The 57384-nt window shown below is 62.9% G+C and carries 53 protein-coding genes and 1 pseudogene; 10 read left to right on the forward strand and 44 right to left on the reverse strand.

Going from position 1 to position 57384, the window contains the following annotated elements; translation table 11 throughout:
• The 8 genes from PMI35_RS24890 to pedF all read right to left on the reverse strand — a co-directional run.
• The coding region (locus PMI35_RS24890; protein WP_008056524.1) for an MBL fold metallo-hydrolase at positions 1 to 418 on the reverse strand (418 nt) is incomplete at its 3' end.
• Between the two features lie 55 nt (positions 419 to 473).
• Positions 474 to 545, reverse strand: a complete 72-nt coding sequence (gene pqqA / locus PMI35_RS33695) for a pyrroloquinoline quinone precursor peptide PqqA (RefSeq protein WP_003253598.1) — start codon at positions 543 to 545, stop codon at positions 474 to 476.
• 245 nt (positions 546 to 790) lie between these two features.
• Positions 791 to 2311 carry an acetaldehyde dehydrogenase ExaC gene (exaC, locus tag PMI35_RS24885; RefSeq protein ID WP_008056525.1) on the reverse strand — a complete coding sequence of 507 codons (1521 nt, stop codon included), beginning with the start codon at positions 2309 to 2311 and terminating at the stop codon, positions 791 to 793.
• A 239-nt stretch (positions 2312 to 2550) separates the two neighbouring features.
• Complete coding sequence (locus tag PMI35_RS24880) at positions 2551 to 4326, reverse strand: PQQ-dependent methanol/ethanol family dehydrogenase (RefSeq protein ID WP_008056526.1); 1776 nt, start codon at positions 4324 to 4326, stop codon at positions 2551 to 2553.
• 257 nt (positions 4327 to 4583) lie between these two features.
• On the reverse strand, positions 4584 to 5522 hold the full coding sequence (locus PMI35_RS24875; protein ID WP_008056527.1) for a quinoprotein relay system zinc metallohydrolase 1: 939 nt from the start codon (positions 5520 to 5522) through the stop codon (positions 4584 to 4586).
• Positions 5523 to 5538: 16 nt separating this feature from the next.
• Positions 5539 to 6300, reverse strand: coding sequence for a quinoprotein dehydrogenase-associated SoxYZ-like carrier (locus PMI35_RS24870; RefSeq protein WP_008056528.1), 762 nt, complete (start codon positions 6298 to 6300; stop codon positions 5539 to 5541).
• Between the two features lie 9 nt (positions 6301 to 6309).
• Positions 6310 to 7185, reverse strand: coding sequence for a substrate-binding periplasmic protein (locus PMI35_RS24865; RefSeq protein ID WP_008056530.1), 876 nt, complete (start codon positions 7183 to 7185; stop codon positions 6310 to 6312).
• Positions 7186 to 7188: 3 nt separating this feature from the next.
• Positions 7189 to 7650, reverse strand: a complete 462-nt coding sequence (gene pedF / locus PMI35_RS24860) for a cytochrome c-550 PedF (protein WP_008056531.1) — start codon at positions 7648 to 7650, stop codon at positions 7189 to 7191.
• A 254-nt stretch (positions 7651 to 7904) separates the two neighbouring features.
• Between pedF and exaA the strand changes: the two genes are divergently transcribed.
• Entirely contained in the window at positions 7905 to 9791 is a 1887-nt protein-coding gene (exaA, locus tag PMI35_RS24855; RefSeq protein ID WP_008056532.1) for a quinoprotein ethanol dehydrogenase, read from the forward strand.
• 101 nt (positions 9792 to 9892) lie between these two features.
• Positions 9893 to 10540, forward strand: coding sequence for a pentapeptide repeat-containing protein (locus PMI35_RS24850; protein WP_008056533.1), 648 nt, complete (start codon positions 9893 to 9895; stop codon positions 10538 to 10540).
• 12 nt (positions 10541 to 10552) lie between these two features.
• Here PMI35_RS24850 and PMI35_RS35210 read toward each other — a convergent pair.
• The 4 genes and pseudogenes from PMI35_RS35210 to PMI35_RS35635 all read right to left on the reverse strand — a co-directional run.
• Positions 10553 to 10630: pseudogene (locus PMI35_RS35210) on the reverse strand (outer membrane lipoprotein carrier protein LolA); the annotation flags it as partial.
• 49 nt (positions 10631 to 10679) lie between these two features.
• Positions 10680 to 11318, reverse strand: coding sequence for a response regulator (locus PMI35_RS24845; RefSeq protein ID WP_008056534.1), 639 nt, complete (start codon positions 11316 to 11318; stop codon positions 10680 to 10682).
• Complete coding sequence (locus tag PMI35_RS24840) at positions 11315 to 12577, reverse strand: HAMP domain-containing sensor histidine kinase (RefSeq protein WP_008056535.1); 1263 nt, start codon at positions 12575 to 12577, stop codon at positions 11315 to 11317. Before PMI35_RS24840 ends, PMI35_RS24845 begins: the two co-directional genes overlap by 4 nt.
• Before the next feature lie 2 nt (positions 12578 to 12579).
• Complete coding sequence (locus tag PMI35_RS35635) at positions 12580 to 12708, reverse strand: hypothetical protein (protein WP_257230472.1); 129 nt, start codon at positions 12706 to 12708, stop codon at positions 12580 to 12582.
• A 151-nt stretch (positions 12709 to 12859) separates the two neighbouring features.
• Here PMI35_RS35635 and PMI35_RS24835 point away from each other — a divergent pair, with 151 nt between their 5' ends.
• From PMI35_RS24835 to PMI35_RS24810, 6 genes are all read left to right on the forward strand, one after another.
• Positions 12860 to 14044 (forward strand): ABC transporter substrate-binding protein, encoded by a 1185-nt coding sequence (locus PMI35_RS24835; protein WP_008056537.1) that lies wholly within the window; start codon positions 12860 to 12862, stop codon positions 14042 to 14044.
• Between the two features lie 28 nt (positions 14045 to 14072).
• On the forward strand, positions 14073 to 15032 hold the full coding sequence (locus PMI35_RS24830; RefSeq protein ID WP_008056538.1) for a YVTN family beta-propeller repeat protein: 960 nt from the start codon (positions 14073 to 14075) through the stop codon (positions 15030 to 15032).
• Positions 15029 to 15757 (forward strand): ABC transporter ATP-binding protein, encoded by a 729-nt coding sequence (locus tag PMI35_RS24825; protein WP_008056539.1) that lies wholly within the window; start codon positions 15029 to 15031, stop codon positions 15755 to 15757. The genes PMI35_RS24830 and PMI35_RS24825 overlap by 4 nt, the downstream gene beginning before the upstream one ends.
• On the forward strand, positions 15754 to 16545 hold the full coding sequence (locus tag PMI35_RS24820) for an ABC transporter permease (RefSeq protein WP_008056540.1): 792 nt from the start codon (positions 15754 to 15756) through the stop codon (positions 16543 to 16545). The genes PMI35_RS24825 and PMI35_RS24820 overlap by 4 nt, the downstream gene beginning before the upstream one ends.
• A 244-nt stretch (positions 16546 to 16789) precedes the next feature.
• The gene (locus PMI35_RS24815; RefSeq protein WP_008056541.1) at positions 16790 to 17347 is read left to right on the forward strand and encodes a PQQ-dependent catabolism-associated CXXCW motif protein; all 558 of its coding nucleotides are present in this window, start codon (positions 16790 to 16792) and stop codon (positions 17345 to 17347) included.
• 56 nt (positions 17348 to 17403) lie between these two features.
• Positions 17404 to 18069: a response regulator transcription factor gene (locus PMI35_RS24810; protein WP_008056546.1), complete on the forward strand. Its 666-nt coding sequence runs from the start codon at positions 17404 to 17406 to the stop codon at positions 18067 to 18069.
• Positions 18070 to 18205: 136 nt separating this feature from the next.
• Here PMI35_RS24810 and nahK read toward each other — a convergent pair whose 3' ends face one another.
• From nahK to PMI35_RS24795, 3 genes are all read right to left on the reverse strand, one after another.
• On the reverse strand, positions 18206 to 20839 hold the full coding sequence (gene nahK / locus PMI35_RS24805; RefSeq protein ID WP_443217048.1) for a hybrid sensor histidine kinase/response regulator NahK/ErcS': 2634 nt from the start codon (positions 20837 to 20839) through the stop codon (positions 18206 to 18208).
• Complete coding sequence (gene nosP / locus PMI35_RS24800; protein ID WP_008056548.1) at positions 20769 to 21932, reverse strand: nitric oxide-sensing protein NosP; 1164 nt, start codon at positions 21930 to 21932, stop codon at positions 20769 to 20771. The genes nahK and nosP overlap by 71 nt, the downstream gene beginning before the upstream one ends.
• A gap of 209 nt (positions 21933 to 22141) precedes the next feature.
• Positions 22142 to 23326: a porin gene (locus tag PMI35_RS24795; RefSeq protein WP_008056549.1), complete on the reverse strand. Its 1185-nt coding sequence runs from the start codon at positions 23324 to 23326 to the stop codon at positions 22142 to 22144.
• Between the two features lie 327 nt (positions 23327 to 23653).
• On the opposite strand from PMI35_RS24795, the gene PMI35_RS24790 reads away from it, so the two are divergent.
• Positions 23654 to 24658, forward strand: a complete 1005-nt coding sequence (locus tag PMI35_RS24790; protein ID WP_008056550.1) for an amidohydrolase family protein — start codon at positions 23654 to 23656, stop codon at positions 24656 to 24658.
• A 112-nt stretch (positions 24659 to 24770) separates the two neighbouring features.
• Positions 24771 to 24929 (forward strand): DUF2986 domain-containing protein, encoded by a 159-nt coding sequence (locus PMI35_RS33700; protein ID WP_008056551.1) that lies wholly within the window; start codon positions 24771 to 24773, stop codon positions 24927 to 24929.
• 33 nt (positions 24930 to 24962) lie between these two features.
• Here PMI35_RS33700 and PMI35_RS24785 read toward each other — a convergent pair whose 3' ends face one another.
• The 29 genes from PMI35_RS24785 to PMI35_RS24645 all read right to left on the reverse strand — a co-directional run bounded on the left by PMI35_RS24785 (position 24963) and on the right by PMI35_RS24645 (position 57359).
• Positions 24963 to 26141: an MFS transporter gene (locus PMI35_RS24785; protein WP_008056552.1), complete on the reverse strand. Its 1179-nt coding sequence runs from the start codon at positions 26139 to 26141 to the stop codon at positions 24963 to 24965.
• A gap of 24 nt (positions 26142 to 26165) precedes the next feature.
• Positions 26166 to 27203: a Rieske 2Fe-2S domain-containing protein gene (locus PMI35_RS24780; RefSeq protein ID WP_008056553.1), complete on the reverse strand. Its 1038-nt coding sequence runs from the start codon at positions 27201 to 27203 to the stop codon at positions 26166 to 26168.
• A 121-nt stretch (positions 27204 to 27324) separates the two neighbouring features.
• Complete coding sequence (locus PMI35_RS24775) at positions 27325 to 28158, reverse strand: SDR family NAD(P)-dependent oxidoreductase (RefSeq protein WP_008056555.1); 834 nt, start codon at positions 28156 to 28158, stop codon at positions 27325 to 27327.
• Between the two features lie 23 nt (positions 28159 to 28181).
• Positions 28182 to 28946: an SDR family oxidoreductase gene (locus tag PMI35_RS24770; RefSeq protein ID WP_008056556.1), complete on the reverse strand. Its 765-nt coding sequence runs from the start codon at positions 28944 to 28946 to the stop codon at positions 28182 to 28184.
• 132 nt (positions 28947 to 29078) lie between these two features.
• Positions 29079 to 30329, reverse strand: coding sequence for a helix-turn-helix transcriptional regulator (locus PMI35_RS24765; protein ID WP_008056557.1), 1251 nt, complete (start codon positions 30327 to 30329; stop codon positions 29079 to 29081).
• Positions 30330 to 30377: 48 nt separating this feature from the next.
• Positions 30378 to 32768: an efflux RND transporter permease subunit gene (locus PMI35_RS24760; protein WP_008056558.1), complete on the reverse strand. Its 2391-nt coding sequence runs from the start codon at positions 32766 to 32768 to the stop codon at positions 30378 to 30380.
• The gene (locus tag PMI35_RS24755; RefSeq protein WP_008056559.1) at positions 32755 to 33753 is read right to left on the reverse strand and encodes a WD40/YVTN/BNR-like repeat-containing protein; all 999 of its coding nucleotides are present in this window, start codon (positions 33751 to 33753) and stop codon (positions 32755 to 32757) included. The genes PMI35_RS24760 and PMI35_RS24755 overlap by 14 nt, the downstream gene beginning before the upstream one ends.
• Positions 33754 to 33955: 202 nt before the next feature.
• A complete protein-coding gene (locus PMI35_RS24750) occupies positions 33956 to 35164 on the reverse strand; it encodes an acetyl-CoA C-acyltransferase (protein ID WP_008056560.1) in 1209 nt (402 codons plus the stop codon).
• Positions 35165 to 35172: 8 nt separating this feature from the next.
• Entirely contained in the window at positions 35173 to 35643 is a 471-nt protein-coding gene (locus PMI35_RS24745; protein WP_008056561.1) for a MaoC family dehydratase, read from the reverse strand.
• Between the two features lie 10 nt (positions 35644 to 35653).
• Complete coding sequence (locus PMI35_RS24740) at positions 35654 to 36439, reverse strand: SDR family oxidoreductase (RefSeq protein ID WP_008056562.1); 786 nt, start codon at positions 36437 to 36439, stop codon at positions 35654 to 35656.
• Positions 36440 to 36685: 246 nt separating this feature from the next.
• Positions 36686 to 37564: an SDR family oxidoreductase gene (locus PMI35_RS24735; protein WP_008056563.1), complete on the reverse strand. Its 879-nt coding sequence runs from the start codon at positions 37562 to 37564 to the stop codon at positions 36686 to 36688.
• A gap of 34 nt (positions 37565 to 37598) precedes the next feature.
• Positions 37599 to 38750, reverse strand: coding sequence for an acetyl-CoA C-acetyltransferase (locus PMI35_RS24730; RefSeq protein ID WP_008056564.1), 1152 nt, complete (start codon positions 38748 to 38750; stop codon positions 37599 to 37601).
• Between the two features lie 3 nt (positions 38751 to 38753).
• Positions 38754 to 39812, reverse strand: a complete 1059-nt coding sequence (locus PMI35_RS24725; protein ID WP_008056565.1) for an acyl-CoA dehydrogenase family protein — start codon at positions 39810 to 39812, stop codon at positions 38754 to 38756.
• 9 nt (positions 39813 to 39821) lie between these two features.
• On the reverse strand, positions 39822 to 40982 hold the full coding sequence (locus tag PMI35_RS24720) for an acyl-CoA dehydrogenase family protein (protein WP_008056566.1): 1161 nt from the start codon (positions 40980 to 40982) through the stop codon (positions 39822 to 39824).
• 9 nt (positions 40983 to 40991) lie between these two features.
• Positions 40992 to 41744, reverse strand: coding sequence for an enoyl-CoA hydratase family protein (locus PMI35_RS24715; protein ID WP_008056567.1), 753 nt, complete (start codon positions 41742 to 41744; stop codon positions 40992 to 40994).
• 18 nt (positions 41745 to 41762) lie between these two features.
• Positions 41763 to 42893 carry an NAD(P)H-dependent flavin oxidoreductase gene (locus PMI35_RS24710; protein ID WP_008056568.1) on the reverse strand — a complete coding sequence of 377 codons (1131 nt, stop codon included), beginning with the start codon at positions 42891 to 42893 and terminating at the stop codon, positions 41763 to 41765.
• Positions 42890 to 43801 carry an enoyl-CoA hydratase gene (locus PMI35_RS24705; protein ID WP_008056570.1) on the reverse strand — a complete coding sequence of 304 codons (912 nt, stop codon included), beginning with the start codon at positions 43799 to 43801 and terminating at the stop codon, positions 42890 to 42892. Before PMI35_RS24705 ends, PMI35_RS24710 begins: the two co-directional genes overlap by 4 nt.
• Positions 43802 to 43817: 16 nt before the next feature.
• On the reverse strand, positions 43818 to 44615 hold the full coding sequence (locus PMI35_RS24700) for an acyl CoA--acetate/3-ketoacid CoA transferase subunit beta (protein ID WP_008056572.1): 798 nt from the start codon (positions 44613 to 44615) through the stop codon (positions 43818 to 43820).
• Positions 44616 to 44626: 11 nt separating this feature from the next.
• Positions 44627 to 45502, reverse strand: coding sequence for a CoA transferase subunit A (locus tag PMI35_RS24695; protein WP_008056573.1), 876 nt, complete (start codon positions 45500 to 45502; stop codon positions 44627 to 44629).
• Positions 45499 to 46404 (reverse strand): VOC family protein, encoded by a 906-nt coding sequence (locus tag PMI35_RS24690; protein WP_008056575.1) that lies wholly within the window; start codon positions 46402 to 46404, stop codon positions 45499 to 45501. Before PMI35_RS24690 ends, PMI35_RS24695 begins: the two co-directional genes overlap by 4 nt.
• Positions 46405 to 47084: 680 nt before the next feature.
• Positions 47085 to 48032, reverse strand: coding sequence for a bifunctional OB-fold nucleic acid binding domain-containing protein/MaoC family dehydratase (locus PMI35_RS24685; protein WP_008056577.1), 948 nt, complete (start codon positions 48030 to 48032; stop codon positions 47085 to 47087).
• A gap of 5 nt (positions 48033 to 48037) precedes the next feature.
• Positions 48038 to 49249 carry a thiolase family protein gene (locus tag PMI35_RS24680; RefSeq protein ID WP_008056579.1) on the reverse strand — a complete coding sequence of 404 codons (1212 nt, stop codon included), beginning with the start codon at positions 49247 to 49249 and terminating at the stop codon, positions 48038 to 48040.
• Positions 49250 to 49387: 138 nt separating this feature from the next.
• Positions 49388 to 51064, reverse strand: coding sequence for a DUF1302 domain-containing protein (locus PMI35_RS24675; RefSeq protein WP_008056581.1), 1677 nt, complete (start codon positions 51062 to 51064; stop codon positions 49388 to 49390).
• 69 nt (positions 51065 to 51133) lie between these two features.
• Complete coding sequence (locus PMI35_RS24670) at positions 51134 to 52222, reverse strand: MBL fold metallo-hydrolase (protein ID WP_008056583.1); 1089 nt, start codon at positions 52220 to 52222, stop codon at positions 51134 to 51136.
• Complete coding sequence (locus PMI35_RS24665; protein WP_008056584.1) at positions 52215 to 54077, reverse strand: long-chain-acyl-CoA synthetase; 1863 nt, start codon at positions 54075 to 54077, stop codon at positions 52215 to 52217. The genes PMI35_RS24670 and PMI35_RS24665 overlap by 8 nt, the downstream gene beginning before the upstream one ends.
• A 38-nt stretch (positions 54078 to 54115) precedes the next feature.
• Entirely contained in the window at positions 54116 to 55192 is a 1077-nt protein-coding gene (locus tag PMI35_RS24660; RefSeq protein ID WP_008056585.1) for an alkene reductase, read from the reverse strand.
• A 9-nt stretch (positions 55193 to 55201) separates the two neighbouring features.
• Complete coding sequence (locus PMI35_RS24655) at positions 55202 to 55831, reverse strand: nuclear transport factor 2 family protein (RefSeq protein ID WP_008056587.1); 630 nt, start codon at positions 55829 to 55831, stop codon at positions 55202 to 55204.
• Between the two features lie 5 nt (positions 55832 to 55836).
• Complete coding sequence (locus PMI35_RS24650) at positions 55837 to 56610, reverse strand: SDR family NAD(P)-dependent oxidoreductase (protein WP_008056589.1); 774 nt, start codon at positions 56608 to 56610, stop codon at positions 55837 to 55839.
• A gap of 14 nt (positions 56611 to 56624) precedes the next feature.
• A complete protein-coding gene (locus PMI35_RS24645; protein WP_008056590.1) occupies positions 56625 to 57359 on the reverse strand; it encodes an SDR family NAD(P)-dependent oxidoreductase in 735 nt (244 codons plus the stop codon).
• Positions 57360 to 57384 lie beyond the last annotated feature (25 nt).

Genomic DNA, 57384 nt, shown 5'->3' on the forward strand with positions numbered 1-57384 from the left:
TCGGCTGCCACTGCAACCCGCCGTTCCAGTGCCTGAGCATGGTGAACAACGGGAAGCCGCTGCTGAGGTCCTGATGAACCCGCTCGGTGCACCACACCTCATGGGGGCAGCCTTCACGCAGGCTCAGCAGACCGGTGCAGTGATCGATCTGGCTGTCCAGCAGCACCACGCCGGCGATGGCGCTGTCACGCAAGCGGCGCGCCGGTTGCAGTGGCGCAAAACCCTCGAGTTGCGCGCGGATGTCGGGTGAAGCATTGCACAGCACCCAGTCCACACCGTTGTCGCTCAGGGCAATCGAGGACTGCGTGCGACGCCGGGACCGCAGACTGCCATTGCGCACACCGGCGCACTGGCGGCAGTTGCAGTTCCACTGCGGGAAACCACCGCCAGCGGCGGAACCGAGAACGCGGATGTGCATGGGCAATGCTCCAGAAGGCAGGCCCGGCCAACGCAACGGCTGGCCGGGCGGACAATCAACGGTTGGCGAAATACATCGTCACTTCGAAGCCAATGCGCAGATCGGTAAACGCGGGTTTAGTCCACATGGGTCATTCCTCTTCTTGTGCCGGGCGATTCCGGTAGCACCATTAATGCACGGTGCGCCGGGCGCCCGAATGCTACTTTCGAAGGAGGTTTGGGGGTGCATTGGTAGGGGGTGCTGACACACAAAAACAATGTAGGAGTGAGCCTGCTCGCGATGAGGTCTGGACATTCAACGTTGATGTTGAATGTCGGACCGCTATCGCGAGCAGGCTCACTCCTACAGGGGGTTGTGGTGTTTTTGAAAGGGTTAGAAGAATCCGAGAGGATTAATGTCGTAGCTCACCAGCAGGTTCTTGGTCTGCTGATAATGGTCGAGCATCATCTTGTGGTTCTCCCGGCCGACGCCGGATTTCTTGTAGCCACCAAACGCCGCATGCGCCGGGTACAGGTGGTAGCAGTTGGTCCACACGCGACCGGCCTTGATCGCCCGGCCCATGCGGTAGGCGCGGTTGATGTCGCGGGTCCAGAGGCCGGCGCCGAGGCCGAACTCGCTATCGTTGGCGATGGCCAGCGCTTCGGCTTCATCCTTGAAAGTGGTGACGCCCACCACCGGGCCGAAGATCTCTTCCTGGAACACGCGCATTTTGTTGTGGCCCTTGAGCAGCGTCGGCTGGATGTAATAGCCGCTGGACAGGTCGCCTTCCAGGCGTTCGGCCGCGCCGCCGGTGAGCAGCTCGGCGCCCTCCTCCTGGGCGATGGTCAGGTACGAAAGAATCTTGTCGTACTGCTGTTCCGATGCCTGGGCGCCGACCATGGTTTCGGTGTCCAGCGGGTTGCCGCGCTTGATCTTGACGATCTTCTTCATGACTTCGGCCATGAAAGGCTCGTAGATCGACTCCTGCACCAATGCCCGGGACGGACAGGTGCACACTTCACCCTGGTTGAAGAACGCCAGCACCAGGCCTTCGGCGGCTTTTTCGATGAACGCAGGCTCGGCGTTCATGATGTCTTCGAAGAAGATGTTCGGCGACTTGCCGCCCAGTTCGACAGTGCTCGGAATGATGTTCTCGGCGGCGCAATGCATGATGTGCGCACCCACCGGGGTCGAGCCGGTGAAGGCGATCTTGGCGATGCGCTTGCTGGTGGCCAAAGCCTCGCCTGCTTCGCGACCGAAGCCCTGGACGATGTTCAGTACACCCGCCGGCAGCAAGTCGCCGATCAGTTCGGCGAAGACCATGATCGACAGCGGCGTTTGCTCGGCGGGCTTGAGCACGATGCAGTTACCGGCGGCGAGCGCCGGCGCGAGTTTCCAGGCGGCCATCAGCAGCGGGAAGTTCCACGGAATGATCTGCCCGACCACGCCCAGGGGTTCGTGGAAGTGATAGGCGGTGGTCAGCTCGTTGATCTCGGCGGCGCCGCCTTCCTGGGCGCGGATGCAGCCGGCGAAGTAACGGAAATGGTCGGCTGCCAGTGGCACGTCGGCGTTGAGGGTTTCACGCACCGCCTTGCCGTTGTCCCAGGTTTCGGTGACGGCGAGGATTTCCAGGTTCTGCTCGATGCGATCGGCGATTTTCAGCAACACCAGTGAGCGGTCCTGGGCCGAGGTCTTGCCCCAGGCCTCAGCGGCGGCATGGGCGGCGTCGAGGGCCTTGTCGATGTCGGCGGCGCTGGAGCGCGGGAATTCGGCGATCACTTCGCCGTTGACCGGCGAGGTGTTGGTGAAGTACTCGCCATTGACCGGCGCGACGAATTCGCCGCCGATGAAGTTGCCGTAGCGTGGCTTGAACGTCACGACGGCGCCAGGTGTTCCGGGTTGGGCGTAGATCATGGTGGGCCTCTGTCTGGGTCGATGCCTGTACAGGCGATGAACCGATACTAGAGAGCCCCGCGCGCCAGACGAATGCATCGTTGGCAGGAGGGGCTCTCGTTATTTGGTAGTAGGTTTCACACGATTCCTTGTGGGAGCGGGCTTGCCCGCGATAGCGGACTTGCAGTCGACATAAGTGTTGAATGTGCTGGCCTCATCGCGGGCAAGCCCGCTCCCACAGGTTTGTGTTGAACAAAGGATCAGTGCTTGGCCACCAGGTCTTTTGGCAGCTTGAAGGTCCAGAGCATCCCGCCCTGGTTGAAGTCCTTCACCCGCTTGGCCACTTCGCCGCCCCACAGCGGCACGGCGCCGCCCCAGCCGGAGAGCACCGAGACGTACTGTTCGCCGTCCATTTCCCAGGTCACGGGTGAGCCGAGCACGCCGGAGCCGGTCTGGAATTCCCAGACTTTCTCGCCGGTCTTCGCGTTGAATGCCTGCAGGAAACCCTCCGGCGTGCCGGTGAACACCAGGTTGCCCTTGGTGGTCAGCACACCGCCCCACAGCGGCGCGAAGTTCTTGTGGCGCCAGACTTCCTTGCCGGTTTTCGGATCGATTGCCCGCAATACGCCGATGTAGTCTTCATTCAAGGGTTTGATGGTGAAGCCGGCGCCGAGGAATGCCGCGCCTTTCTTGTAGGCGATGCCTTCGTTCCAGATATCCATGCCCCATTCGTTGGACGGCACGTAGAACAACCCGGTGTCGCGGTTGTAGGCCATCGGCATCCAGTTTTTCGCGCCGAGGAATGCCGGTGCTACGAACACCGAGCTGCCTTTGGCTTCGGTACCCGGTGCGCCCGGCCGGCTGGCTTCGTTGTAGATCGGCCGGCCGGTTTTATCCAGGCCGGTGGCCCAGGTGATCTTGTCCACGAACGGAAAACCACGGATGAATTTGCCGTTGGTGCGATCGAGCACGTAGAAGAAACCGTTACGGTCAGCGGTGGCCGCCGCCTTGATTTCCTTGCCGCCCTCGGTGTAGTTGAACGACACCAGTTCGTTGACGCCGTCATAGTCCCAACCGTCGTGGGGCGTGCTCTGGAAGTGCCACTTGATGGTGCCGTCGTCCGGGTTGAGCGCCAGGCGCGACGACGAGTAGAGGTTGTCGCCAGGGCGCAGGTGCGAGTTCCAGGGTGCCGGGTTGCCGGTGCCAAACAGCAGCAGGTTGGTTTCCGGATCGTAATAACCACCGAGCCACGGTGCCGCGCCGCCGGTCTTCCACAGGTCGCCCGGCCAGCTCTTGCCTGCCTCGCCACCGGAAATGCCGTTTTCCACGGCTTTGCCGTCCTTGTAGACGTAACCCATATGGCCTTCGACCGTCGGCCGGGACCATAGCAACGTACCGTTTTTCGGGTCGTAGGCTTCGATCTTGCCCACCACCCCGAACTCGCCACCGGCTACGCCGGTAATCAGCTTGCCGTTGATCACCAGCGGCGCGGCGCTGATCGAGTAGCCTTCCTTGTGGTCGGCGACTTTCTTGCTCCAGACCACCTTGCCGGTGTCTTTGTTGAGCGCCACGAGCTTGGCGTCGAGGGTGCCGAAGATCACCAGGTCGCCGTACAGCGCGACACCACGGTTGATCACGTCGCAGCAGGGACGAATGTCATCCGGCAGGCGCGCGTCATATTGCCAGAGTTTCTTGCCGGTGCGTGCATCCACGGCGAATACCCGTGAATAGGAACCGGTCATGTACATCACACCGTCCTTGACCATCGGCTGCGCTTGCTGGCCGCGCTGCTTTTCCCCGCCGAAGGAGAATGCCCACGCCGGTCGCAGGTCCTTGACGTTGTCGACGTTGAGAATGTTCAGCGGGCTGTAGCGCTGTCCCTGCACACCCAAACCGTTGGTGACGATCTGTTCGGGGTTTTTCGGGTCCTGGAGAATGTCCTGGTCGGAAACCCCGGCCAATGCCTGACCGGACAACAGCATGGCACTGAGCAACAGGCTCAAGACGAAGGGCTGGCGACGTGCGGGTTGAGTCATGACGGCTTCCTCTGCAGTTTTTGTTATTTCCGGGAAATTTTCCCGGTGTGGTGCAGATTCTTGGGCGCCGCCGCCCGGACAACAATTGCCCGCAATGTGGAGATTTCTAGTTCCTTGGTACAGGTTCGGTAGTGATGGACAACACTGCCCCCTGTGGGAGCGGGCTTGCCCGCGATGGCGGCTGCACATTCAACACATTTGTCGACTGATAGTTCGCTATCGCGGGCAAGCCCGCTCCCACAGGGTATCGGTATGTTTCAATGAATGGCGCCAGTGTCGACACGCGTCATCTGCGCACGCTCATACCGCGGGTACAAATGACTGACGCTGCGAATCAGCTCATAGCGGCTCAGGCTGACCCCGGCGAATCGTTCGGGAATGGGGCTGCGGATCATCTCGGCCATGTCGTTGCCATGGGCCGCGCCCTCGCGCATCAGTTGATCGAGCCAGCCCAGGTAATCGCGCATCTGCACGAAGGGTTGCGGATCGCTGGCGACCGGTCCGTGGCCAGGCACGATCTGCCTCCAGGGCAACCCCTGCAAGGTCGCGATATCGGCCAGCCACACCGAGAGCCCCGGACTGTTGGGCGTGGTCAGTGCTCGCTGATAAAACACCAGGTCCCCGGCAAACAGCACGCCGGTTCGCTGGTCGAGAATAGCCAGATCCGCGCCCGTATGCCCACCCAGGCTCAGCAAGCGCAAATCGTGGTTCCCAAAACTTTCCACACCGGGCGTCAGCGTCCGGGTCGGCAACAGCACTTCGGTGCCGCGCATCCAGTCGCCCACCAGCCGATACATGTTCTCGGCCATGGCATCGCCCTGCTTTTGCAAGAGCTCGCTGGTGCCGGCCAAGGCGCCAATCGGCACGTCGGCAAACGCCTGGTTGCCCAGCACATGGTCGGGGTGATGATGGGTCAACAGGACCTGGATCACCGGCTTGTCGGTGGTCGCCGCAATGGCCCGGCGCATGGCCTCGCCATAACGTTTGGACGGTCCGGTATCGATCACCACCACGCCACGCTCGGTGACGATGAACGCCGTGTTGACGATGTTACCGCCATTGTCCTTGGCGAAATTGTCGGTGCTGCCTTCCAGCAACCAGGTGTCTTCGGCGATCTGCCGGGGCTTGAGCGAATAGTCGAGATCGGCCATGGCTGGCAGGCCCAGGCCGATGAACAACAGCAGCATCCAGCGCATGACAGGCTCCTTGCATTCAGGGGATCGACGCATCGAATTGATTGCCGCTGTTATCGCGCAGCAACAGGCGCGTCTGCCCTGCCCCTTCGAGATCAAAGGCCAGGCTGGGGTTTTCGCTGACGGCGGGGAACAGTTCGAGGCGCGCCAGCAATTGATCGCGCTGATCGCGCAGCTCGGCATGGTTGAGGAAAAATTCCGGGATGCCACTGACCATGCCGTTGTCCATCGGATGCGCCACCTGCAAGCGCAGACGATTGAAGTCCTGGCGCGGATAGCGACCGCCCAGTACTTCGCCGATGTGCTCTTCCCAACCCTGTTGAGTACGTACCACGCTCGGCGCAGTGCACCCGCCACCCGCCGCATCGATCAGGGTCGAACCGACATGCCACACGCCGTCACGGGTCAGCACCGCCGCGCGCAAGGGCGTGGCCTGTTCGACACGGATGCGGATCGACAGCCACGGCAACACACCGGCCAGCGGTTCGAAATCGACGATTTTCGGCAAGGGATTGAGTTCCGCCCAGGCGAGGATTTTCACCACCTCGCCCTTGAATGCCCGGGCGTCGATTTCAATCGGCACCTGTCGGGCATCTTCGGCGAACGGCGGCGCCAGCAGCTTGACCCGCTCGTCGAACACGAAGGGTGCATCGCCGAGCATTTGCTTGTGATAGAAGCCCCACATCACCGACGGCACCGGGTCTTTGCCGGGATCGACAGCGGCAGCATTGGCCGCCAGGCTCAAACAGCAGGCCAACAGACAACTCCTTTGCCAATTCATCGCCTGCTCCTATTGGTACATTTCGGGCACGTCGTAGCGCAGGCCGTAATGGCCGTAGATGGTGTTCACCGAGCCCTCGCGGATCAGGCTTTCCAGCGCCTCCTCCACGGCATAGGCCAGTTGCCGGTTGCTTTCGTGCACCGCCATGCCGATCTCCCAGAGCTGCTTGCCCATGTTCGGATACGCATTCTCTGCCAGGGCGAGTTGCGGGTCGGCGGCTTCATGCACTTGCCAGTCGATCTCGCCGCGCATCGCCATGACCGCGTCAACCTCGCCGGCCTTCATCGCGGCAAACGCCTGGGGCACACCCGGATAGTGGCGGGTCTTGCCGGCGAGCATGCCGTTGAACACCGAGGTCAGGTAGAACGACGGCACGCTGTCAACCTCGACGCCGATCGGGTGCTGCTCGAACACCGCGACGCTGGCGACCTTGTCCAGTCGGCGCTGGTCGTAGGCGACTTGCCATTGCTCATTCTGGTAGGGGCCGAACATCACTACATGGCCGTTTTCCATCTCGCCGAACTCGTTGCGTTTCTGTGCGTAATCCTTGTCGTAAGGCACCCGCATCATCAGGTCGGCCAGTTGCTGATTGTGCAGTGGGCTGGCACGCCAGATGTAATCGCGCAGGTCGTCGTCGAGCTTCTCACCAGCGGGTGCCCAGATCAGCGTCAGGCGCACGCCCAGTGCCTTGGCCAACGCCTGGGCCAGTTCCACGTCAACGCCTCGGGGCTGCCCGGCCTGCTCGAAACTGTAGGGAGCGAAGTCCTTGTAGACCGCCACCTTCAACTCCCCGGCTGCGATCATTTCGTCATAGTTGCGAACCTGCGCCTGCACCGACTGGCAGCACAGCCACACAGCACTGATCAACACCGCGAGCAGGCGCATGGGTCACTCCTCGACGTGGACGCTGTCCAGGTAGGTGCGCACCGCCCACAAGGCTTCCTGACTCAGGTAGTCGGCCATCTTCGGCATGTACACCCGGCCGTCACGCACCGCGCCATTGCGCACTCGCTCCACGAACCATTCATCACCCGACTCACCGACATCGAGCATGCGCAAATCCGGGGCGATACCACCGGACTTGGCTTCCAGGCCATGGCAGGCCGCGCAGTTCTGGTTGTAGGCCGACGCGCCGATCTCCACCGCTTTGTCGTGCTCCGGGGCGGTGCGATAGGGGTTCACGGCGGCCCAGCCGTCGGCGTCGAGTTGCACGCCGACCTCCTTGATCGGGGTCAGGCCCTGGGTGGCGACGGCCTGCGGCACCACATTGCCGTGGGCCCAGGCGGAACCCGCACTGATAAGACCGGCCAACAGCCCGGTCACGAGCAAGGCGTTGCGTTTTGTTGTCATTGTTATGCCCTCAGGATTGCACGCAAAACCTCTTGGCAGAGGCTATGGCAGCCATCTTAGAAACCCCTGCGCTGCGGCCCCATGCTGCTTTGGTGGCCGGCGTCTAATCCCTTGGTAGTAAGGCCTTGGATGGACTGCCAAATCAGGTGGCCCATGGGAATTTTTCCCGGCAACGGCGGGACATTTTCCGTATCCGCCAGTCGCCTCGGCGCCCCACCCTGTGCAGGTCAAAACCTCCACTGGGAACTGCAACCATGACAATAAGATCGCTACCCGCCCTTTCCCCCCTGACCGTCGCCGTACAGGCATTTTTGCTGGTCGGCAGCCTGTCCCTGAGCGCTACCGCTCATGCCGAAACCGCACCGGCGACCCGTAATGTGAGCTGGGAAGACATCGCCAACGATCACCTGACCACCAAGGATGTGCTGCAATACGGCATGGGCACCAATGCCCAGCGCTGGAGCCCTTTGGCCCAGGTCAACGACAAGAACGTGTTCAAGTTGACCCCGGCCTGGTCCTATTCGTTTGGCGACGAGAAACAGCGCGGCCAGGAATCCCAGGCGATCGTCAGCGACGGCGTGGTCTACGTCACCGGGTCGTATTCGCGGGTATTCGCCCTGGATGCCAAGACCGGCAAACGCCTGTGGACCTACAACCATCGCCTGCCGGACAACATTCGCCCGTGCTGCGACGTGGTCAACCGTGGCGCGGCGATCTTCGGCGACAAGATCTACTTCGGCACCCTCGATGCGCGGCTGATCGCCCTGGACAAGAACACCGGCAAAGTGCTGTGGAACAAGAAGTTTGGCGACCACGCCGCCGGCTACACCATGACCGGCGCCCCCGTGCTGATCAAGGACAAGACCAGCGGCAAGGTGCTGCTGATCCATGGCAGTTCCGGCGATGAATTCGGCGTGGTCGGCCAGCTCTACGCCCGCGATCCGGACACCGGCGACGAAGTCTGGATGCGGCCTTTCGTCGAAGGCCACATGGGGCGCCTGAATGGCAAGGACAGTACGCCGACCGGCGACGTCAAGGCGCCGTCGTGGCCGAACGATCCGACCACTGAAACCGGCAAGGTCGAGGCCTGGAGCCATGGCGGCGGCGCGCCTTGGCAGAGCGCCAGCTTCGATGCCGAAAGCAACACCATCATCGTCGGCGCCGGCAACCCGGGCCCGTGGAACACCTGGGCGCGCACCTCCAAGGACGGCAACCCGCACGACTACGACAGCCTCTACACCTCAGGCCAGGTCGGCGTCGACCCGAGCACCGGCGAGGTGAAATGGTTCTACCAGCACACGCCGAACGATGCCTGGGACTTCTCCGGCAACAACGAGCTGGTGCTGTTCGATTACAAGGACAAGGACGGCAAGACGGTCAAGGCCACCGGCCACGCCGACCGCAACGGTTTCTTCTATGTGGTCGACCGCAACAACGGCAAATTGCAGAACGCCTTCCCCTTTGTCGACAACATCACCTGGGCCAGCCACATCGACCTCAAGACCGGCCGCCCGGTGGAGAACGAAGGCCAGCGTCCGGCCAAGCCGTTGCCGGGGGAAACCAAGGGCAAGCCGGTGGAAGTCTCGCCGCCGTTCCTCGGCGGCAAGAACTGGAACCCCATGGCCTTCAGCCAGGACACCGGGCTGTTCTACATTCCGGGCAATCAGTGGAAAGAGGAGTACTGGACCGAGGAGGTCAACTACAAGAAAGGCTCGGCGTACCTGGGCATGGGTTTCCGCATCAAGCGCATGTACGACGATCACGTCGGCACCCTGCGGGCGATGAACCCGACCACCGGCAAGGTGGTCTGGGAGCACAAGGAACACCTGCCGTTGTGGGCCGGCGTGCTGGCGACCAAGGGCAACCTGGTATTCACCGGAACCGGCGACGGTTTCTTCAAGGCCTTCGATGCGAAGACCGGCAAGGAGCTGTGGAAATTCCAGACCGGCAGCGGCATCGTCTCGCCGCCGATCACCTGGGAACAGGACGGCGAGCAATACATCGGCGTGACGGTCGGTTATGGCGGCGCGGTGCCGTTATGGGGTGGCGACATGGCGGAGCTGACCAAACCGGTGGCCCAGGGCGGATCGTTCTGGGTGTTCAAGATTCCGAGCTGGGATAACAAGCTGGCGAAGCAGTAAGGCAGTCCAATGGGCAAGCTCACTTCTACAGGATCACCGCAAACCCTGTGGGAGCGGGCTTGCCCGCGAAGGCGCACTCAACCACACCCGGGAATTCCACCATGAAATACCTGCCCCTGTTTCTTCTTCTGACCCTGCCGCTGGTCCACGCCGACGAAGGCGACGACACCCCACTGATCATCAACGGCTGCACCATCGCCGAACACAGCCAGTGCCCCGGCGCCAATCTCAAGGGCGCCAACCTGCGCAACCAGGACCTGCGCAACATGAACCTCAGCGGCGCCGACCTGCGCGAGGCCGACCTGCGCCACGCCCGCCTCGACCTGGCCAACCTGGAAAAAGCCCAACTGCAAGGCGCCAACCTGACCCGCGCCAGCCTGCAACAAAGCAATGCGCGCCTGGCTGATTTCACCGGCGCCACGCTGGTGGCGATCCAGGGCTGGGGGCTGTTCGCCCAGGGCGCGCAATTGGCCAACGCCGATCTCAGCGCCGCCTACCTGCAATTCGCCCGCCTCTCCGGAGCCAAACTGCACAACAGCAACCTACGCGCCGCCGACCTGGAAATGACCTGGCTGAGCAAGGCCGACCTCAAGGACGCCAACCTCAGCGACGCCAACCTGCAAGAGGCCAAGTTGGGCGAAAGCAACCTGGAACACGCCAACCTCAGCGGCTCGCGCCAGCACTATGCGAATTTTCAGGATGCGAACATGGAGGGATGCACGGGGTGCCCGACGACCTGGGAGAAATGAGCACTGGCCCTCTGTAGGAGCGAGCCTGCTCGCGATGAACCTGAGGGCGCCGCGGGGTGTCAGGTTTCCAACGTTATCGTTCACGACCATCGCGAGCAGGCTCGCTCCTACAGGGGGGCGGCGGTGTCTGTGTAGCGCGTCAACCGGCCTTGCGCACCACCCCCATATCAATCCCCAGATGCACCAGCTCGGCATGGGAGCTCACCTGCAACTTGCTCTTGAGCAATGTCAGGTGATTGGAGACCGTCTTGCTGCTGATGCTCAACTGCTCGGCAATCTGCCGCGCCGGGGTGCCTTTGGCGAGCATCACGAAAATCTCCAGCTCGCGCTGGGTCATGCTCTGCAAGCGCGGGTCGCTGGCATCCTGTTGCGCATGGCAGGCCAGTTGAGTGGCCAGCGGCTGTTCGATGTAGGCGTGGCCGGCGAGCACGCGGCGCACCGCCTCGATCAACACTTCCGGCGCCGAGCTTTTGGTCAGGTAGCCCGATGCCCCGGCCTCCAGTGCCTGGCGCACCAGGGGCAGTTCATCGTGCATGCTGAAAAACAGCACCCGCAGTTGCGGCAGGCGCTGGCGCAAACGCCGGGTGGTTTCCAGGCCACTGATGCCCGGCAAGCCGAAGTCCATGATCACCAGATGCGGCACACTCTCCTGGACCCGCAGCAACGCCTCCTCGCCCGTTGCCGCCTCGCATACTTGCATCGCCGGCAACAGCGCTCGCAACAGGCTGGCGTAGCCCTGGCGGACTACCGCATGGTCATCGACCAGCAGAATACTCATGAAACCTCCAAAGGCATGCTCAAGGCCAGCGCCCAACCGGCGCCGGGATGGCTGATGATGCGCAGATCACCGCCCAGGCTGCGGGCACGCTCGCGCATCGAATACAGCCCGACGCCGGGGCGCTGGGGTTGCGCGGCGCCGCGACCGTTATCGCGCACCAGCAGACGCAATCGTGCGCCGTGATGTTGCAGGCGTACCCGCACCTGACTGGCGTCGGCATGCCGGGCGATGTTGGTCAGGGCTTCCTGCAGCAAGCGGTACAGGTGGGTTTTGTCTGGCGCCGAGAGCGTCGGTAGCTGCGCAGTGAGCCGCAGCCGACAATCGATGCCCTGCCGGCCCTGCCATTGCTCCACCAGCAACGTGATGGCTTCAGCCAACGGCAGATGTTGCAGGACCACCGGATAGAGGTTGTGCACCAGTGCCCGAAAGCCTTGCTGCAGGTGTTCGCAGTTGTGCTCCAGTTCGCGCATCGTGCGCTCGACGGTCTGCGGTTGATCGGCCGCCAGGCGCAACAGGCACGCCTGGGCACGGATCCCGGCCAGGTACTGACCAAGATCGTCGTGCAGAGTCTGCGCCAGCTGCGTGCGTTCCTGTTCCTGCACCGCCAGCAACGCCTGGGTCAGCCGGGCGTTGTCGCTGCCGGCCTGTTCCAGCGCACCGGTCATGCGATTGAAATGCGTTGCCAGTTGCCGTGCCTCCGGCCCCCCTTCAGGGCGCAGGCGCACCTTGAGCTGCCCCGCGCACACCTGCTGCAACGCCCGCAGCAGCTCATCGAGCAAACCCATGCCCCGGCGCACGGCCCAGCGGATGGTCAGCAGACTGACCACCAGGGCCATCGCGCACAGGCTGAGCAGCTGTTGCAGGGAATCCCAGACTTCGTCGATTTCATCACGCGGATCGACGGCAATCTGCACCCGTCGGCCATCCGCCAAATCGAGGACTTTTGCAGCATGACGGGCTTCGGCGAACAACAGCCGTCCCAACCAGGCATCGAGCCCCTCCTGCACCGGTTGCAGCGGTTGTTCATCCGCCGCCAGCCAGTGCACGCGGACGTGGCGCAGGCCCTGGGTCAGCCGCGGTTGCAGGCTGACGGGGTCACGCTCGGCGGTTTCGCTCAGGTACTCGACCACCGCTTCGGCCGATTGCAGTTCACGCGCCACATCCTCCAGCGCCTGATGCACCAACAAGGCCATGCACGCCAGGGTGACCAGCACAAAAAAGCCGCAGACCCACAGATTGATCCGCCACAGGGCTGACATGCCTAGCGCCCCGGTGTCGCAGGCATGACCTGCAACGGCACGGGACGCGGGCCGTGGAGCCGGTCGACGCCGATCAGGGTAAGGATCAGCAGAAACGGCAGGAGCAGTGCCTTGACGATACGCATGGTCAATCCCCTCCAGAGCAGTGGCCGTTGTTGATCATGCTAAAACCGCGCCGCCCGGTGCGGGCTACTACCTTGGTACTGGCTGGTTGGTACTTTCTGCATATTTCCACGGCTGCATGGGCTTCCTATGCTGGCGCTACCTGTAATGGAGTGCCCCATGCGCCAGCTTGCCCCTTACGCCTTGATCTACCTGCTGGCGATTGTCTGCGCCGCGGGGCTGGTCACCCAAAGCCAGGCGGCGGATGCGCCGTTGCAGGTGCGCATCGGCTACCTGGGTTACCGCCCGGATCCCGGCCCGCTGCTGTCGAACGTCATCCCCGAACCAGGCGATGCCGGGCTACGCGGTGCCGAACTGGCGATCACCGACAGCAACAGCACCGGGCGCTTTCTCAATCACGCCTACAGCCTGGTCAGCGCCAGCGTCGACAGCCCCGAAGCCTTGCTCAACGCAGCAAAATCCCAGCACGAGCAAGGCCTGCGCCTGTTCGTGGTGAACGCACCTGCCAGCAGCCTGCGCCAACTCAGTGCAGCGCTGCCCGACAGCCTGTTATTCAACGCCGGCAGCCCCGACGACAGCCTGCGCAGCACCGACTGCCTGCCCAACGTGCTGCACAGCCTGCCAAGCCGGGCGATGCTCGCCGATGCGTTGGCGCAATTTCTGGTGCTGCGCAAATGGCAACGGGCGCTGCTGATTGTCGGCCCGACCCCGGACGATCAAGCCTATGCCGCAGCCCTGCGCCGCGCGGCCAAGCGCTTCGGCTTGCAACTGGTGGCGGAAAAACCCTGGAGCTTCGATAACGACCAACGACGCAGCGCCCAGGCCGACATGCCGCTGTTCACCCAGACCGCCGAATACGACGTGGTGCTGGTGGCCGATGAGCGCGGCGATTTCGGTGAGTACGTGCCCTACCAGACCTGGTACCCGCGCCCGGTCGCCGGTACCCAGGGCCTGACCCCGGTGGGTTGGCACAAGACCGTGGAAACCTACGGCGCCGCACAGTTGCAGAAGCGTTTCGAAGCCCTGGCCGGACGCTGGATGAATGACCGCGATTTCGCGGCGTGGATCGCCGTGCGCAGCATCGCCAGCGCCGTGAGCAAATCGCGGCAGACCGAGCCTATGGCGATCCGCGACCTGGAAATCAGCGACCAGTTGCCGCTGGACGGTTTCAAGGGACGCAAGCTCAGTTACCGCCCGTGGAACGGCCAGCTGCGCCAACCGATTCCGATCGTGCAGCCGCGGGCCCTGGTCAGCACCTCGCCCCAGGACGGCTTCCTGCACCCCTTCAACGAGATGGACAGCCTGGGTTACGACAAACCCGAGGTCAGCTGCCGCTTTCCCTGACTACAACAACTACAACAAGGAAACTGCCATGCGCCGCACTCTGCTTTCTTGGGCCCTGCTACTCGCCGCTGGCCACGCCGCCGCCAGCACCGCCTGGGTCTCCAACGAAAAGGACAACAGCCTGAGCCTGATCGACATGCAGACCCTGCAAGTCACCGACACCCTGACCGTCGGCCAGCGCCCCCGTGGCCTGCTGCTGTCCCATGACAACACGTTGCTGTACATCTGCGCCAGCGACTCGGACCGGGTGCAGGTGATGGACGTGGCCACCCGCAAGATCATCAAGGAACTGCCCTCGGGCAAGGATCCCGAGCAATTCGCCTTGCACCCCAACAACCGCTGGCTGTACGTCTCCAACGAAGACGATGCGCTGGTCACGGTGATCGACACCGAGACGTCCAAGGTGCTCGGGCAGATCAACGTCGGCGTCGAGCCCGAAGGCATGGCCGTCAGCCCCGATGGCAAGTGGGCGGTGAACACCAGCGAAACCACCAACATGCTGCACTGGATCGACACCAGCACCCAGACCCTGGCCGACAGCACGCTGGTGGATCAACGACCGCGCTTCGTCGAATTCAACAACGACGGTTCGCAGCTCTGGGCCTCGGCGGAAATCGGTGGCACGGTGACGATTCTCGACGTCGCCAACCGTCACATCCTCAAGACCCTGAACTTCCAGATCAAGGGCGTGCACCCGGATAAAGTGCAGCCGGTGGGCATCAAGCTCAGCGCCGACGGCAAGTACGCCTTCGTTGCCCTGGGCCCGGCCAACCACGTGGCGGTGATTGACGCCAAGACTTTCGAAATCCTCGATTACCTGCTGGTGGGCCGGCGTGTCTGGCAACTGGCGTTCACCCCGGACCAAAAGCAGTTGCTCGCCACCAACGGCGTCAGCGGCGATGTCTCGGTGATCGATGTCGATAACCTCAAGGTCAGCAAATCGGTGAAGGTCGGGCGTTATCCATGGGGCGTGGTGGTGACCCCATGAACGCCCTGGAAGTCAACGACCTGAGCTTTGCCTACGGGCCTCGGGAGGCCTTGCGCCAGGTGAACTTCAGCCTGGCACCCGGGCGTTTCGCCGCGCTGCTGGGGCCCAACGGCGCCGGCAAATCAACCCTGATCGCGCTGCTGACCCGACTGTATGATCTGCAGCACGGCGACATCCGGGTCGGCGGCTGTTCATTGCGCAGCGCCCCGCGCCCAGCGCTGAAACAGCTGGGTGTGGTGTTCCAGCAAAGCACCCTGGACCTGGACCTGAGCGTCGAGCAGAACCTGCGTTATCACGCCGCGCTGCATGGCTTGTCCCGTCGCCAGACCGGCTTGCGGGTCGATGCGGAACTGGCTCGCCAGGCCCTGGGCGAGCGCCGTGGCGAACGGGTGCGCGAACTCAACGGCGGCCATCGCCGACGGGTGGAAATCGCCCGCGCCCTGCTGCATGAACCGCGCCTGTTGCTGCTCGACGAAGCCAGCGCCGGCCTCGACCCGGCCAGCCGCCTGGCGCTCAACCAGCACATTCGCACGCTGTGCCACGAGCAGCGCATCAGCGTGCTCTGGACCACCCATTTGCTGGATGAGGTGCAGCCCGGCGATGACCTGTTCATCCTCCATCAGGGTCGTCTGGTCGCCAGCGGACAGGCCGACGCATTGAGCCTGGAACACGGTGGCGACCTGGGCTCAGCCTTCACTCGCCTGACCACAGGAGCTGCCCGATGAACGCTTACTGGCAATGTTTGCGCGGTATCGTGCTGCGCGAGTGGCTGCGTTTCGTGCTGCAACGCACGCGGTTTCTCAGCGCCCTGGTGCGGCCGTTGCTGTGGCTCCTGGTGTTCGCCGCAGGTTTTCGCGCCGCACTGGGTATCGCCATCATCGAACCCTACGACACCTACATTCCGTATGAGGTCTACATCATTCCGGGACTGGCCTGCATGATCCTGCTGTTCAACGGCATGCAGGGGTCACTGTCGATGGTCTACGACCGCGAGATGGGCAGCATGCGCGTGCTACTGACCAGCCCCCTGCCCCGGACCTTCCTGCTGTGCAGCAAGCTGCTGGCCACCGCGCTGATTTCATTGCTGCAGGTGTATGCCTTCCTGGCGATCGCCTGGCTCTACGGCGTGCGACCGCCCGCCGTGGGTTTGCTGATCGGCCTGCCGGCGCTGTTGCTGGTGGCGTTGATGCTCAGTGCACTGGGCCTGTTGCTGTCGAACGCGATCCGCCAGCTGGAGAACTTCGCCGGGGTGATGAACTTCGTGATTTTCCCGCTGTTTTTCCTGTCTTCGGCGCTGTATCCACTGTGGAAAATGCGCGAGGCCAGCGAGTGGCTGTACTGGTTGTGCGCGGTGAACCCGTTCTCTCATGCGGTTGAGCTGGTGCGCTTTGCGCTGTACGAGCGGTTCAATCCGCTGGCGCTGGTGGTGTGCGTGGGTCTGGCCCTGTTGTTCGCTCTGCTCGCCGTGCTCACCTTCAACCCGCAGCACGCCGCCCTGCGCAAATCCAGCTGACTGCACAATCCCCCCTGTGGGAGCGGGCTTGCCCGCGATGAGGCCCGCACATTCAATATCAATGGCAACCGACAGACCGCTATCGCGGGCAAGCCCGCTCCCACAGTGATCCTCATGGTGTGCAGGATTAGCGCAAGAGACAGGAAAAATTACTACTTTAGTACTGCTTTCACCTATCTATCGTCGCATTCCCAACGCAGCGCGACTGGCATGTAATGGGTTCATAACTATAAGGACCTACCCCATGCCGCGTGCCCGACGTCACCTGTTGCGTCCCACACTCGCTGCGTTGTCGCTGAGCCTGTGGCTGGGCGGTGCACACGCACAAACCCCGCTGTTTTCCGATGATGGTTACCGCATCGACCTGTACCGCAGCCCGACACCGACCCAGCTGCAAGGCGCAACCATCGTCGACACCCCGGCCCTGCAAACGCTGCTGGGGCGAAACCCGCGCCCGGTGCTGATCGACGTCTACCGCCGCCAATGGCTGCAAGGCCGCTTTATCGAAGACCAGCCCCACGAAAACCTGCCCGGCAGCCATTGGCTGGCGAACACCGGCGACGGTGAGCTGACGCCGCCATGGCAGGACTATTTCGCGGGCAATCTGAAAAAGCTGACCAGCGGCGACCCGACGCAACCGCTGGTCTTCTACTGCCGCTCCGACTGCTGGTTGAGCTGGAACGCGGTCAAACGCGCGGCCAGCCTGGGCTATAAGACTCTGTATTGGTATCGCGATGGCCTCGACGCCTGGCAAGCGGCCAGGCTGCCGGTCACGCCAGCCCTGCCCGAACCCTTTCCCTGAGCTTTACGCGTGCGTGTTGTTGCCACACCATAATCAAAATAATGAGGTGAAAGGCTATGTACAAAATTCTGATTGCCGACGATCACCCGCTGTTTCGCGAAGCCATCCACAACGTCATCAGCGATGGCTTTGCCGGTAGCGAGGTGATGGAAACCGCGGACCTGGACAGTGCCCTGGCCCTGACCCAGGAACACGATGACCTGGACCTGATCCTGCTCGACCTGAACATGCCCGGCATGCACGGGCTCAATGGCCTGATCAACCTGCGCAACGAAGCGCCGACCATTCCCGTGGTCATCGTCTCCGCCGAGCAGGACAAGCAGATCGTCCTGCAGGCCATCACCTACGGCGCGGTGGGTTTCATCACCAAATCCTCGCCCCGCGCGCAGATGACCGAGGCGATCCAGCAGATTCTCAACGGCAATGTCTACCTGCCCCCGGACATTATCCGTACGGCAAAAAGCAGCACGCACCGGCGGATGAACGATGCCCCGAGCTTCCCGCCCGAACTGCTCCAGGCCCTGACCCGCAAGCAATTGCAGGTCCTGGAGCGCATGACCAAGGGCGAATCGAACAAACAGATCGCCTACACCCTGGAAATCGCCGAAACCACGGTCAAGGCCCACGTCTCGGCGATCCTGCGCAAGCTCAACGTGCACAACCGGGTGCAGGCGATCCTGAGTGCCGGGGATATCGATTTCGGGTCTTATTTGCGCCGGTGAAACAGACAGTCCGCGTCGCTCCCATCGCTGGCAAGCCAGCTCCCACAGGGATGTGTGGTGCTCACAAATCCTTGTGGGAGCTGCGGTGCGACGATTCGACTTGCCAGCGATGAGGCCAGGAGCGGCACCCGAGAATTCAAGGCCTGGCGAGCAAATGGCTCATCGCCGTCTTCAGCTTCATCGGCCGCACCGGTTTGTGCATCAGGGTATGGCCCAGTTCGCGGATCTGCTGTTTGAGCTCATTGCTGTAATTGGCGGTGATCATCATGGCCGGGATCGCGCAAGCACGGCGGGCATTGATCCGCGCGACGGCATCGACGCCGTTCTGGTCATTGTCCAGGTGATAGTCGGCGATCAACAGGTCGGCACCGGCATGGTAGTTGTCCACCTGCCGCGCCAGGTCCTCTTCCGACAAGGCCGTCACCACGCGACACCCCCACCCTTCCAGCAAGGTGCGCATGCCAGCGCAAATGGTCGCATCGTTGTCCAGCACCCAGACCCGCGCGCCGCGCAGCCGTTCGAGCATCGGTTCACTCATCAGCAGGCTCGGCAATGGCTTGGGCGCGGTGGCGCTCATCGGCACTTCCACTGAAAACATCGAACCCTTGCCCGGCCAAGAACGCACGTCAATGCGGTGCCCGAGGATGCCGGCAATTTTCTCGACAATCGCCAGGCCCAGGCCCAACCCACGATCCTGATCGGGGCGCTGCACATCGCCGCGTTTGAACTCCTGGAAGATTTCTTCCAGGCGATTTTCCGCGATGCCCATCCCGCTGTCCCAGACCTGGATCGACAGGCTTTGGTGATGGCGCCGGCAACCCAGCACCACCCGACCGCTGTAGGTGTAGCGAATAGCGTTGCTCAACAGATTGCGCAGGATCCGCGCCAGCAACTGGATGTCGCTGCGCACCAGGGCCGAACAGGGGATGAAATGCAGTTGCAGGCCTTCACTGCGCGCCACCTGGGTGTATTCGGCGGCAAGGTTATCCAGCAGTTCGTTCAAGGCGAATGGCGCGATGTCGGCCTTGATCACCCCGGCATCGAGCTTGGAAATATCCACCAGGGTGCCCAGCAGGTTTTCCACGTCTTCCAGTGAGTTGCTGACGTTGCGCACCAGGTTCTCGTTGGCCATCGGCTCGCGCCGCTCCAGCAAGGCACTGGTGAACAACCGCGCGGCGTTCAGCGGTTGCAGCAGGTCGTGGCTGACGGCGGCGAGAAACTTGGTTTTCGACAGGTTGGCCTGTTCCGCTTCCAGCTTGGCCTCGCGCAAGCGCGACTCGACCCGACGACGCTCGTCGATTTCGCGCAGCAACTGGTCGTTGAGGGTGGTCAATTCGGCGGTGCGTTCGCGCACCCGCAGTTCGAGATTCTGATAAGCCTGGTGCAGCGCCTCGGCGGTACGGCGGCGTTCGGTGATGTCGCGGATCAACACGAAGATCCCCACCACCTCGCCGCTGGCCAGGCGATTGGGCACATAGGAGCGCAACATGTAGCGCTCCTGGTTGTTGACGTTGGTCTCGGCGAATTCGAAGGTCACGCTCTCCCCGGCCAACGCTCGCGCCACGTACGACTCCAGTCGCTGGTAATGCTGCTCGCTGTGCACTTCGCGCAGGCTCTGGCCGAGCATCACGCCGCGCGGCCAGCAGTACCATTCTTCGTAGACCTTGTTGGTGAACTCGTAGACCAGATCGGCATTGAGGTAGGCGATCAACGCCGGCACGTGGTCGGTGATCAGGCGGATCCAGCGCTCGCTTTCGCTCAGGGCTTCGGCGTGCTGGTAGCGTTCGGTGATGTCGGTGAAGGTGTTGACGAAGCCGCCGGTGGGCAACGGATGGGTGCGGATTTCCAGGACCCGGCCGTCGCACAGGCGCTGTTCGCACTCCTGCACCGGCCGCCCGTTTGCGCCACGGCTGGCCGGGGTCAGCAGGGTCAATTCGCTGTCGGCGATGACTTCGGCAAACGGGCGATGGGCCGCCACCGGCGCCAGGCCGCTGAGCTCGAGGAAGCGTCGGTTCCACAGTTCGAGAATGCCCTCGGCGTTGACCATGGCCACCCCTTGGGACAAGTTGTCGACCGCCCGTTGCAGCAAGTGCGATTTCTGCGCCACCGCCTGCTCGCGGCGCACGGTTTCGCTGAGTTTGACGTCGGTGATGTCGGTGAACAGGATCACCCGCCCACCCTCCTGGGTCGGCCGTTCGCTGACCTGCAGCCAGCGACCGTCCTGCAAGCGATACAGCAGGTTTTCGTCGGCATGCCCGCGAGGTTCTTCGGTAAACAGGCCGTTATTGAGCATCAGGCGCTTGACCTCGGTCAGGCGCATGCCGGCGTTGATCCGCACCCGGCTGTTGCTCCAGAACGCCTTGAAGCGGCTGTTGAACAAGACAATGCGCTGCTCGGCATCGAACAGCACGAAGGCATCGGAAATGCTTTCGATGGCATCGATCAGGTGTTGATGGGCCGTTTCGGCGCGCAGGCGGGCGTCGCTGAGCAGATGGTTGCCGGCCTTGAGTTCGGCCATGGCCTGGTTCAAGGCATCGGTGCGTTCACGCACCTGCTCGGCCAGTACCACCGAATGCTGGAAGGCGGCGTACGGATCGTTGCCGCGGGTGACGCCGGACTCGATTCGCTCGATCAGCGCCGCGTTGATGCGCTGCAGTTTCTGCTTATCGCGCTGCAGGACGGCGATTTGCGCCCGCAGTTCAGCGCCGTCCACGGGACCGGCCGCGGGCAATGGCAACGCCGGTGAAGGTCTGGTTGATGTGCATGCCATTGAACTGTTCTCCGTAGGTGTTGAACCCCATCACCCGCTGTTCGCGCAAAAAACTGCCGATCCGGTCCAGGCCGCCGTTGTCTTCCAGCTCCAGGCGCCTGAGGAAACAGTCACAACCAATGGTCAGCAACAGATCGCCGAGCCGTTGCTGCAAGCCGTCGAACAGGTTTTGCAGGTTCGGCAGCATCGGCCCTGGGGTCATGGCGGTGAGCACGATGCCGTTCTCCACCGCGCAATAAAAACTCAGGCTCAGGTCCGGATGAACCTGCTGGATGGCGCGCACGTAATACTGCTCGTTGATCTTCACCGCCAAGGGGTGCGCGGCGAAGATCCGGTGGTCGAGCTCGCTCACCGGCACGCCGATGTGCCGGGCGTACTCGGCGGCGGCTGGCTCGGCATTGAGTTCGAAGACCTGCCGCGAGACGCTGTCGGCGCCGGTCACCACCAGTTTTTCCGCCCGCGGCAGAATGTGGTGGGTGGTGAACACTTCGAAGTCCAGCCAGGTATTGACCAGCACCACCACCGCCGCGCCGCTGTGAAACCCGCCGTCGAAGTAGACATGGGTGTGGGTCAGGTAGTTGTCGTCACCGGCCGAGCCGCCAAAATGCGGAATGTCGCCCAATGCGGCACTCAAGGCGGCGAGGACCATTTCTTCGCGACTGGACAGGCCATCGAGCAACGTCAGGGCAAAGCTGTTGCCCTTGATGGGGGCCAGGGTGTTGCTGCGACAGCCGTTGACCAGGCGCTCGACCATCTGCTGCGCGTCGATCAGGCTGAAGTGCTCCATTTCGTCGATCAGTTCCAGGGCGATGGAAAAGTACCGATGATCAAAGCCCACCGCCGTCACGCAATTGCGCCCATAACCCTGGGCCGTGATTTCGCCGGCGCTGGTGCAGCCCGCCAGGCGTATGCCGCCGAAGCCTTGCTGCAACGCCTGGCCCAGCCCCGGCAAATCGTACTCGGCGGAACAGAAGAACAGCACGAAGCCCAGGTGCGGATGCAGCAACTGCCGCGCCAACTCCTGCGCCACCTGCTGCGGATCGGTGGCCTGGGACATCGCACTGACGATCCCTTCGTTCTGGACCTGCTCCATCGTCGCCCCCCGCAGGTGCGTGTGTGTGAGGCTCGAGTGTACGAAGCCTGCCAAGTGCTACGAATGCTACTTGGGTAGCAGGTAGCCGCTTCAATGGGAGTAGGAGCGAGCCTGCTCGCGATGGTGGGTCAGGTGGCACCTGTCTATCTGACACTCCATCGCGAGCAGGCTCGCTCCCACAGTGGGTCTGTGTGATGTCTATTGATTTGTCACCAGGTCAACACCGCCCCCACCGCAAAGGTATCGGTGTCTTCGTTCTGCGCACTGTTGTCATGGCCGTTGATTTCGAACTGGTTGTACTCGGCCACCAGCTTGAGATTGTCGTTCACGTCATGGAACAGCGCGATGCCGCGGGTCTCGTAGTCCGCGCCACTGCCGACCACGCCGTTGCCATCGTCGTTGGTCTTGCCGTAGGACAACGCCAGGCGGTTCTTGCCCAGTTTGTAGGAGCCCTGCAGCAGGTAGCCGTCGCTGTCGACGTTGCGCAGAGTCGGTTCGCCCGCGTTGTTGGTGAAAAACGGATTGATGCCCTTGGCCTGGAAGCCCGACCCGGTCAGGGACAAGCCACCCATTTTCGCCTGCACGCCATAACCGACGCCTTTGGAGGTGACGGTGTCGACGGTGGAATCGGTGTTGTCCGAGGTCTGGTAGCTGCCGTTGACCCAGCTGTAGATCTGCGCCCCGGCGAGGTCGAACTGGTAGGTGATCTCGCTCTCGGTGCGCGGGTTTTCCTGGTAGGCCTTGCCGGTCGGGCTGCTGTCATTGGTGTCCACCGGGTCCATGATGCCCACCGCCACACGCAAGCCGTCCATCACCGGTGTGCGGTAGGTAATCTGCGAGGTCGGGAACGGATAGGGATAACCGGTGCCGATGTTGCCGAACGACACCCCGCCGCCATCCACCAATCCAAGGGTATCGCTGACCTGGCCGTAACCGGCGAGCATCTCGTCGAGCAGGATGTTGGAGCGGGCAAACAGGCCGAAGTCCTTGCCGATCAGCACTTCGCCCCATCCCGGGTTGGCCACGGTGCCGTAGAACTGCCGCACATCGATGGCGGTGTCGGTGCCGTTGGTTTCACTGTCGTTGATGGTCACCCAGAAGGAGGCGCGGGCACCGAGCTTGAGGTCGTCGACCTGCTTGCCCATGTTGAAGCCCAGATAGTTGGGCAAAAAGCCCATTTTCACCCGCGATTGACGGCGGTCGAACTGGTCGCCGGCACGGTCGACATCGCTGTTCACATAGAAGGCGTTGATGTAGCCGTCGGTGGAGAACGTGGTCTGGTCCTTGTCGTACAGCATGATCTCGGCTTGGGCCGTGGCGCTCATGCCGAAGGAAGACAGGCTGGCGATCAACGCCGGTAAAAAACGATGCGTGAAGTTCTTATTGTTGTGCATGGCGCGCTCCGCGACTGGGACGAGGTGTCGGAGGCGATTATCGAAAGCTGACGGGCGGCGCCATACGCTGCCTTGGGGGTGGTTTCGAGCTGCTTTGGAATGGCCGCAAGCGCGCGACAACTGTGGCGTAAGACCGCCTGTCGGCAGGGCTCACAACTTAGGGCGTAGGCCTGTACACCCGCCTGGCATCCACAGGAACCGGGGTCGTCCATAAATAAAACCGATACCCGCTTAATGAGTTCACAGACGACGCTCGGGAAGCGCTTGGTTAAGGTCGATGCCACTACTCCCTGTAGCCGCACATACTAATAAAACAAGGGTTTGAACATGACCACGCGCCTCGATGCATCCGGTTTTTCCCGCCGTTCGCTGCTCAAGACAAGCTCCATTGTGCTGACCGCCAGCGCCGCGCTGGGCCTGCCGATCCTCAGCCAGGCCGCCGCACGCCATAGTCAGCAAGGCGCAGAACACTCATCAGGCATGGCCATGGATGCCCAGCTACTGAGTCTGTTTTCACAACCCAAGATCGACTGCCACCACCATGTGATCGACCCCGTCCAATACCCCTATCCCGCTGAATCCACTTACCAACCGGCAGGGCCTGAGGTCGGCCCTGCGGCGTATTACGAGCAAGTCATGCAAGCCTATGGCATTCGCCATTCAGTGATCGTGCAGCCGACCTCCGCTTATGGTTTCGACAACAGTTGCCTGCTGGACACGCTGGCTCGCAACAAGGGCCGCCACAAAGGTGTGGTCGTGGTGCCGAACGACGTTTCCAGCGAAACGCTCGCGCAATACAAGGCACAGGGCGTGGTCGGCGTCGCGCTCAATGCTGCGCTGCTGGGTCCCGAGCGCTTTGCGAAGGCCGACTCACTGATGGAGCGCCTGGCCGAGCTGGACCTGTTTGCCCAGGTCCAGGTCAAAGACGACCAGTTGCTTGCGCTGCTGCCGTTACTGCAGCGCACGCGCGCCCGTGTGCTCATCGACCACTCCGGCCGGCCCGACGCCAGTGCCGGTTTGCAGCAGCCGGCCTTCCAGGCACTGCTGTCCCTGGCCGGCAACGGACGCACCTTCGTCAAGCTTTCCGGGCTGTCGCAATACTCCAAAATGAGCTACCCCTACACCGATGCCCAGCCCTACCAGCTGGCATTGCTGCAGGCCTTCACTGCCGAAAATTGCATGTGGGGCACTGACTGGCCGTTCTTGCGCGCGCGTCAACACATGGAGTTGGGCACCGTCCTGACAACCTTCGGCGAGATGTTCCCGAGTGCCAGTGACCGCCACCAGATACTGTGGGAAACCCCAAGACGCCTGTTCGGGTTCACCGCCTGATGTAAAAAGCCCGGATACTTCAGCCTGGCAGGCTAAAGAGGTGACCAACAAGCCCTGCCAGGCAGTGGCTACGCTGATATCATTCGAGAACTTACAAGCCGGGTGGAAAAACATGAACCGTCAGAAAAAACTGCAGCAGCTGTTCAAGGAGAAGGCCAAAAAGGCCAGCGCCAAACTGGCTCCGAAAAAGCCTAAGTACATTTGTAAGGCGGACCGATTGAAACTGGCTGCCGAAGCCAGTCAGGACTCGATCATTTCCTCAGAGAGTTGATCTACGAATCTTCTCATTGGCCGCCGGTTCAATTTATCGAAGCGGCGCTAGCGCGTAGAGGCCTCTCAAACGCTGCGCCAGCAGGCAGGTAAAGGCCAGTACCGGGATCAGTGCACAGCCGGCCGCCAGCCATAGCAGAGCGCCAAACCCCTGGCCGACCAGTTGCCCGGCCACGGCCGGGCCAGCCATGGAGCTCAAGGCAAAGGCTCCGGGAATCAACATGATCGAGCGACCGCTGCTGTCCAGGCGAGCAATCGCCGCGGTCTGGTAGACACAGCCCCAGGTGAACCCCACCTCCCAGATCCAGGCACCGGCGGCATACATCAGGAAGCCCTCGGCGTTGCCCAGTAACATCAGCCCCGTTCCCAGTACCGCCAGGACGATGACATGGGGCAAGCGTACGCCCAGTCTGTCGCCCACCACGGCCAGGACAAGCGCAGCTGCGCCGCCCAGTAACTTCAACACAGCGAAGACGATACCCAGTTCCGTTGGCTGCAGCGCCAGGCCATGGCCCAAACGTTCAAGGAACGCCCAAAGGCCGATTTGCCCCACGCCGAACAGGAAGAAAAAGGCCAGTGCGGCATAAGCCGCAGGCGGCAATCGAAAGCATGAGAGCAACGATCCACCGCGCAGTTGCTCTCTTGCTCCAATAAAGTCCTGGCGCTTTGGCAATACCAATGCGCTGAGGCTCAACAACAGGATGATCGCGGCCAGCATCAAGGCCGCGCCGGCGTAGTGGAAATACGCAATCACCAGCGATGGCAAGGCGAAAAGCACGGCAGCCACCACCCCGAGCTCGATGCCCAGACGCATACCCAAGGCGCGTTCCTTGTTGGCCATTTCGCCCATGATGCGCATGCCGAGGCAGGTCATCAGCGCGGCAAAAAAACCGATCACGGCCCACACCGGCAACTGCGCCGCAGCCGGTAGCCATGACGACATCCAGTACGCCGCCGCAGCCCCGACCGCACAGCCCAGGGTCAACCAGCGCCAGTTCAAGCGGTCAATCAGCATCACGGCCACCAGCGTGCCGAGCAGGTAGCCGGCAAAACACACCGATCCCAGCAGGCCGATCTGTTGGACACTGAACCCAAGGCTGTCGACCATCGAACCGAGCAGGATAGGCAAGGTATTGAATGGCAAACCACCAATCGTCGAGGCAAAGCTGGCGGCCAGCATGATCGCCAGTGTTTTACGGCCACTCATGTTCATTTTGCGTTCCTGCCCGGGTGGTTATCAGCGCTGGCCGACGGTGATGATTTCGCGGCGTTCGGCCATGGCGGCCGGCACGCTTTCTTCGTCCATGAAAAACTGGTCGTACCATTCACGCAGTTGGTAGACCGGGCCATCCCCTTCAGCCAGGACCGGGTTGTTGACCCGAATCTTGTGCGCCCAGATGTCCACGTCCTGATAGAACGACTCGCGGTTGCGCATCACATAGTCCTGAGCCAGGGCGCGGTTCTGCTCCTCGCTCCAGCCCGGGATTTTTTTCACCATGCAACCAAAGCGCAGTTCGAAACTGTTGCCATTGATCGGCACGTGGCAGTTGAGCAGGATCGAGTGGATTTCCATGCCTTCGAACACCGCGCGCATGCGGGTGAAATGGGTCGCCGGCCCGTAGTAAGCCGACTCGGCCACCAGGTCGCCGCCCAGTCGCTCGGAGTCACCGTGGAAAATCTGCTGGGCGATGTGGCCTTCGAAAACGTTGGCGAAGTACTTGGTCGGAGTGCCGTGAACCGGGCCGAAATGCTGGGCATCCGCCAGGTTGTCGACCAGTTCCCGCGGGTTGGTCTCGATGATCAGCTTGTCCATGTGCCAGTCGTGCAGCCATTCGTCGCTGTCCTGCTCGGGCAGATGAGGAATCACCACCTCGTCTGCCGGGGCCTTGCCTTGCGGGTTATTCCAGACGAACAGAAGTCTGTTCTCTTCACAGGTCAGCCAGCTGCGGGTCTTGGCTTTGGGCGGGATGCGCTTGCAGTACGGGATCTCCACGCACTTGCCGCTCGCGTCGTATTGCCAGTGGTGAAATGGGCAGACCACGCGGTCGTTTTCCAGGGTACCGCGCGACAGGTCGGCGCCCATGTGCGGGCAATGCGCATCGATGACGCTGATCTGGCCGCTGGACGTGGCAAACGCCAGCAAGCGCGTGCCAAAGATATCCAGTGTGTGCAATTGGCCGTCACGGTAGTCGGCCGCTTCACCCAGGCAGTGCCAGCCTCGACCAAAGCGAGGGGCCAGAGCATTTTCGACATTGATTGCAGCGAGCTTGGTCATTGTTATTGTTCCTCGTGTGGAAATCCCCGATTACTTGCCCGGTCAATCTTCACCGAGCAGATGCCGGAGCTCATCCTCCGCATGGACTAGATGAGCCTTCCACCGCGACTTCTCCAGACTGTCAGCGCCAGTCCGCGACGATCCCATGCTCCAGGGCAAAGGGCTGAGCAGCAATCGTGCGCCGCTGAAAATCCACCGCCTGCCCGGCCGTCGCCAGCCACACCATGACCGCGGCCGGCACCTGGGGGGGAGCGGTGCCGATGCGCATGGCCAGCAAGCCGCTCTCACCAATCGTGGCCTTCAGTGCGTCGGTGGTGACCACCCCGGGATTGAGCGTGAAGGCGCGAATCCCCTGCTTGCCCAGCTCGGCGGCAAGCACCCCGGACACCCGGGAAACCGCAGCCTTGCCTGCCCCATAGGCGTACCCCCAGCCGCCGTCGGCGGCGGCCACGGGCGGGTCGCCCTCGCCGGCCCCGGAGGTCACGTTGATCACCACCCCCGAACCCCGTTCGAGCATGGCCGCCAGCACCGTCTGGGTGAGCAGTAACGGCGCCAGTATGTAGCCCTTGAATACCCGTTCCATGGTCTGCGCCTGCAGTGTCATGAACGCCGCATTCAAATCGTTGCCCTGGTAAATGGCGTTATTGACCAGCACATCGATGCGCCCGAACGCTGCCAGCACGGCCTGCCCGGCCGCGACCACCGAGGCGCTGTCGAGCAGGTCCATGGGCACCACCAGCGCCTCGCGCCCCAACTCGCGGATGGCCGCCGCGGTGCTGTTGAGGCTGCCGGGCAAGGGCACGCCCTGGGCATCGCACAAGCGATGGCTGGCGTGCTCGCCCTCCTCCAATGTGCGGGCACTGATCGCCACATCAAATCCGGCCCGGGCAAAAGCCAATGCCGTCTCCCGGCCGATACCGCGGCTGGCGCCGGTAATGAATGCCACCTTGGTCATGGTCATGCTCTCTGTGGCAAGGGTCAGAAACTGGCCGGGCGGACCATGGCATCCATACCGCCATCGACAAAGATCACGCTGCCGTGGACAAAGCTGGCCTGTGCGGACTGCAGGAACGCCACCACTTGAGCGATTTCCTCGGGGTGACCGGAGCGCCCCAGCGGTGCGACGAACTCACGTACGGCCTTGGCAAAACGCGGGTCGTTCAGCGACGCCTGGTGCAACGGCGTCTCGACCGCTCCCGGCGCCACCACATTCAGGCGAATGCCCTGTTTGGCCCAGGCCACCGCCTTGCTGCGGGCATTGCGGGTCACCGCGTACTTGGAGCTGGCATAGGCGACGTGGGACAGCCCCAGGGCATTGGCATGTTCCAGCGCCAGGGTTTCGTTGCCGGCGAGCATGGCCGCGACCATCGGCTGCTGATCGGGCTTGGCGTGGGTGGCGGCAATCGAGCCGATCACCACGGCGGCCGGCTTGTCGCCCTTGGCCAGGGCATCGGCCAGACCGTCGAGCAGCTCACTGACGCCGAAGTAATTGACCGCGATAATGATATCGGACGTCGCGCTGGAACCTACCCCGGCGCAGCAGACCAGGCCGTCGAGCACGCCTGCGCTTTGCTCAAGCACCGCACTGATGGCTGCCTGGCGTCCGGCCGGGCTGGACAGGTCGGCGATGACCTCGGCGTTTGCCCGATCGATACCGATGATACGGTGCCCTGCCGCGCGTAGCGCCTGGCAGACTGCCGCGCCAATACCGGATGCAGAACCGCTGACCGCTGTAACTGGCATAACGTTCTTCCTCATTAAATAACGGTGTCGGCTAGTATTGGGGCCGCACAAAGCCGCCAACATCGTCCGCACGGACTAAAACGCCCCGATCTTGCGAGCAAGAACGGGGCGTTCGGTTGACAAGGACCATGTTCAGGCGCGGTTGCGTACCGGCTGAGCCAGCTTCAACGCCGGCGTTTGCGGCTTATCGCTTGCCAGCATCGCCAACTTGGGCTTTCCCAGGGCAACCACACTGTTGAGGATGATGCGCACCAACTCCGTTTGGCGGCGGACCCCGGTCTTCGAGAAAATCGAGCGCAAGTGCGCCCGGGCAGTGTTACGACGCACATTCAGCACTTCGGCGGCTTCTTCGAGGGACAGGCCGTTGGCCAACTCCATGGCCAATGCGGTTTCGGCCCGCGTCAGGTTGAACAGTTGCTTGGTCACCGTTTCACTGGCCATGGAACGGCCGACGGCGTCGCGGATGTACACCACCACCACAGGTTTGCTCTTGCCTTCGGCCCAGTCCTGGGTCGGAATCGCCTCGACGACGACGCCCAGGTTGATCTGTCCCGATGGCCTGGACACCGCCATCGCTTCAGCCGCCGTGCTGACCTGCTCACTGCTCGCTTCGCGCGCGAAGGCATTACGCACCAGGCGCTGCAGTTCGCGATTATCGGTGGGGTAAGTGGCCTCAAGACGACCGCCGACCAGCTTGAGTCCATCAGCCTGCTTGAGCAATTCGCTGGCCACGGGGTTCAGGCGCAGCACGCTGCCGTTCTGGTCAAGGACGATGGTGGCCACTGACAAGCGGCTGATGGCCTGGGAGTACAACTCACCGATCGATTCGCTGCGATCGAGCAGATTGTGCACATGCATCGCACGGCGCAAGTGCGGCAGGAGCATTTCGCACAAGGTGCGTTCGGAGGCGGTGAATTTCGGCGCGGCTTTCGGCCGGGTGATGCGAAAGCGCAGCTTGCCGCCATCGGGTGTGGAAACATCGGCACCCATGATGTGGAAGGTGTCGTGGAGGGTGCCATAGGTCTTGTAGTAAACCGAACTGGTCCACTGCGCCTCGGTCATCAAGTCGTCGACCGTGAACACCTGGTCGATCGGCGGGTTGCTGAAGGGCGTGACCGATTGTTGATAAGGCCAGTAACTCACCTCTCCATCACCTTCGATGTCGCCGACGACAATCATCAGGCCCAGGTCCGGCTGCTCAGGCACTCGCAGGATCAAGGTGACATAGTTGGCCTGGAACAAGCTGCGGACATGGCGCAGGGTCTTGGCCATCAACTTGTGATCCAGCGAGCCGTCGTAGAACTCGCCGATGAGCCTGTCATATTCAGCCAGCTCCACGCCCATTTCTGCCAGGGCCTGAACACTCAAACTGGAATTTTCCATCGCTCGTTTCCTCGCGGGACACAGCTCAGGCCATGCCCGTTTTTATTGTTATGATTCGAACGCTTGCGCATTCGGCGCGCGGCCTGTTCTGGCCGCCACCAATGGCTTGCCCTGATTGAACCAGGCGGCCAGCGCCGGTAGCAGGAAAATCGCCCCAAGCACATTGACCAGAAACATGAACGATAGCAATACCCCCATGTCGGCCTGAAACTTCAGCGGCGCAAAGGCCCAGGTGCAGACCCCGATCGACATGGTCAGGGCGGTGAAAACCGCCGCCGTTCCGCGCTGGCACATGGCCCGGTAGAACGCATTACGCAGGTCGGCGCCGTCGGCCATTTCATGCTGGATCCGTTCATAGAGGTAAATCCCGTAGTCCACCCCTACTCCGACCCCGAGCGCCATCACCGGCAGTGTCGCCACCTTCAGGCCGATGCCGAGCATGGCCATCAGCGCGTTGCACAGCACCGCAACAATGGCCAGCGGAACCAGGATGCACAGCACCGCGCGCAATGAGCTAAACGTCAGCCAGCAAAACAGCAGCACCGAGCCGAACAACGCCACCAGCATCAGCACCTCGGCGCGCTTGACCGCGTCATTGGACGCCGCCATCACCCCCACGTTGCCACCGCCCAGGAGGAACTTGATTTCCGGGACCTGGACCTGGTCGATGATCCGCTTGGCCTCCTTGACCACATGGGACACCGTCGCGCCATCGTGATCGGAGAGGAACACCAGGATCTGCATCTGCTGGCAGCCATCGGTCACCAGGCCGTCATCGGGCATATAGGCCCGGGCACCCTGGCTCAGTCCCCGGGACGAGCCCGGAATGGCCGCCCAGCGAGGGTTGCCTTCGTTGTTGCCAGCAATCACCGTCTTGCCAAAACCGGCCACACTCTGCACCGACTGCACCCCCGTGACGCTGCGCATCTTGAAGTCGAAGGCCTCGACGGCACGCATCACCGTCGGCGACAGACAGGCCTCTTCCAGGCCCTGGGCCTCGACGAACACCGCCAGCACATCGAGGCCGATGGAATAGCTGCCGACAATCTTCGCGTTGTCCTGGTTGTAACGCGACTCGGCGCGCAACTCCGGCGCACCGGCACCGATGTCACCGACTTCCAGCTGCCGCGCCTTGAGCACCGCGACGCCGAGCAACATCAGGCTGAGCACCAGCACCGCCAGCGCCGGACGCGGCTCGGCCAGTGCCGACAGCCGCCACCACAGCGGGTGCCTGCCCTGCTGCTGGACGCGCCCCTTGGCCAGCACGCTACGCTCGAGGCGCAAATGGGAAATGATGATCGGCAACATCATCTTGTTGGTGATGATCATCAGCATCACACCGATGCAGGCGGTCACGCCCAGTTCATGCACGATCGGGATGTCGATCAGCATGATCACGGCAAAACCCAGGGCATTCATCAGCAGCGCCAGGGAACCGGGAATGAAGATGTTGCAGAAAGCCAGGCGCGCCGCCTGCACCGAGTCCTTTCCGGCCAGGACTTCCTGCTTCCAGGCATTGGTCATCTGCACGGCGTGCGAGACGCCGATGGAGAAGATCAGGAACGGCACCAGAATCGACATCGGGTCGATGCCCAGGCCCATCAGCGGCAGCAGTCCCAGGAGCCAGACCACCGGTAGCAAGGCCACCAGCAAGGCCACCACGGTCAGGCGCAGCGACCGCGAGTAGATCCACAGCAGCAGGCCGGTGATCAGGAAGGCGACGACAAAAAAACCGATCACTGTCATCAGGCCTTCGACCACATCGCCCACCAGCTTGGCGAAGCCGACGATGTTGATTTCCACCTGGTCGCTGGCGTATTTGGCGCGGATGTCTTCCAGGCTCCGGGACACGTCCACATAACTGACCGCCTTGCCGGTCTGCGGGTCGACGTCCTGCAGGTCGGCACGCACCATGGCCGACTTCAGGTCGTTAGCCACCAGCCGTCCGACCTGCCCGGAGCGGGCGGCGTTGCTGCGCACCTGGGCCAGGTCCTCGGCAGTTCCGGTAAAGCGTGGCGGCACGACTACATCGCCGAAAAAGCCTTCTTCGGTGATTTCGATGTAGCGCACATTGGCGGTAAACAACGAGGTGACGCTGGCGCGGCTGACCCCGTTGATGAAGAACACATCGTCAGTGACCTTACGCAGCGTGTCGAGGAACTGCGGGTTATAGATATCCCCTTCGCCTTTCCATTTCACACTGACCAGAAAACGGTTGGCCCCGGTGAAATACTGACTGAAACCGAGGAAGTTGAGCATGTACTCATGCCTTACCGGGATCTGCTTGTTGAAGCCAGGATCGAGCTGGGTGTGCGTGGCGCTGTACCCCAGGCCCAGGGTCAGCAGCACAAACACCGACAGCAGCAGTTTGCGTTGCCCAAGCAACAGGTCGGCACAGCGCTCGACCATGCGGTCGACCCAGGATTTACCGTGTTTCATGACGCTGCTCCCCTTTGCCCAGCACGGCAACGCTGTTGCCGCTGCCCTGATACACACCACGTTCACCGGCCACCAGCACCTGGTCGCCCTCCACCACAACAGCTGAGGTCAAGGTCCCAAGCCCGGGTTGCCGGCTGGTGCCGAGCAGGTGGCCCTGGCCATCGAGGCGCACCATCGAACTGCCCGCGCCGACAATCAGTACCCCGCCGTTGTCCGGTAGCAGCACATGACCATAGAGCGGTTGCGTGTTGCCGACCTTGATGGCCTGCCATTGCTCGCCGAAGTCATCGGTGACGAAGACATGACCGCGCATACCGTAGGTCACCCAACGCTGGGAACTCAGGCGGACCACGCCAAACAGCGAGCCGTTGTAGAACGTCGGCAACTGTTGCCAGTGCTGGCCGTTATCGGCACTGCGCAGGACCAGGCCCTGCTCGCCGACCAGCATGCGACGGCCATCACTGCCGCCATCCATGGCATTGAGGTGAGAGCGATCGACTTCCAGCGCCAGCACTTGCCAGCTCTGCCCGGCATCGTCGGACTGGTAGAACTTGCCGTAGCTGCCGAACACAAAGACCTGGTCACCGCCAGCCGCCCAAACGCCCAGCAATGGCTCACCGGCTTCGGGCTCGTAGCGAACCTCATGCCAGCTGCTGCCCTCGTCGGAGGAACGCAGGATCAAGCCATCCTGGCCAACGGCAATCAGTTGCCCGGCGCTCAATGCGGTAATGGCGGTGAGGGAAATCTGCCGGCGCGGCTCGACACTGGCCTGCCGCCAGGCATGGCCGCGGTCATCGCTGATCAAAATGGTGCCGCGTTCGCCCACCGCCACCTGGCGCTTGCCCAGGTTGAGCAGGCCATTGATTTGCATGCGGTCGGTGTTCAGCGCCGTTTCGCCGACGCTCGCGCCCTCACGCGGGGTAAACGCCAGCGTGACGATTGCGGCAACCGCAATGCACACCAGGTAAGCGATCAACTGGCGCATGGGCGACTCCTTGCAGCAACATCCAGGCGCTCGACAATAGACATACAGCCCACCCTCTTATTCTTGTAGAAGTGAATCACCGCACCCACGAGGTGCGGCGCTTGCAACCGCTCTTGACTGAGGTGTGTAGATAGTCGTCCTGCCCGGCTCCCGGGGCATCGTCCAAATGGCCTACCCCGGTGCCGAACGACCCAATCCGTGATCAAGGAAGTTCGAACAGGCCCGCCGCGCCCATGCCGCCGCCAATGCACATGGCCACGACCACATAGCGCGCGCCGCGGCGACGCCCTTCAAGCAGGGCGTGACCGACCATGCGCGCACCGGACATGCCGAACGGGTGACCGATGGAAATGGCCCCGCCATTGACGTTCAGGCGCTCCGGAGGAATGCCCAGGGCGTCGCGGCAATGCAGCACCTGGCAGGCAAAGGCTTCGTTGATTTCCCACAGACCGATATCAGCCACGCTCAGGCCAAAGCGCTTGAGCAGCTTGGGCACCGCGACCACCGGGCCGATACCCATCTCCTCCGGCGCGCAGCCGGCCACGGCGATGCCTCGGTAGATGCCCAGCGGCTGCAGGCCCAGCGCCGCCGCTTGCCCGCGGCTCATCAGCAAGCTGGCCGAGGCGCCATCGGAAAACTGCGAGGCGTTGCCGGCGGTAATGAACTCACCCTGCACGACCCATTGACCGTGCTTCCAGACCGGTTTCAGGGCGGCCAGGTCTTCGCGTCGGGTCGATGGCCGGTTGCATTCATCGCGATCGGCCAGCACCTGTTCATGGCCCTCTGGCTGACCTTCCTTGTCGAACAGCTGCTTGCGCGCCTGCAACGGCACAATTTCGCCATCGAACAAACCATCACGCTGGGCAGCCGCCGTGCGTTGCTGGCTTTGCAGCGCATAATCGTCCTGGGCGGCACGGCTGATACCGTAGCGCTGCGAGACAATCTCGGCGGTTTCGATCATCGGAATGTAGGCGCTGGGCATACGTGCCAGCACCGCCTCCGACTGATTGCGGTAGGTGTTCTTGTGTTTGTTCTGGGTCAGCGACAGCGACTCGACGCCGCCGGCGATGGCAATGCTCATTTCACCGGCCAGGATGTTCTTCGCCGCCATGCCGATACTCATCAGGCCGGAGGCACACATGCGATCCAGGGCCATGCCCGGCACACTGTCCGGCAACCCGCCGGTGTAGGCGCAGAGCCTGCCGATGTTGTAGCCCTGGGTGCCCTGCTGCACGGCTGCGCCCATGATCACATCGTCCACCGAACCCGGATCGATACCGGCACGTTCCACCACGGCCCGCACCACATGGCCGCCGAGCACCGGGGCTTCGGTGTCGTTGAACGAGCCGCGGAAGGATTTGGCCAGCGCGGTACGCGCGGTGGCAACGATTACAACGTCATTCTTGTCCATGCAAAGGCTCACTCGGTAATGGGATTGAAGGTGTAGCGACTGATGGTGTCGACCACGCAGCCGGGGCGCTCGGCGCCCTCGATTTCAACGCTGATGCGCACCACCAGCTGCACGGCGCTGCCGATCATCTCGGCGCTGGTCACCTGGCCTCGGCCGCGCACCCGCGCGCCGACTTTCACCGCGGCGGGAAAGCGCACGCGGTCGGTGCCGTAGTTGACCCCCATGGCCATGTTGTCGATGCTCATGAGCTGCGGCATGAACAGGTTGGCCAGCGCCAGGGTCAGGTAGCCATGGGCGATGCATGCCCCGAACGGCCCGTTGGCGGCGCGCTCGGGATCGACGTGTATCCACTGTTGGTCGCCGGTCGCATCGGCGAACAGGTTGACCCGCTCCTGGGTCAACTGCAGCCAGTCGGTGACGCCCAGGTCCAGGCCCTGGGCCTTGAGCATTTGCTCGGCACTGCTGAATCGGGTGCTCATGGGGATGTCCTCAAGCCTGTTGCGAACTGACCGACAGCACTTCGCCGACCATGTAGGAGGCGTAGTCGCTGGCCAGGAAAATCATCACGTTGGCGACCTCCCAGACTTCGGCGGCACGGCCGAAGGCTTCACGGTCGGCCAGCTTCGCCAGCATTTCTTCGCTGGAGGCCTTTTTGAGAAATTCATGCAAGGCAATCGAAGGCGACACCGCGTTGATGCGCACCCCGCTTTCGGCAGCTTCCAGTGCGCTGCAACGAGTCAGGGCCATGACCCCGGCCTTGGCGGCGGCGTAGTGCGCCTGTTCCTTCTGCGCACGCCAGCCGAGCACCGAGGCGTTGTTGACGATGGCGCCCGTACCGCGACGTTCCATGTGCGGCAACATCGCGCGGGTCATGCGGAAGGTGCCGGTGAGCGTCACATCGATGACCCGCAGCCATTCCTCATCGCTCATCTCGGTCACCCGCTTCGAACCACCGAGGCCGGCGTTGTTGATCAGCACATCGACACCGCCAAGGGCCTGCTCGGCGGCGGCGACCAGCGCCTGCACCTCGGCCTCGACGGTGACGTTGCACAACTGGCCGTACACCGCCTGCAAGCCGGTGTCGGCCTTGAGCTGCTCGACCGCCTGCTCCAGGCGCCGGGGATGCACATCGGAAATCATCAGGGCGCGGCAGCCTTCCTCGGCACAGCGCCGGGCCGCGGCGTAACCGATGCCTGCGCCAGCGGCGGCAGTGATGAGAACGGATTTGCCAGCCAGCAACTGGTGGCCAAGAACATAGGGAGGGGCTTGTTTCACGATCTATACCTCTGACAGAAAACACGATGTCGACAGGTATAAAGGCCGCCGGGAGCGGGCACATCGTCAAAACGGACGGGGTGGGGTGGGTGGGGTGAGTATTGGCGGGGGTCTACAAGGGAATGCATTTCGAATGTGGAAGCGAGCCTGCTCGCGAAAAACGCCCAGACAACACGATCATTCAGACAGGTCGCGTTATCGTTGACGTCTATCGCAAGCAGGCTCGCGCCTACACGGAGGACGGACTCAACTGCCCCAGACCTTCTGGGCCTTGGGCGCTTCGTCAAGGATCGCATCGACTGCCGCGCCCACTTCCGCTACCTGCCAGCGCGCACCCTTGTCGCGGGTAACGCCCGTGCGCCAACCGTCGCCGAGGGAGATTCGCCCACCCTGGCTTTCGAACAACTGGCCGCTGACATGCCCGGACGCTTCGCTGCCCAGCCACACCACCAGAGGGGCGACGTTCTCCGCCGCCCAGGCATCGAAGCTGTCGTCTTCGGGTTTCTTGACCATATCCGGCATGGCGCTTTCGGTCATCGCCGTGCGCGCCGCCGGGGCCAATGCGTTGGCCGTAACGCCATAGCGCCGCAGTTCCGCCGCCTGCACCAGGGTCAGGGATGCGATGCCACCCTTGGCCGCCGAGTAGTTCGATTGCCCGATCGAGCCCTGCAGGCCGGCCCCGGAACTGGTATTGATAATGCGCGCGGCCACCGGTGTACCGGCCTTGGCCAGGTCACGCCAGCGCCGCCCGAGAATATTGGCCAGGCAGTAATGCCCCTTCAGGTGCACGCGCATCACCATGTCCCAGTCCTCTTCCGAGAGGCTGATGAACATCCGGTCACGCAGGACCCCGGCATTGTTGACCAGCACATGGACTTCGCCGAAGGCCGCGAGCGCGGCGTCGACGATGCCCTGGGCGCTGCTCAGGGTGGTGATATCGCCATCGCTGGCGATCGCCTGGCCACCGTTCGAGCAAATCTCGTCGACCACGGCTTCGGCCGCCTCGCGCCGAATATCATTGACCACGACGTTGGCGCCTTCGGCAGCGAAGGCCAGCGCATAGGCGCGGCCGAGCCCGCCTCCGGCACCGGTGATGATCACGGTACGACCTGCACAGATTCCCATGGAGTGTTTTCCTGTTCCTGAGTGTGGGGCGGCTTCAGAGCCGTTCGATAATGCTGACGTTGGCCTGGCCACCGCCTTCGCACATGGTTTGCAGGCCGTAGCGCCCCCCCGTGCGTTCAAGCGAGTGCAGCAGCGTGGTCATCAATCGCGCACCGGTCGCACCCAGCGGATGGCCGAGGGCGATGGCGCCGCCATTGACGTTGGTACGGGCCGGATCGTAATCGAGCTCCTTGGCCCAGGCCATGACCACCGAGGCAAAGGCCTCGTTGATCTCCACCAGGTCGATGTCCGCCATGCCCATGCCGGCTTTCTTCAGCGCCGCACGGGTGGCCGCAATCGGTGCGGTGAGGTGCCAGATCGGATCATCACCCAGTACCGACAAGTGATGGATACGCGCCCTGGGCGTCAGCCCGTAGCGTTTGAGTGCCGCTTCCGAGACCACCAGCAACGCTGCCGAGGCATCGCAGGTCTGGCTCGACACTGCCGCGGTGATCGACGGAAACTGCGGGCTCACCGGCTCCAGGCTGGCCATCTTTTCCAGGCTGCTGACCCGCGGTGTTTCATCAAAGGCCAGGCCTTCACAGGCCACGATCTCACTGGCGAAATAACCGGCCTCGGCGGCCGCGAGGGCGCGTCGATGGCTTTCCAGGGCGAACCCTTCCATGTCCGCGCGGCTGATCTGCCAGTGATCGGCGATGCGCTGGGCGGCGTAGAACTGGTTGACCGGCTGGTTGCCAAAACGTGCCTGCCAGCCCTTGCTGCCGGAAAACGGGTCGCTGAACCCCAGGGGCTGACCCGCGAGCATCGCCGACGAGATCGGGATCTGGGTCATGGTCTGCACGCCGCCCACCGCCACCACGTCCTGCATGCCACTCATCACCGCCTGGGCGGCAAAGTGCAACGCCTGCTGGGACGAACCGCACTGACGGTCAACGGTAGTGCCCGGAACATTCAGCGGCAGGCCCGCGGCCAGCCAGCTGGTGCGGGCAATGTCGCCCGCTTGCGAACCGATGGCATCGACACAACCGAAGATCACGTCGTCATAGTCTTCGGCGGGAATCGCGTTGCGTTCAACCAGCGCCTTCAATACATGGGCACCCAGGTCGATGGCATGCACATGGGCCAGGCTACCCTTGCGCTTGCCCGTGGGGCTGCGCAGGGCATCGACTATATACGCTTGGGGCATGGCTCAGTCCTCGAAGGTGGCGCCCGGTCCAAGCCGGGCTTCGTCGCTGAGCACATAGGCGGCGACGCGGGATTTGTGGGTGGCGCGGTCGCCCCAGGACGGGTCCAGCGCCCAGGCACGTTTCATGAACATTTGCAGGTCGACTTCCCAGGTGTAACCCATGGCGCCATGGACCTGGATGCCATGGCGCGCCGCCAGCCAGCTGGCGTCGCAGCAAGCGAGCCGGGCTTGCGAGACGTAGACGTCGGCGCCCCGCTCACCCTTGGCCAGGGCGTGGGCCGCGCGATAGAGCACCGGCTTGGCGAACTCGATCTTGCTGGCGATATCGGCCAGGTGATGCTTGACCGCCTGGAAACTGCCGATTGGCTTGCCGAATTGCTTGCGCTGGGCCACGTAGTCCACCGACAGGTCAAGGATCCGCTGGGCCAGCCCCAACAGTTGGCCGGCCACCGACAAGGCGCCACGATTCAGGGTCTGGGCCCACAAGGCACGGCCTTGCTCTCCACCGACCAGCAGGGTCTCGGGGCCAGGCTGCCAGCTCACCTGGCCCAGGCGACGGGACGCGTCGATACTGGCGTTGGCCTGCACATCGACCTGCGAGCGTGGCACCGCATGCACTTCATCGCCATGGGCCAGGATCAGCCACTCGGCCATGTCCGCATCGGGCACCAGCGGGTTGATCGGGTGCCCGATCGCCATGCGCACGCTGCCATCGGCGATGCGTGGCAGCAGGCTGGCCTTGAGCGGGTTGTCCGCCGGCAGGCCATTGAGCAGGCCGGTAATCACATAAGCGGTATCGGCCAGCGAGTCGGGGATGGCGTAGTAACCCAGTTCCTGGGTCATCAACGACCAGGCCACATCGTCCATGCCCAGGCCGCCGAACTGCTCGGGCACCGACAAGGCTGTCAGGCCCTGCTCGGCAATCTTGCCGCGCAACTCTGCCGAGCGCCCGGCGTCGGTTTCCCAGATTTCGCGCAGCATCTCGGGGGCCGCCTCGGTCATCAGGAAACGGCTGATGGCTTCACGAAAGGTGAACTGGTCATCGGTAAAGGTAAAGTCCATGGCCGGCTCCTATTTCGGCAGGCCGAGCATCCGCTCGGCGATGATGTTGCGCTGGATTTCGTTGGTGCCGGCGTAGATCGGCCCGGCCTGGGCGAACAGGAAACCGTCGAGCCAGCCACCGCCCGGCGACTGCGGTGCGCTGTTCAACAATTCGCCGCGGGAGGCGAGGATGCGCATGGCGGTGTCATGCATCTTCAGGTCGAGTTCCGACCAGATAATCTTGTTGATGCTCGACTCGGCACCAATCTGCGCCCCCTGACTCAAGCGCCCGACGGTGTGATAGGACGACAGCGCATACCCTTCGGCGCCCAGCCAGGCATCGACCACTGCCTCACGAATGCCCGGGTCGCGATCGGCGCTCTCGCGGTGGGCGTGGTACAGCTGCACCAGCTTGCGCGCCGTGGCCTGGAAGCGAGCCGGCGAGCGCAACAGCAAGCCGCGCTCAAAACCTGCAGTGGCCATTGCCACATGCCAGCCCTGGCCTTCGGCACCAATGCAGTTTTCCACCGGCACCCGCACATCGTCGAAGAACACCTCAGCGAAGGTGTTCTTGCCGTTCAGGGCCCGGATCGGGCGAATGGTCACCCCCGGGGCATCGAGCGGCACCATTACGAACGACAGGCCGTTGTGCCGGGTCGAGGCCGGGTCACTGCGAAACAGGCCAAACAGCCAATCGGCAAACAAGGCGCGGCTGGACCAGGTTTTTTGTCCGTTGAGCACATAGTGGTCGCCATCGCGGATGGCCTTGCTGGTGATCGCTGCCATATCGGAGCCGGCATTCGGTTCCGACCAGCCCTGGGCCCACATGTCTACACTCGAGGCCATGCGCGGCAAGAAGCGCTGTTTCTGCGCCTCGGTGCCGAACTCCATCAGGGTCGGCCCGAGCAGCAGCTGGCCGTTCTGGTTGATGCGCATCGGCGCATCGGCGCCGTAGTATTCCTCTTCGAAAATCAGCCACTCGATCAGGTCACAATCCCGGCCCCCGTACTCCTTGGGCCACATGACCATCGACAGGCGTTGCTCGAACAGCTTCGCTTCCCAGGCACGGTGTTGCTCGAAGCCTTCACGGGTGTCGTAGTTGGCCAAGGGTGCCGTTGGCTGATTGGCCGCCAGCCACTCGCGGACTTCCTGGCGAAAGGCCTTTTGTTTCGGGGTATAAGCTAGTTCCATGGCAGCCTCTCAGAACTTCGCGTCGCGTTTTTCGACGAAGGCGCGGCGGGTTTCGGCAGAATCCGGACTGGTGTAGGCCTGCAGGGTGAAGCCCTGCTCCCAGCGGTACTTGTCTTCCAGGTTGCCGTCTTCGATACCGTTGAGGGCTTCTTTGGCAATCCGGATCATCGCCGGGCTCTTGGCGGCGATCTTGGCCGCGATTTCCAGCGCTGTTTCGCGCAACTGTTCCCTGGGCACCACGCGCTCGATAAAACCGTACTGCGCAGCCTCGGCGGCGCCGATCTTGTCGCCGGTGAAGAACAGGTAACGGACCTTCTGCACCGGGAACAATCGCTGCAGGTGCGCACCGCCTCCCATGGCCCCGCGATCCACTTCAGGCAAGGCGAAGGTGGCGCACTCGGAGGCCACGACAATGTCGGCGGCACCGGTGATGCCGATGCCACCACCCAGAACAAAGCCATGCACGGCGACGATCACCGGTACCGGGGTGCGGTGCACTGCCTTGAACGCCGCGTAGTTGCCGGCGTTGACCGCGATGATCCGATCGGGGTGGGCGTCCAGTTCCTTGATGTCGACACCGGCGCAAAAGCCGCGGCCCTCAGCGCGAATGACGATCACCCGGACTTGAGGATTGGCACCCAGCGCCTGGACCTCCTCGGCCAGCTCCATCCATTCCTGGCTGTCCAGGGCGTTGACTGGCGGTTTGGCAAGCACCAATTCGGCAATGCCCGCGTCGATCTGTGTAGTAAATGCTTGACTCATGGTTGTCTTCTCCAGTGCTCAGCGGGCCTGCTCGATTGAAGATGGGCTGCAGTTTTCCTGCGCCCGCGCAGGCGTTTGTTCGTGTTGTCGGGCCATCAGGGCATCCAGGCAGCGTTCGGCTTGCCCGGCAATTTCCTCGATCACCTGCTGGCAGGTCTTCAGCTCACCGATGGCGGCGGCGACCTGGCCGCTGGGCAGAATCCCCTCGTCCGGCACGCCGTCGATCATCGAGCGCTGCAGCAACACCGGCTGGTTGGCGGCCATGACCGTTTGCGACACCGCACCGGGGTCTTCCTTGAGGGCCTGGCGTAGCACTGCGAACAAATGCCCAAGGCTCATGCCGGTTTGCTGTTTCCATTTCCAGGCGCTGCGCAAGGCGATGCGCAGGCGACCGAGTGACCCGGCCTGCTCCAGGCGGTTGATGAACGGGTTGTCGATCATGCGGTGGCGCATGCCGTCGACCGCAGTGGTCACCCGGACCCGCTGCGGGTCGCTGACCTTGAGGTAATGCACCAGGGTGGCTGCAGGTGTCGGCGAGTCACGGGTCATGAGGAACCTTGTGCCCATGGCAATGCCACAGGCTCCGGCGGCCAGCGCTGCGGCCAGGCCCCGTCCGGTGGAGTAACCCCCGGCGGCAATCACCGGCACCGACACCGCATCCAGTACTTGAGGCAGGAGGATCGAACTCGGCACACCACCGGTGTGCCCGCCGCCCTCACCGCCCTGGATGGTGATCATGTCCGCGCCCAGTTCCACGGCCTTGAGGGCATGCTTGAGCGCCCCCACCGTCGGGATGCACAGCACCCCGGCCGCCTTGAACCGGGCAATGGTCTGTTTGTCCGGGCCTCGGCCATAACTCACTGCGCGCAAGCGGTAGCGAATCGCGAGGTCGACGCACTGCCCGGCGTTCTCCTGGAACATGTGGAAGTTCAGGCCAAAATTGCTGCCACCGGTGGCGGCTATCACCTTCTGGATTTCGCCCTCCAGGACATCGCCAGCAATGGTTGCACCGGCGAGAAAACCGAAACCGCCAGCCCGGGTCGTGGCGATCACCAGGTTGGCGTCAGCGACCCAGCCCATGGCAGTTTGCACAATCGGATAGCGGCACCCCAGGGCTTCGGTCAGCGGCGTGCTCATCCAGCGGCTCATGCCTGCTCTCCGCTGGCGGCAGCTTTGTTCGCCTGGGCCATGGCCTTGGCGTCGAAGCCGCCGAGTTTGTCACCCGACAGCAACTCGTTGTGCGCATGGGCGAAATGGTGCCAGGCAAAGGCGGCGTCCATGGCCGTGCGCTTGCCCTGCAGGTCTTCAACATGATTGATCGCCTGCTTGGTCAGGGCCAGGCCCATGCGCGGTTGACGGGCAATGTTGGCCGCCAGCGCGTAGGTAGCCTGCTCCAGCGCCTCGCGAGGCAATACCCGATTGACCATGCCCATCTGGTAAGCGCGCTCGGCGCTCATGCGATCACCGGTGAACAGAAACTCCTTGGCGATGCGCGGGTTGAGCTCATAGGGATGGGCAAAATACTCCACCCCCGGAATGCCCATGCGCACCACCGGGTCCTGGAAAAAAGCATCGTCGCTGGCCACGATCAGGTCGCAGACCCAGGCCAGCATCAGCCCCCCGGCGACACAGGCACCCTGGACCATGGCAATGGTCGGTTTGGGCAATTCGCGCCAGCGCCGGCACATGCCCAGGTACACCTCCTGCTCGCGGGCATAGAGCTGCTCGCCGCCAGGCTTATTGGTGTGGTCCCACCAGAGGTGCGCGCGCTCGAACGGTTTGTTGATGTCCCGTCCCGGCGTGCCGATGTCATGGCCGGCGGAAAAGTGCTTGCCGGCCCCACGCAGCACAATGACCTTGACCGCATCATCGTTGACCGCCTGGCGCAACGCCGCGTCCAGCGCATAGGTCATCTGCGAGTTCTGCGCATTGTTGAAGCCTGGCCGGTTCATGGTCAGCGTGGCGATACCCTCCGCCACGGCGTACAACACCGGCTCCTGCGTTTCGTAGACCGAATGGTCTTCACGCTGGACGAATTCACTGTCAGGGCTGTTCATGCTCGTGTCCCTCGCGTTAAGCCGCGCGAATGCCGGCCGGGTTGCCCTTGATCGCCGAGCTGCGGTAATCGTGGGGATCGAGTCGACGGATCAGTGCCAACTGCTCGGGAGTCGGGTGCACGGTTTCCTTGAGCGCCGACGACTTGAGCAACGGGAAGCCGGTGCATTCCTGCACCTGTTCGAAGCTCACGCCCGGGTGCAGGCTGCGCACCTGCACGGCACGGTCCGGGCCGTCGAAATCCATCACGCACAGGTCGGTGACGATCAGGCGAATGTCCATCAGGTCGCGGCGTACCCCTTGCGGCCAGCGCTCGGCCTTGAAGCCGACGCCGGAGACCATGTCCACTTCACCGCTGACGAACACCCGGGTGTTATGGTTGGGAACGAAGAACGAGTTGATATGGTTGATGCTGTTGCCCGGCAGGCCACGGACACCGAGCATGGCGGCCTTGGGCTTGTGGTAATCACCCACGCAGGACAGGTTGCTCTGGCCCCAGCGGTCGATCTGGGTCGGGCCAATCATGGCGTGGCGACGACCACCCCAGACGCACTCGAACACCCGCTCGAAGTTCATCGAGCCCGAGTACCGCGGCACAAAATCACCACGCGGACCCAGGGGGATTGGGTCCTCGACCAGGTAGGCCTCGCTGTCGGTCATCAGCAATTGCGGACTGTGGCTGAGCTTGGCCAGGCTCGCGCCCAGGCGCGGGATCACGCCAAGGCCCGAAGCAATCAACTCGCCGTTGTCGCGCCAGGCTTCGCTGGCCGCGACGATCATCAGTTCGGCGAGGGTAAATTCACAGGTAGTCGACATTTTCATCTTCCTCAGAACACCGGCAGGGCCAGGGAGCCCATGCGTTCGGCACCGCCGTTTTTATCCAGATAAGCCACTTCGCCCGCCGCCACGTACTCCTCGACGTAGGCTTGCCAGCCGCCCTCCTCGCCAGCACTGGCGGCATAACGCTTGAGGTGGCTCAGGTCCCAGCCGTACTCGGGCTGGCAGGCGGTCGGGTGGGCGCCAAACGGGGCATGGATCACGCCGCTGACCAGGTAGCGTTCGAAGGTGTTGCAACGGGCCTGTTCGGTGCTCAACTCGAGGCGTTCATGCAGCTGTTCGCAAGACACGAAACACTGCCCGGCAGCGCGGGCGAACAGGTGATCGAAGTACGGGTCGGGGCCTGTGACCAGCGTGTTGCCCAAGCGGTCGGCGACGTTGACGTGAACAAAGGCGACATCCAGGTTCAGCGCCGGCATGGCCAGCAGCACCTCGCCGTCTGCATAGGGCGATTGAATGGTCTTGAGCTCAGGGTTGAGGCGCGTGACATCGGTGGCCAGGCCACAGCGGGTCGGCAAAAATGGCAGGCGCATGGCCGCCGCACGCAGTCCCCACTGGAACATGCCCTCATCGACTTCCATCAATTCCAGGCCACCGGCTTCCCGGGCCTTGCGGTAGTAGGGTTCCAGCGGGATGGCGTCGAGAGTGGCAAAGCCGAACACCAGCTTTTTCACCTTGCCCGCTGCGCAGAGCATGCCCACTTCCGGTCCGCCGTAGGCCACCACGGTCAGGTCCTTGACATCGGATCGCAGGATCTCGCGAACCACCGCCATCGGCTTGCGCCGCGGGCCCCAACCACCGAAGCCGATGGTCATGCCATCACGCAGTTGCGCCACCGCGTCAGCCGCCGTCATTTGCTTGTTCATTGCTCATCTCCTTGTTGTTGGCCGACTGAAAAGTCATGCCCCCACAGGCTTACGCGGGTAAATTCGAAGGCCGAGTGTTCGGCCCAGTTCACTTGCAGGCCGCCGTAGCCGTACTCCAGGTCGAAGCCGGATGGGGTCTTCATGTAAAACGAGGTCATCAGATCGTTGAGGTGCTGGCCCAGGGTGGCCGACAGCGGCACCTGATGGGCCAGGCGCCGGTCGTGGGCACGCCCCACTTCGGTCATCGAGCCCACTTCCACCATCACGTGCACACAGCCCGAAGGGACTGCGAACTCCGCGAGCGCCAACGAGTGGTGGCGACTGTTGCGGCAATGCAGAAAATGGATCCGGATCGGCGGCGCCAGCGGGTCGGGGCGAAAGTTGAAGATGTCCGACAGTTCGAACCCCAGCACATCCTTGGCGAATGCCAGGGTGGCATCGAAGTCCGGGGCCGGCAGCACCGTGTGCCCCAGGCCCATGTCACCGGTGATGAAACCCGGCACACCCTGGGGCGAGACAAATGGCAGGCAATCGGAGCGATGCCCCCAGCTCAGCTCGTGACGGTTGCCGGATGGGTCAAGGACACTGACCAGTGCCTGTACGCCACGCTGCTCGACCTCGGCGGCAGTGCCCGCCTGCCAGCGCACGCCGTTCTGCTCCAGTGCCTGTAATGCGGCGTTGAAAGCGCTTTCGCTGGCCAGCTCCCAGCCAGACGCCAGGTAACCCGCTTCGGCACCCTCGACGATGAGCATGCGAAAGGGTCGCTCGTCCATCTTCACGTACAGTCCGCCACCGGGTGCAGGCACGACCATCATGCCCAGCACGTCTTCGGCATAGCGTTGCCACTGACTGAGGTTTTTGATTTGAGCGACGAAGTAGCTCAACCCCCGGATATCCATCATGCCCTGCTCCTCAATGACTGGACCTTTGTTGGTCTTCATTGTGCTGAGGGGGGGCAACTGCATCATCGTCCGTTGAGACTAAGCATCTGATCTGCTGGGGAAAGAAAAAGGTGGTGACCCCGACACCGGAATATCCAATTCCTCGTGGGAGCGGGCTTGCTCGCGATGAGCCCGAAGGTGCCGGGTTTATCCAGCCAGCAGTCGTTAACGTTCACGACCATCGTCGGAACGCCGCCCGGAGCCGGCTCGCCCCCACAGGAAATTGCAGCAGGTTCAGCGAATGTGCACGAACACACTAGCGTAGCGCGCCGGCTTGATGCCATGGTCGGCCCAGAGGCCGCCACCGCGAGGCTTTTGATCGCAGACGCCCCGTTAACCACGCTGGCCGAACGCAGGCATTGCGCAGTGGGTAAACCGGCAGGACGCCGGTTTAGCCGCGCTGGGCCAGGGATGGCCCATCGCGGCGACCCACGGAGCAATGCCGGAGAGAGGGCACACCGAGCCTTAGCGAGGTGCCGAGTGGTGGGGCAAAGAGCGCTTGGTTACTTGGCGCTTTTCCAAGTAACCCGCCGTAAGGGCGGAACCTATTGAAGCCATTACCGCAGAAACGGATATGTACACGAGACAAGGTCAAAAGATCGCTGCCTCGTTCCACGAGACAGCTCCTACAGGTTGGGTGGTCACATGTACAGAATCACCAGGTCGTTGATCACCGAAGGGCGATCACTGCCAACCACATGAGTGTTCACTTCCAGCGTGAGCTGGGTCCCGCGCTTGACCCGCGCCACCTGCTTGACCCTGGCCCGCGCATGTATCCGCGCACCGGCTGGCACCGGTGCCGGGAAGCGCAGGCGGTCCGAGCCGTAGTTGACCATGGTGCCAAAGCCGGTGATCTCATAGCCCAGTTGCAGTTTGAGCCGCGATTGCAGCACCTGCACCAGCGCACCGTGGGCGATGGTGCCGCCAAACGGGCTGTCCTTGCGCGCACGCTCAGGATCGGTATGAATCCAGTAGTCATCACCCGACAACAACGCGAAGGCATCGATCAAGGCCTGGTCGACAACAATTTCGTTGCTCCAGTCGCTGAAGGTTTCACTGACCAGGCTCTGCAGTGCCACCTCATCGTCCATGGCAATCAGGCGCGCAGGTGCAACCTCAAGTTGTTCCACAGGTTGCGTTTGCGGCGCCCCGGCCCAGTGCTGCAGCGCGGCGCTGTCCTGCTCCATGCCGGTAAAGCGCAGTAACCGCGTGCCCTTTGCATCGACCTCGGCAAACACCGGTTTCAAACGCATGCCGATGCGAATCTGGTCCTCTTCAAGCCCCACCAGCGTGGTATTGATCCGCACGCCTTCATCCAGCTCGATGACCGCCAGTTTCTGCGGCATTTCATCGGCGAAGTCCGGCAACGTGGGGATGCGCGCCACGGTAAAGCTGTACAGGCTGGCGCCACCGCTCACGTCACGCCAGGTCAGGTCGTGGGCCAGGCAACGCGGGCAGTGCCGACGCGGGTAAAACACCCAGTGTTCGCAGGCGTTGCACTGCTGGATCAACAGCCGTTGCGCTTTCAGGCCTTCCCAGTACGGTGCAGAAATATCGGTCGGTACCGGCATTGGTTTATTGTTCGACATGCTGGTCATGCTCCCTGAAGAATCAACGCGGCCTGCTCGCTCATCACGCCACCGGTCCCGGAGACGTAGACGGCGTCGCAACGCTCAAGCTGACGTTCGCCCGCTTCACCGCTGATCTGAGTGACGGCCTCGATCACCTGTGACATTCCCCCGGCGGCACCGGCCTGGCCGAAACTGAGCTGGCCACCGTGGGTGTTCATCGGGAAATCGCCGCGCCAGGTCAGGTCATGCTCGCGTACAAAGCGCATGCCCTCGCCCTTGGCACAGAAGCCGGCATCTTCCAGGGTCAACAACGCGGTGATGGTGTAGCAATCGTAGATTTGCGCCGCATCGACATCCGCCGGTTTGAGCCCGGCCATCTCGAAGGCGCGACGTGAGGCCGGACCAATCGGCGTGTTGAGCATGTCTTGCGCATACGAGGGCGACTTGAATGCCAGGTGCTCGCCGAAGCCTGTGATGAATGCCGGGCGTTTACGCGCACGGGCCGCGACTTCTTTGGAGGCAATGATCATTGCCGCACCGCCGGCCACGGGCATGACTATTTCGAGGATGTGCAGGGGGTCGGCCACCCGCTTGCTCGCCAGCACCTGCTCGATGCTCAACGGCTGGCCATGGAACATCGCCTGGGGGTTGGCCAAGGCGTTGGTGCGCTGGTCAACCGCAATCTTGGCCATGGCCACTGGATCGTAACCGTACTGCGCGGCATAGCGCTGGGCAATCATGGCGTAGCCGGTATTCTGGCCCATGTGTCCGTAAGGCAAATCGAATTCCGCCTCCGGTGCACCAAAGGCCGTACTGTGCCCCCCGTAGCGCATGGCACGGGCGATCGCGCCGGGATCTTCGTCGGGCCCCATCGGCGCCAGGCGCGCTGGCAGTACACACAGCACGGCCTGGCATAAGCCCAACTCGATCGCCGCGGCCGCTCGCCAGACCATGCCCACCGAGGTGCAACCTCCCAGGTCGACCACTTCGGCAAAATTCAGGGTCAAGCCCAGGTACTCGGCGGCCATGGCCGGCACGAACACCGAAGCTTCATGAAAATGCGGGCCGTTGATCACCAGACCGTCGAGGTCCTCGGCACGCAATCCTGCGTCCCGCAGCGCTTGCGCCGCCAGGTCGGCCACCTGTTCGAGGTGGAACATCCTCGGCGCAGTGGCGTATTTTTCCGGTTTGTATTGTGCGGTGCCTACAATCGCCGCATGACCTTTCAGACCCATGTATCCTCCGCTCGAAGGCTGTGCACTTGTGTTTTTGTCTTGCGACCATGCCACAACGCGTGCGGCAAGTGATCGTCCATTTGGACCAGAACACCGCCCAGCGCCAGGATCTTCCCGGCGTGGGCGCCTGCACGGTGATCAGAAGCTGTATTTCACCGAGAACGTGCCATAGTCACGGTCGGCCAGCAAACGCTTGACCGGGTCCGCGTCACCCAGGTAGCTGGTGACCCGCAGGGCGACTTCCAGGTTGCCCAAGTACTTGAAGGTGGTGCCCACGCTCAGCCGACGGTCGCCTTGCAGCCCGGAAATAGTCCCGGCCATTGGCGTGGCGCCGCTGAACACGTTGGAGAAATTCACCGGCACTTCCAGGTCCCAGCCTTCGAACACGCCCGGGTAGCTGAAGGATGCCCCCACGGTGTAGGCGCTGGCGGTTTTGCTGCGCCAGCCCGTCGCGGTCTTGTAGGTGTAGTCATCGGACGGCTGCACCAGCGGGCGCATGGCCGGAATCAGACTGTTGCCCAGCGCCTGCAGGTTCGGTGCCGCCGAGGCATCATCCACGCTGTCGACGCGCACATGCACGATCTCGGCCGTCAGCGCCGTCTGGCTCGCCCAAGGCCGGTCGCCGAGGATGCGGATGGCCGACAATTGCATCTGCTGGCCCTTGCCGCGGGTTGGCGTCGGGCCCAGGCCTGTGTTGACCATCACCGGGGCACCATCGCGATAGGACCACTCGCCACCGATCTGGGTTTCGCCGATCTTGGTCGAGGCACTGATCCCGGTCAGCTTGATGTCTTCAAAGTAGGTGATCCGATAGCCGTTCGGCACACCGGCGAACACGCCCGGGGCGACGGGAATGGGCTGATACCCCACCAGCGCGGTGGCGGGGTTCTTGTCATGATAATTGACATGGAACAGTGACAATTCCAGGGCCGGTACCGGGCGAAAGCGTACCTGAACCCCCCACTGTCCACTGTCACGGGGTTCATCGGTGCCTTTGTAGTTGATCCGCGTGCCGTTGGCGTTGCGGATAAACTCACGCCCTGGCCCGACCACATCACTGGTAGACAGGTAGCTGCCCACCGGCGGCAGTTCAGTCCCCATCCATTCGTATTGCACATACGCACCAAAGGTCAGCTGCGGGTTCAACCGATAGGAAGCCGAGAATTGCCCGACCGGCAACAGCACTTCCTTGACCTCGACCCCTGGCTGGGCCGCCTTGACCGCGTCGGACGGGTTCTGCACGCCACTGACACCGGGGTAAAACAGACTTTCACCCCACGACTCGATGTGGCGTCCGGCCTTGACGTCGAGCATCGAATCATTATCGAAGCGCCAGCCGCTGAACACGTAGGCGTCGAGGAACTTGCTGCGTCCACCGCTGTAGTATTTGGTGTCACTGGTGAACTCATTGTGATCCCCGGTCTTGTTGACCGTGGACGGTGAGTCGTTGTCGTTGGAGCGATGGTAGACATCATCGTAGAACGTACTGGCACGCAGTACGGCGCCGTAGTTGTCCTTGCGCAGGATCATCTCGGCCAAGGCACCCACGCGGTTGGTGACCAGGCTGCCCTTGTCGAAGTTGCGGTCGCCGTCATCGGCGTTGAGCGTCAACAGGTTCTTGTCCGGGTCGGACAAGCGAACCCCTAGCCCGTAACTGGTCGTCACGGTCCAGTCAATCGTCGCCCCGTTGTCGAACTCGATGGTTTCACCTGACCATGCGGGTGTGGACACCAGTGCGATCGCCGCCACCAGACCCGATAACTCGAAGCCCGATACAGCTGGGCCTGCACCATTTTTGTTGTTTTTATTATTCACACTGCCTCTCCCGATTAACGACCTGATGGCCGCGCAAAGTGCAAGAACACCACTATTTCCCATGCCCGCTCAGAGCTGCCCTAGCACAGACTGAGCGGTGACACCTTCTGGCGTGCGTCCGTAACGGAACACGCCGGCTGTTTCTTCACGTACCAAGTGCCCTTGGGCGATGAGGTAATTGACATGGGCCAGGGTTTCGCCGATGGCCATCAATTCATCGAAGCGCCCCTTGACCGTCGGAAACAGCACCGCCATCAGTTGCACGGCACTGCGCGGCGCCGTGCAGGCATCCAGCAGGCGCTGCAAATGCTCCTGGTGATGGTCACGCAGTTGGTCAAGGCGCTGATGCAGGTTGAAAAACGGACGCTCATGCGCCGGCAGCACCAGCACGCTATCGGGCACGCTGCGCAGGCATTCGACCGAGTCCAGCCAGTCCCGCAACGGATCGGCATCGGGTTCGGTCACCTGGACGCAGACACTGGAAGTGATGCGCGGCAGCACTTGATCGCCCGAGATCAGCAGGCCGTCCTCGGCGCAGTACAGGCAGGCATGTTCCGGCGAATGGCCGCGGCCAATCCGCACCTGCCAGCGACGTCCGCCGATGGTCAGCTGACTGCCTTCGCTCAAACGCCTGAAGCTGGTTGGCACCTGCGGGCGAAAGTGCGCCGAACCGAGCAGCGGAAACAACGCCTCGGTCTGCTCGGTACTGAAACCGGCGCGCTGGTAATGCTCGCGAAAGGCCCAACTGCTGCTGACATCGCTCTGCGTGCCCAACTGATGCATGGCCTGGTATTCACTGGCGCTCATGAACACCGGGCAGCGGAAGCGATCGCTCAACCAGCCGAGCACACCGACATGATCGGAGTGAAAGTGGGTGCAAATCACCGCGACCAGGGGCAAACCACCCAACGCCGTGTCGAACAGCCCTTCCCAGACTTCGCGGGTCTGCGCATTGTTGAGCCCGGTATCGACCGCCACCCAGCCCTGGCCATGACGCAGCAGGTACAGATTGATATGGTCGAGCCCGAACGGCAGCGGCATGCGCAGCCACAGCAGCCCCTCGGCGACCTGCTGCACCGCGCCATTGGCGGGCGGCTGCGGCCAGGGAAAGCGCAGGCCCGAGCGCCACTCATGCCCTTGGGCATCAAGGTTACTCATGGCTGTCACCCGCAAAGGCGGCCAAGCCAACCCGCTCAAGCGCCTGCGTGCTGTACGGCACATAGCTGCCGCAGCTTTCGTCGCGAATGAACAGTGGGTCGCTGAATGCCGTCGGTGCATAGCCCTGGCGCTGCAGGTCCACCTTGCGCAACTTGAAGGTGCTGGTCAGATCGGCAGCCGCTAAAACGCGCACGAACACCGGCGCGGCATAGCGCGGCAAACGCGCCTGCGTCAGCGTATAGAACGCTTCGGGATCGAAGGTTTGCCCTGGCTGCATCAAGACCGCCGCCATACCGGCCCGCCCCTCTTGCCCTGGCACCTGCACACCATAGATATTGATCAGTTCAAGCCCGGCAAAGTCCCCCAGCGCAGCCGCCACCTCCAGGGTGGAGACGTTCTCGCTCTTCCAGCGGAAGGTGTCGCCGATGCGGTCGATAAAGTAGAGGTAGCCGTCCTCATCAAAACGCAACAGGTCACCCGAGCTCCAGTAGGCGTCCCCTTGGCTGAACACATTGCGGCGAATCTTGCTGTCGGTGGCCTCGGCCGAGGTGTAGCCCTCGAAGCGCCCGCCGCCGATTTCCGGATGGCTGATGATCAAGCCCAGGGCTTCGCCCACCTCACCCTCTTCGCACAGCTGGTAAAAGCCGTGTTCGTCCCGTGGATAGCTGTCGGTTTCAACGTCATAGCGCACCAGGCGCAGGTTGCTCTTGTCCCAGAACGGCACACGACCGCAGGCGCCCAGGTAATTGTCGACGTTGACCACGTTGGTGTTGGATTCGGTGGAGCCCCACCCCTCGAACACCTGGATCGCGCCGAAGCGCTGTACCCAGTTCTGCCAGGTCTCTCGGGATAACCCGGCGCCGAGCATGCAGCGCAGCCCGTGCTCACGCTCGCCGGCGACCGCGGGTTGGTTGAGCAGGTAGCGACAGATTTCACCTATGTACTGGAACACGCTGATGTGGTGCTTGCGTACGTCGCTCCAAAACTCCCGGACACTGAATTTGCGCCGCACCACAATCGCCGCGCCGGTTTTCAGCGCGGTAGAGGTCACCGACGTGGCGGCCGCACCGTGGTACAGCGGCAGGCAGCAATAGAACACGTCCTGGGGCGTGGTCTGCAGGGTGACTTCCATGATGTCGCCCGTCGACATCCAGCGCATGTGGCTGTAACGCGCAGCTTTGGGCAGGCCCGTCGTGCCCGAGGTAAAAATCAACAAGCTTGGGGTCTCGGCGCTGAGGTCGGCGCGCAGGTCCCGTGGGAATGGCGTGTCCGGTGCCTTGGCCAGCGCTTCACCCAGGCGGGTATCGACGTGCGCGGGCATGGCGCCCGTCCATGGCTGCTCGGCATCCTCCACCAGCCACAAGGGCAACGGCGGCAAGCCTTCGGTCGCGAGGAAATTGCCCAGCACCTCTTCGCCGACGATCACCGCCTTGGCGGCAATGGCCTCCAGGGCATGCACCAGTGGCCGCCCGCTAACCTGGGTGTTGACGAAACCCACCACCACACCCAGTTTGACCAGGCCGAACCAGCTGCAGAAAAATTCCGGGCGGTTCTCCATGGCCAGCGCGCAGACATCCCCGGGGCGCAGGCCGCGGGCATGAAAGACGTGGGCCAGGCGGTCAGCCTCGGCATTGATCCTGGCAAAACTCAGGCGCTGCTCGCCATAGATGATGAAGGGCCGCTCGCCATGGCGCCGGGCTTGCTCCTCGAGGCGATCGGCCAGGGTATAGCGATCCGCCGGTTTGATGCGCGCGCTGGCTTCGGCCCGGCGATCGAGGATGGCCTGGGTCTGCTCGCGCGGCACCACGCCGCGGTCGGCACTGGACAGCAGGCTTGCGTTGTTGAAATTGTTCATCCCTACCTCCGATAAATCCTGTTGTTCAAGCACTCGCCTCAGGCTCGACCCGGATAGTCCGAATAGCCTTGCGCGCCTTGGGTATAAAGGGTCTTGCGGTCGAAACCGGCCAGTGGCAGACCGGCGCGCAGGCGCTCGACCAGGTCCGGGTTGCCGATAAAATGCCGGGCGAACGACACGGCGGAGCCCTGCCCGCCTTCAAGTGCCGCAGTGGCTGAAGGCCCGTCGAATCCGTCGTTGAGAATCAGCGCGCTGGTGCTATGCCGACGGGCCAGGTCAAAGGCATCCAGCTGCGCCAGCGGCGAACGCATGATGTGCAGGTAGGCCAGGCCAAGCGGTTCGATCTGGCGGCACAGGGCTTGCGCGGTGCCGGCCGGGTCAGCGTCGCTGATGTCGTTGTACGGGTTGCCCGGGCACATCCGCAGTCCCACGCGTCCAGGTCCGATGGCGCTGGCCATGGCTGCCAGTACCTCGGCCGCAAAGCGCACACGGTTCTCGACCGTGCCGCCATAACCATCGCTGCGCCGGTTGCTGCTCGACGCCATGAATTGCATGGGCAGGTAGCCGCTGGTGCAATGCAGCTCGACCCCCTCGAAGCCCGCTTCGCGGGCATTCAGGGCGGCGCGTCGGTATTGCTCGATCACCTCGGCGATCGCTTCCAGGCTCAGCGCCTCGGGCTCATCGGTATCGACCAGACCGGCGCCGTCACTGAACACCCCGTCACTGAATAGTTGCGTGCGCGCGCGGATGGCCGAAGGCGCGACGGTGCGCGCCCCGATCGGTTTGTTTTGCCAGCAGGCGACACGGCCCACATGCATCAACTGCAACACCATCCGCCCACCGGCGTCGTTCACCGCGCGGGTCACCTGGCGCCATCCCTCGATCTGCGCACTGTCATAGATGGCCGGCGTGCGGCAATACCCCAGACCATCGGCTGACGGTGCCGTGCCTTCGGCAATGATCAACCCGGCACTGGCGCGCTGGCGGTAGTAATCGACCATTTCTGCCGTCGGCACCGCGTGCACGCTGGCGCGGCTGCGGGTCATTGGCGCCATGACGATACGGTTGCTCAGCTCCAGCTCGCCCAGGCGCAGGGGTTCAAACAAAATGCTCATCGCAAATCCTCAGCGCACACGAATCTTCGGTGCCGCAGCACCGCGTCGCAGGGTGGCTAGAAAGTGTTCCAGGGGCGCAGCCGGAGCGACGTCTGGCAGTTGGTCCTTGTCCGGGCGCCTGGCCCAGAACTCGACCCAGGACGGGAACAGGTCATGGAAGGTGCCGGCATAGGGTTCACGACCCGGCCAGCGCATTTTTCGCTCACCGATGGGCGGCTTGTTGAGGTCGCTGGCGTACCAGTAGCACGGTAGTCGGCGGCGGAAATACCAACGGCCATCGATGCGCTGGTAGTCATCCCAATAGAGCATTTGCATGGTGACCCACTCAGGGCCCGTCTCATGCTCGTTCTTGGAATACACCACGCCCACGGCGTTATCGGCATCGAGCAGTTCGATGATGTGCTGGCCCAGGTGATGGGACGTGCCGCTGAACTGATCGCGCAACGTGGCATCGACCCACGCCTTGAGGTGCGCACGGCCGGTCTTTTCGCGCCCCACGCGAATGTCTTCGGCAAACAGGTTGACGTGGGCATCGAGGTCGCGCATGTCCAGTGACAGCGAGTACTTGGCCGCCAGTTGACGGATTTCTTCAATCGACTCAAGCCGATCGATACGGGCCAGCAAAGTGTTGGGCTCCATGCTCATCACTCCAGCACCGTGTAGAGTTCCGAGCTGCGCCCGCCATCCACCGGCACACATGCACCGGTGATGTAGGACGCCTCGTCACTGGCCAGGAACAAAATCGCGTTGGCCACTTCCTGCGGCTGGCCGATGCGCCGCAGCGGAATCAACTTCTCGGTGTTGCCACGTGCCTTTTCGTCGGACAGCATGCCGGCCGTTGCCGGGGTTTCGACGACGCCGGGAATCACCACATTGCAGCGGATCTTGTTGGCGGCCCCTTCACTGGCGGCCGCGCGGCTGAAGTTGATCACCGCCGCCTTGGCCGCCGAATAGCCGGCCATCCAGGGCGTACCGAACAGTCCGCAGATGGAGGCGATGTTGACGATGGCACCGCCGCCCTGGGCTTTCATCAGCGCCATGGCCGTGCGCGTGCCCCAGAAGGTGCCGTCCACGGTGGTGCTGAAGTTGGCGTGCCAATCGGCGGTTGTGGTGCTGTCGATGGCGCCCCAGGTGTAGGCCATGGCGTTGTTGACGAGGATATCCAGGCGCCCGTGAAGGCGCGCCGCCGCTTCGATCGCGCCGACGAAAGCACATTCGTCGCTGACATCGGCGACACTCCAGTGCGCTTGGCCCCCCGCGTCGCGAATAGCACTCGCCACCGCTTGCAATGGCGCCTGATTACGCCCGCAGAGCACCACGGTGGCGCCCTCTTCGGCAAAGCGCCGAGCGGTGGCCGCACCGATGCCGGAACCGGCACCGGTAATAAAAGCGATCTTGCCTTGCAGTCGTCTGCTCATTCCCTGCTCCCGGTTCAAATGAAGGCCATGCCGCCGTTGACGGCGAGGTTCTGACCGGTGATGAAGCTGGCGTCTTCGCTGGCCAGAAACACCGCGACACGGGCAATCTCATCGGTTTCGCCCATACGCCCCAGGGGGATGGCCTTGAGCATGCTCTGCATCCAGTCATCGGGGATGCCAGCCATCATCGGTGTGTTGGTCGGGCCGGGTACCAGGGTGTTGACGCGGATACCGCTGGCCGCCAACTCCCGTGCCATGCTGCGGGTCAGGCCCATTACCCCGGCCTTGGCTGCGCAGTAATGGCTTGGGCCTTCACCGGTCATCGCCGCCGTGCTGGAAATATTGATGACGGCGCCGCGGCTGCCGTGCTTTTGCATCAGGCGCACACCTTCACGGCTGCACAGGAAAGTGCCCGTGAGATTGACGCCAATGACCCGCTGCCAATGTTCGTCAGGGGTGTCGACAAAGCTGTCGACCGAGCCGACGCCGGCGTTATTGACCAGGATGTCGAGACCGCCAAAACGGCCCTCGATGACTTCCATGGCCGCTGCCACCGAGGCACTGTCGGCGACGTTGCAAGCCAGGGCCAGCGCCTGTTCGCCGAGGCCTTCGATGGTCTGCCGGGCTGCCTGCAGGTTGATGTCGGCCGCCACCACCCGAGCGCCGGCCTGGGCAAAGCACTGGGCAATCGCCCGGCCCATACCTTGGCCGGCACCCGTGATCAGGGCCACTTTGTTCGCTAGCTTCATCGTTGTTCTCCCGCGCCTTGGCTAC

Source organism: Pseudomonas sp. GM78, assembly GCF_000282475.1.
In the GTDB taxonomy this organism is placed as follows: domain Bacteria; phylum Pseudomonadota; class Gammaproteobacteria; order Pseudomonadales; family Pseudomonadaceae; genus Aquipseudomonas.

What these genes read in the sequence shown, in the direction of transcription:
- exaC (WP_008056525.1), bottom strand. Translation starts at nt 2,311, where the DNA reads ATGATCTACGCCCAACCCGGAACACCTGGCGCCGTCGTGACGTTCAAG.
- PMI35_RS24880 (WP_008056526.1), bottom strand. Translation starts at nt 4,326, where the DNA reads ATGACTCAACCCGCACGTCGCCAGCCCTTCGTCTTGAGCCTGTTGCTC.
- PMI35_RS24875 (WP_008056527.1), bottom strand. Translation starts at nt 5,522, where the DNA reads ATGCGCTGGATGCTGCTGTTGTTCATCGGCCTGGGCCTGCCAGCCATG.
- PMI35_RS24870 (WP_008056528.1), bottom strand. Translation starts at nt 6,300, where the DNA reads ATGAATTGGCAAAGGAGTTGTCTGTTGGCCTGCTGTTTGAGCCTGGCG.
- PMI35_RS24865 (WP_008056530.1), bottom strand. Translation starts at nt 7,185, where the DNA reads ATGCGCCTGCTCGCGGTGTTGATCAGTGCTGTGTGGCTGTGCTGCCAG.
- pedF (WP_008056531.1), bottom strand. Translation starts at nt 7,650, where the DNA reads ATGACAACAAAACGCAACGCCTTGCTCGTGACCGGGCTGTTGGCCGGT.
- exaA (WP_008056532.1), top strand. Translation starts at nt 7,905, where the DNA reads ATGACAATAAGATCGCTACCCGCCCTTTCCCCCCTGACCGTCGCCGTA.
- PMI35_RS24850 (WP_008056533.1), top strand. Translation starts at nt 9,893, where the DNA reads ATGAAATACCTGCCCCTGTTTCTTCTTCTGACCCTGCCGCTGGTCCAC.
- PMI35_RS24845 (WP_008056534.1), bottom strand. Translation starts at nt 11,318, where the DNA reads ATGAGTATTCTGCTGGTCGATGACCATGCGGTAGTCCGCCAGGGCTAC.
- PMI35_RS24840 (WP_008056535.1), bottom strand. Translation starts at nt 12,577, where the DNA reads ATGTCAGCCCTGTGGCGGATCAATCTGTGGGTCTGCGGCTTTTTTGTG.
- PMI35_RS24835 (WP_008056537.1), top strand. Translation starts at nt 12,860, where the DNA reads ATGCGCCAGCTTGCCCCTTACGCCTTGATCTACCTGCTGGCGATTGTC.
- PMI35_RS24830 (WP_008056538.1), top strand. Translation starts at nt 14,073, where the DNA reads ATGCGCCGCACTCTGCTTTCTTGGGCCCTGCTACTCGCCGCTGGCCAC.
- PMI35_RS24825 (WP_008056539.1), top strand. Translation starts at nt 15,029, where the DNA reads ATGAACGCCCTGGAAGTCAACGACCTGAGCTTTGCCTACGGGCCTCGG.
- PMI35_RS24820 (WP_008056540.1), top strand. Translation starts at nt 15,754, where the DNA reads ATGAACGCTTACTGGCAATGTTTGCGCGGTATCGTGCTGCGCGAGTGG.
- PMI35_RS24815 (WP_008056541.1), top strand. Translation starts at nt 16,790, where the DNA reads ATGCCGCGTGCCCGACGTCACCTGTTGCGTCCCACACTCGCTGCGTTG.
- PMI35_RS24810 (WP_008056546.1), top strand. Translation starts at nt 17,404, where the DNA reads ATGTACAAAATTCTGATTGCCGACGATCACCCGCTGTTTCGCGAAGCC.
- nahK (WP_443217048.1), bottom strand. Translation starts at nt 20,839, where the DNA reads ATGGCATGCACATCAACCAGACCTTCACCGGCGTTGCCATTGCCCGCG.
- nosP (WP_008056548.1), bottom strand. Translation starts at nt 21,932, where the DNA reads ATGGAGCAGGTCCAGAACGAAGGGATCGTCAGTGCGATGTCCCAGGCC.
- PMI35_RS24795 (WP_008056549.1), bottom strand. Translation starts at nt 23,326, where the DNA reads ATGCACAACAATAAGAACTTCACGCATCGTTTTTTACCGGCGTTGATC.
- PMI35_RS24790 (WP_008056550.1), top strand. Translation starts at nt 23,654, where the DNA reads ATGACCACGCGCCTCGATGCATCCGGTTTTTCCCGCCGTTCGCTGCTC.
- PMI35_RS33700 (WP_008056551.1), top strand. Translation starts at nt 24,771, where the DNA reads ATGAACCGTCAGAAAAAACTGCAGCAGCTGTTCAAGGAGAAGGCCAAA.
- PMI35_RS24785 (WP_008056552.1), bottom strand. Translation starts at nt 26,141, where the DNA reads ATGAACATGAGTGGCCGTAAAACACTGGCGATCATGCTGGCCGCCAGC.
- PMI35_RS24780 (WP_008056553.1), bottom strand. Translation starts at nt 27,203, where the DNA reads ATGACCAAGCTCGCTGCAATCAATGTCGAAAATGCTCTGGCCCCTCGC.
- PMI35_RS24775 (WP_008056555.1), bottom strand. Translation starts at nt 28,158, where the DNA reads ATGACCAAGGTGGCATTCATTACCGGCGCCAGCCGCGGTATCGGCCGG.
- PMI35_RS24770 (WP_008056556.1), bottom strand. Translation starts at nt 28,946, where the DNA reads ATGCCAGTTACAGCGGTCAGCGGTTCTGCATCCGGTATTGGCGCGGCA.
- PMI35_RS24765 (WP_008056557.1), bottom strand. Translation starts at nt 30,329, where the DNA reads ATGGAAAATTCCAGTTTGAGTGTTCAGGCCCTGGCAGAAATGGGCGTG.
- PMI35_RS24760 (WP_008056558.1), bottom strand. Translation starts at nt 32,768, where the DNA reads ATGAAACACGGTAAATCCTGGGTCGACCGCATGGTCGAGCGCTGTGCC.
- PMI35_RS24755 (WP_008056559.1), bottom strand. Translation starts at nt 33,753, where the DNA reads ATGCGCCAGTTGATCGCTTACCTGGTGTGCATTGCGGTTGCCGCAATC.
- PMI35_RS24750 (WP_008056560.1), bottom strand. Translation starts at nt 35,164, where the DNA reads ATGGACAAGAATGACGTTGTAATCGTTGCCACCGCGCGTACCGCGCTG.
- PMI35_RS24745 (WP_008056561.1), bottom strand. Translation starts at nt 35,643, where the DNA reads ATGAGCACCCGATTCAGCAGTGCCGAGCAAATGCTCAAGGCCCAGGGC.
- PMI35_RS24735 (WP_008056563.1), bottom strand. Translation starts at nt 37,564, where the DNA reads ATGGGAATCTGTGCAGGTCGTACCGTGATCATCACCGGTGCCGGAGGC.
- PMI35_RS24730 (WP_008056564.1), bottom strand. Translation starts at nt 38,750, where the DNA reads ATGCCCCAAGCGTATATAGTCGATGCCCTGCGCAGCCCCACGGGCAAG.
- PMI35_RS24725 (WP_008056565.1), bottom strand. Translation starts at nt 39,812, where the DNA reads ATGGACTTTACCTTTACCGATGACCAGTTCACCTTTCGTGAAGCCATC.
- PMI35_RS24720 (WP_008056566.1), bottom strand. Translation starts at nt 40,982, where the DNA reads ATGGAACTAGCTTATACCCCGAAACAAAAGGCCTTTCGCCAGGAAGTC.
- PMI35_RS24715 (WP_008056567.1), bottom strand. Translation starts at nt 41,744, where the DNA reads ATGAGTCAAGCATTTACTACACAGATCGACGCGGGCATTGCCGAATTG.
- PMI35_RS24710 (WP_008056568.1), bottom strand. Translation starts at nt 42,893, where the DNA reads ATGAGCCGCTGGATGAGCACGCCGCTGACCGAAGCCCTGGGGTGCCGC.
- PMI35_RS24705 (WP_008056570.1), bottom strand. Translation starts at nt 43,801, where the DNA reads ATGAACAGCCCTGACAGTGAATTCGTCCAGCGTGAAGACCATTCGGTC.
- PMI35_RS24700 (WP_008056572.1), bottom strand. Translation starts at nt 44,615, where the DNA reads ATGTCGACTACCTGTGAATTTACCCTCGCCGAACTGATGATCGTCGCG.
- PMI35_RS24695 (WP_008056573.1), bottom strand. Translation starts at nt 45,502, where the DNA reads ATGAACAAGCAAATGACGGCGGCTGACGCGGTGGCGCAACTGCGTGAT.
- PMI35_RS24690 (WP_008056575.1), bottom strand. Translation starts at nt 46,404, where the DNA reads ATGATGGATATCCGGGGGTTGAGCTACTTCGTCGCTCAAATCAAAAAC.
- PMI35_RS24685 (WP_008056577.1), bottom strand. Translation starts at nt 48,032, where the DNA reads ATGTCGAACAATAAACCAATGCCGGTACCGACCGATATTTCTGCACCG.
- PMI35_RS24680 (WP_008056579.1), bottom strand. Translation starts at nt 49,249, where the DNA reads ATGGGTCTGAAAGGTCATGCGGCGATTGTAGGCACCGCACAATACAAA.
- PMI35_RS24670 (WP_008056583.1), bottom strand. Translation starts at nt 52,222, where the DNA reads ATGAGTAACCTTGATGCCCAAGGGCATGAGTGGCGCTCGGGCCTGCGC.
- PMI35_RS24665 (WP_008056584.1), bottom strand. Translation starts at nt 54,077, where the DNA reads ATGAACAATTTCAACAACGCAAGCCTGCTGTCCAGTGCCGACCGCGGC.
- PMI35_RS24660 (WP_008056585.1), bottom strand. Translation starts at nt 55,192, where the DNA reads ATGAGCATTTTGTTTGAACCCCTGCGCCTGGGCGAGCTGGAGCTGAGC.
- PMI35_RS24655 (WP_008056587.1), bottom strand. Translation starts at nt 55,831, where the DNA reads ATGGAGCCCAACACTTTGCTGGCCCGTATCGATCGGCTTGAGTCGATT.
- PMI35_RS24650 (WP_008056589.1), bottom strand. Translation starts at nt 56,610, where the DNA reads ATGAGCAGACGACTGCAAGGCAAGATCGCTTTTATTACCGGTGCCGGT.
- PMI35_RS24645 (WP_008056590.1), bottom strand. Translation starts at nt 57,359, where the DNA reads ATGAAGCTAGCGAACAAAGTGGCCCTGATCACGGGTGCCGGCCAAGGT.